Source organism: Microbacterium sp. Leaf288, assembly GCF_001422925.1.
Taxonomy (GTDB): Bacteria; Actinomycetota; Actinomycetes; order Actinomycetales; family Microbacteriaceae; genus Microbacterium.
This window is the reverse complement of sequence record NZ_LMNI01000013.1, coordinates 230,686-280,397: the sequence shown is the minus strand read 5'-3', so window position 1 is coordinate 280,397 and position 49,712 is coordinate 230,686. Positions and strand designations below refer to the sequence as shown.

The following is a 49,712-nucleotide window of genomic DNA, read 5'->3' as shown; positions in this document are numbered from 1 at the left end:
GCCGGCGTGTACTGATGGCGCCCACCAGCCCGGGGATCCCTACTCCCAGCATTCATCTCCACCACAGGACCAGACTCCACCACAACTGGGGCACCCCACCTGGAATCGGTCCTGTGGAAGCCCGGTTGACCTGTTGGACGGCTGCCGGGGTGGGGGAGACGCCCCGACGCCCCGGAGCGGGACCGCGTCAGGAGCCGGCCGGGCGGAGGCGGAGCGGCGACATGCCGCCGTCCACCTCGATGTAGGTGCCGGTCGTCGAGCCCGACGACGGGCTCACCAGATACAGCACCGCGCCGGCGACCTCGGCGGCCGACACCAGGCGGCCGTGGGGCTGGCGCGCCTCCAGTGCGGCGCGCTCGGCGACGGGGTCGGGGGCACTTGCGAGCAGGCGGCCGATCCACGGGGTGTCGGCGGTGCCCGGGTTCACCGCGTTCACGCGGATGCCCTCGCGCAGGTGGTCGGCGGCCATCGCGCGGGTGAGCGAGAGCACGGCGCCCTTCGACGCGCTGTACAGCGCGCGCTGCGGCAGGCCCGCGGTCGCTGCGATCGACGACGTGTTGCAGATCGCGGCGGACGGCGAGTTCCGCAGCCACGGCAGCGCCGCCGCGGTGACGCGGGCGATGCCGGTGACGTTGATGGAGAACACGCGCGCCCACTCGGCGTCGTCGTTCGCCGCGATGTCGCCCTGCGCGCCGATGCCCGCGTTGTTGACGAGGATGTCGATGCGCCCGAACCGCTCGCCGACCGCGGCGATCGCCCGGTCGACCGCGGCGCGGTCCGACACGTCCACGGCGAACGCGGCGAACCGCGGGTCGGCGCCGGACGGATCGAGGTCGAGCACCGCGACCTCGGCGCCCTCGTCCGCGAGTGCGGTCGCGATCGCGGCGCCGATGCCCGACGCGCCGCCGGTGACGACGGCGACGAGGCCGTCCAGCTGCCGGCCGCTCATCGCGAGGCCTCCCACGCCACGAACTCCTGGCGCTGCGCACCGAGACCGTCGATCTCGATGTCGACGACGTCGCCGGCCTTCAGGTACGGGAACCTGCCGCCGAACGCCACGCCCTGCGGTGTGCCGGTGAGGATCAGGTCGCCGGGCTCGAGGGTGACGAACTGCGAGAGGTGGTGCACGATGGCGCGCACGTCGAAGATCATGTCGCTGGTGTTCGAGTCCTGGCGGGGTTCGCCGTTGACGAAGCTCCTCAGGCCGAGGTTCTGGGCGTCGACCTCGTCGGCCGTGACCAGCCACGGGCCCGTCGGGTTGAAGCCGTGGGCGATCTTGCCCTTGGACCACTGCCCGCCCGAGATCTCCATCTGGAAGGTGCGCTCCGAGACGTCGTTGGCGACGACGTAGCCGGCGATGTGCGCGCCGGCCTCCTCGGGGCTGTCGAGGTAGGCAGTGCGACGGCCGATCACGACGCCGAGCTCGACCTCCCAGTCGGTCTTCTCACTGCCCCGGGGCATCGTCACCGCGTCATTCGGTCCGACGACTGTGTTCGGCGTCTTGAGGAAGATGATCGGCACGGTCGGCGGCTCCGCACCGGATTCGCGCGCGTGCGCGGCGTAGTTCTGGCCGATGCAGATGACCGCGCTTGGACGCGCGATCGGGGCGCCGATGCGCAGGTCGGCGGCTCCCTCGAGCTCCGGGAGGAGTCCCTCGGCGATCGCGGCGGAGGTGCGGCCGGTCGGGTCATCGGCGAGGAATCGACCGTCGACATCGGATGTGAGCGGACGCAGATCGAGGTGTCGGTCGCCGTCGATGACGACGGGGATCTCGCTGCCGAACTCGCCGAGACGCGCGAACTTCATGGTTCTCCTGGATTTCTCGATGCGGGGCGGCGTCGGTGCCGTCGCGGCCCGCGGGCGTGATTGACAGTATAGACATCGGATGTTTACACTTCGAGCGGTTCGACTCCCCGAACCGCAGACCGCTGGAGAACGCCCCGTGAGCCGCATCGTCGCCTTCGAGACGACAGACATCCGATTCCCCACGTCGCTGAGCCTCGACGGCTCCGACGCGATGAACCCCGACCCCGACTACTCCGCCGCCTATCTCCGTATCGTGACGGATGCCTCGGACCGAGTCTCGGGACACGCCTTCGTGTTCACGATCGGGCGCGGAAACGATGTGCAGGTCGCCGCCCTCGACGCGCTCGCCGCGCACCTCGTGGGTCGCGAGCTCGAGCCGCTCCTCGACGACATGGGCGCGACCAACCGCGAGCTCATCGGCGACTCGCAGCTGCGCTGGCTCGGCCCCGAGAAGGGCGTCATGCACATGGCGATCGGCGCCGTCGTCAATGCGCTGTGGGACATCAAGGCCAAGCGCGCCGGACTCCCGCTGTGGCAGCTGCTGTCGCGCATGAGCCCCGAGGAGCTCGTCGCGCTCGTCGACTTCCGCTACCTCACGAACGCCCTCACCCCCGAGGACGCGCTGCAGATCCTCCGCGACGCCGAGCCCGGTCGGGCCGAGCGCGAGCAGGAGCTCCTCGCCACCGGCTACCCTGCGTACACGACGAGCCCCGGCTGGCTGGGCTACTCCGACGAGAAGCTCGCGCGCCTGTGCCGGGAGGCGATCGCCGACGGCTTCGGCCAGATCAAGCTGAAGGTCGGCGCCGACCTCGATGACGACATCCGTCGCCTCCGCGTCGCGCGCGAGGTCTGCGGCGAAGGCTTCCCGATCGCGATCGACGCCAACCAGCGCTGGGAAGTGTCCGAGGCGATCGCGTGGGTGAACGCGCTCGCCGAGTTCGACCCCGCGTGGATCGAAGAGCCCACGAGCCCCGACGACGTGCTCGGTCACGCCGAGATCGCGCGCGGCATCGCGCCGGTGCGGGTCGCGACGGGGGAGCACGCGCAGAACCGCGTGATCTTCAAGCAGCTGCTGCAGGCGGGGGCGATCTCGGTCATGCAGATCGACGCGGCGCGCGTCGGCGGCGTCAACGAGAACATCGCGAACCTGCTGCTGGCGGCCAAGTTCGGCATTCCGGTGTGCCCGCACGCGGGCGGTGTCGGTCTCTGCGAGGCCGTGCAGCACCTCTCGATGTTCGACTTCGTGGCCGTCACCGGCACCCGCGAAGGCCGCATGATCGAGTACGTCGACCACCTGCACGAGCACTTCGTCGTGCCGACCGATGTCCGCGGAGGCGTGTACGTGGCACCGACGGCGCCCGGCACCGGCATGGAGATGAAGGCGGCCAGCCGCGCCGAGTACGAGTTCGGGACCACGGATGCCGCGGCCTGAACTCCCCGCGCTGACGCGGCTCGGGTACGGCGCAGCGAACGTCGGCAACCTCTTCCGTGAACTCAGCGACGACCAGGCCTGGGCCATCCTCGACGCGGCGTGGGAGAGCGGCATCCGCTACTACGACACCGCTCCCCACTACGGCCTGGGGCTGTCGGAGCGGCGCCTGGGCGCGTTCCTGCGGACCAAGCCACGCGACGAGTTCGTGATCTCGACGAAGGCCGGGCGTCTGCTCCGCCCCAACCCCGATCACGACGGCGGCCTCGATCTCGCCGCCGACTTCCACGTGCCGACGACGCTGCGGCGCGAGTGGGACTTCTCTGAGGCGGGCATCAGGGCGAGCCTCGAGGAGTCCCTCGAGCGCCTCGGCCTCGATCGCGTCGACGTGCTCTACCTGCACGATCCCGAGCGCCACGACCTCGACCTCGCGCTCCGCGAGGCGTTCCCCGCGCTCGAGCAGCTGCGCGCCGAAGGCGCGGCCCGCGCGATCGGCATCGGCTCCATGGTGAGCGAGGCGCTCGCCGCGGCCGTCGAGAGCGCCGATCTCGACCTCGTCATGATCGCGGGCCGCTACACGCTGCTCGAGCAGCCGGCCGCCGACGCCGTGCTGCCCGCCTGTCATGCGCGCGGAACCGGGGTGGTCGCAGCATCCGTCTTCAACTCCGGCCTGCTCGCCAAGGACGAGCCGGAGAGATCCGACCGCTACGAGTACGGACGGATGCCGGAACCGCTGTGGGAGCATCTGCAGGCGATCCTCGCCATATGCCGCGCGCACGACGTGCCGCTGCCCGCCGCGGCGGTGCAGTTCGCGCTGCGAGACACCGCGGTGCGCTCGGTCGTCGTGGGCGGGAGCAGGCCCGAGCACGTGCGCCGGAGCGCCGAGCTCATGGCGATCGACATCCCCGCCGCGCTGTGGGACGATCTGGCCGCCGACGGCCTCATCCGCTGACGAAGGGATCCTCATGCTCGAGGGCATCAACCCCCTGCTGACCGGGGAGCTGCTGCTCCACCTGGACCGCATGGGCCACTCCGACGCGGTCGTGATCGCCGACGCGCACTTCCCGGCGTGGGCCATCGGTGCACGCGTCATCGATCTGCCGGGAACGACGACGCCGGAGGTGCTGGCGGCGGTGCGCAGCGTGGTGCCGCTCGACGACGCACCCGCGCTGGATCTCATGGCATCGGCCGACGGCGAGGTGCTCGACGTGCAGCGCGAGCTCGCCGCCGCAGCGGGCGTCGACGATCCGCGGTACGTCGACCGGTTCGAGTACTACGTGCTCGCGAAGACCGCGTACGTCATCGTGCGCACCGGCGAGACGCGCACCTACGGCAACGCGCTGCTGCGCAAGGGCGTCGTGGGCCACCCGTCCGCCTGAGCGGATCTCTGCGGCGGCTCAGCCGTTGAGACCGAAGAGGTCCAGCGGGTGCGTGAGGCGCCACCACGGCGACGGATCCGTGATCTCGGCCGCGAGCTCCAGATCGACGGTGGTGGCGTCGAGCGGTCCGGTCACGCTGAGCGAGCCGACGACATCGCCGGCGTCGCGGCTGTCACCGAGGTGGTAGCTGGTGGCGACGGTGCCGTTGCCGCCGTTCCAGAGGATCACCGAAGCGTCGCCTGATGTGACGATGTCGACCTTGTCGCCCCACAGCGTCTCGACCTGGCCGGCGACGGTGCTCGCCGTCACCGAGGGCTTGGGCTGCAGCTCCGCCTCCATCTGCGCATACAGCGCGCGCGATGCGGCGAGGCGGGCCTCGTCGTTCGGCTGACCCAGCACCGACGCATAGAGGCGCACGGTCTTGTCGCCGATCGTGACGTCTTTCGCCGAGAGCAGGTTCCAGGCGTCCAACGTGCCGGTCTTGAGGCCGACGACGCCCGGATCGGCGAGGAGGCCGTTGGTGTTCTCGACGTGCCCGGCGCCGGGGAGGTCGACGGACTGCTTCGCGACGATCTCGGCGATGACCGGGTTGGCGAGCGCCTTCTGCGCGAGCGTCACGAGTGCCTCGGGGCTCGCGGCGTTGCGCGAGTCCATGCCGGTGGGTTCGCGGACGGTGACCCCGGGAACGCCGTGGGCGGTGAGCCAGGCGTTGGCGGCGGACGCGAAGACGGCGTCGGAGGGCCAGATGCCCTGCGCGAGCCGGTCCGCGTAGTTGTTCGCCGAGCCGATGAGCATGCCCTCGAGCATCTGGTATTGGGTGAGCGAGCCGCCGACGGGGACGTCGAGCGCCGACTCGCCGCCGGCGCGGTACTGCCAGTAGCGCGAGCGGTCGGCGGACGTGAAGCGGTACTCCGGTCCCTGCTCGCCCACGGCGAGCGGCATCTCCTCGAGCACGACCAGCGCGGTCACGATCTTGGTGATGCTGGCGATCGCGTCGGGATCGGCCGTGGAGGCGAGCGTTCCCGGGACGCCGGCGACCGCTTCGGCCGCGCTGCCCTGAGCAGGCCACGCGGGCGCGGCGGCGGGCGCCGCGATCGGCTGCACCTCCATCGCGGTGACGGTGGGGGCGACAGCGTGCAGCGGCCACAGCAGGGTCGTCGCCGCGTAGGCGCCGACGACCGCCGCGATCGCGAGCGTGGGCACCACGACGGCGGCGCGGAACGGGGAGCGGCGCGGGGCATCGGAGAGGAGGTCGGCCTCGACTGCCACGTACGGGGTCGCGGCCGCGGTCAGGTCGGCGGGGGCTGCGCCGTGCTCGACGACGGACTCGTCGACCCAGGCGAGTGCGGTGTGCCCGCCCGTGACCGCGGTGACGGTCGGGGTGCCGAGGTCGGTCGGGAGCGCGAAGCCGGACGGCTCGACGGGCTCCGCGGGGTTCCACGTCGCGACCGACGGCACCTCGGCGACGGGCACCGTGGCGATCGTCGGAGCGGCCGCGGTCACGTCCACCGCAGCGGTGGTCGACGGCGGGTAGACAGTATCCGTCTCACCCGTCTGGATCGTGAGGATGCCGCCGTCGGGCGCGTCTTCGGAACCCGAAACCGGGACGGCACCGGTCTGCACGCGTCGCGCGCGACGCGTGGGTGCAGGGGTGTCGTCCGAAGTCACCCCCCCAAAATACCTGCTGAACCGGCGGTATACTCGTCGCCAACACCACGGGAGTCCGGTGAGCCGGGCTGAGAGGAAGCGATCCACGCTTCGACCGTCGAACCTGATCCGGATCATGCCGGCGCAGGGAGGAGCTCATATGCACGCGTCCACGTCCGCATCCACCCCCGTTGCGGCTCACTCGAAGGCCCCGCGGAGCCTGCGCTGGCGGGTCGTCGACATCGTCGTCGCCGCGGTGCTCGGCGTCGCGATCGGCCTGGTCTTCTGGGCCTGGAACACCATCGGCGGCACCTGGTTCGTCGCCATGGACGGCCTCACCCCCGGTCTCGGCGGCATCGCCGTCGGCATCTGGCTCATCGGCGGCGTCATCGGCGGCCTGGTCATCCGCAAGCCCGGTGCCGCACTCCTCGTCGAGGTGATCGCCGCGCTCGTGTCGATGCTCATCGGCAACGTGTGGGGAGTCTCGACGATCTTCTCGGGCATCGTGCAGGGCCTCGGCGCCGAGCTCGTGTTCGCGATCTTCCTCTACCGCCGCTTCACGCTGCCCGTCGCAATGCTCGCCGGCGTCGGCGCCGCGGTCGGCGCCTGGGTGTTCGAGCTGTTCTACGGCAGCTCGCCCAACATCCTGAAGACCCTCGAGTTCAACGTGATCTACCTGGTGTCGCTGGCCGTCTCGGGCGCGCTGCTCGCGGGCCTCGTCGGCTGGTTCGCCGTGCGCGGGCTCGCCGCGACCGGTGCCCTCAACCGCTTCGCCGTCGGACGCGAAGCGCGCCGCGAGGTCTGACGTGACGGCGACCCGCCCCGCCCGCATCACGGCGGCGGGCTGGGGGTGGCGCTACGGCGGACGCCGGGCCGCTGCCGTCCACGACGTCTCGTTCACGATCGAGCCCGGGGAGCGCGTGCTCCTGCTCGGCGCATCCGGCGCGGGCAAATCGACGCTCCTCGCCGGCATGGCAGGTCTCCTCGGCGGCGCCGACGAGGGTGACGAGACCGGCACGCTCCTCATCGACGGTGGACGCGCCGAGGCTCACCGCGGTCGCGTCGGGCTCGTGCTGCAGGACCCCGACGCCGGGGTCGTGCTGTCGAAGGTGGGCGACGACGTGGCCTTCGGGTGCGAGAACCTCGGCGTTCCGGCCGCCCTGATCCCCGCTCGGGTCGCAGAGGCGCTCGACGCCGTCGGGCTCGACGTGCCGCTGACCCGGCCCACCAAGGCGCTCTCCGGTGGACAGAAGCAGCGCCTCGCCCTCGCCGGGGTGCTGGCGATGCGGCCCGGGGTGCTCCTGCTCGACGAGCCCACCGCCAACCTCGACCCGGACGGAGTCCGCGAGGTGCGCGACGCCGTCGAGCGTGCGGTGCGCGAGACGGGCGCGACGCTCGTCGTGATCGAGCACCGCACCGCGGTGTGGGCCGATCTCATGGACCGCGTCATCGTGGTCGGGGCCGACGGCGGACTCCTCGCCGACGGGACGCCCGCCGAGGTGTTCGCGCGTCACGGCGCCACGCTCGCCGCGGCCGGCGTGTGGGTGCCGGGCCACCCGGTCGACCTGCCCGTCCCCGCTTCCGCCCGGTCCGACGCGCCGACGGCGGTGGCGGCATCCGCTCTCTCGATCTCCCGTGACGGCCGCACGATCGTGCGCGCGGGGCTCGACCTCGCCGTGCCGCGCGCGGCCGCGACCGTGATCACGGGGCCGAACGGCGCCGGCAAGTCCACGCTCGCACTGACGCTCGCGGGCCTGCTGCCCGAGGCGGCGGGTCGCGTCGAGTCCGCGCCGGAACTCGCGGGCCGCTCCGGCCGGCGCCCGTCGAAGTGGACGTCGCGCGAGCTGCTCACGCGCATCGGCACGGTGTTCCAGGAGCCCGAGCACCAGTTCCTCGCCGCGACCGTGCGCGACGAGCTCGCCATCGGGCCGGGTTCGCGCGGCGTCGACCCGGCCGCCGTCGACCAGATCGTCGACGAACTGCTCGAACGGCTGCACCTGGCACCGCTCGCCGCCGCGAACCCCTTCACCCTGTCGGGCGGGCAGAAGCGCCGGCTCTCGGTCGCGACCGTGCTCGCCGACGCGCCCCCGGTGATCGTGCTCGACGAGCCGACCTTCGGTCAGGACCGCCGCGGCTGGATCGAGCTCGTGCAGCTGCTGCAGTCCGAGATCGACGCCGGCACGACGGTCGTCGCCGTCACCCACGACGAGGACGTGCTGCGCCATCTCGGCGGCCACCGCATCGAGCTCGGCCTCCCCGTGCACGCGGGGGTGGGATCGTGACCGCCGTCGACGCGCGCACCGCCGAGGCCGAGGCGGCGCCCCGCGCCTGGCTCGACGGGGTGAACCCGGTCACGAAGATCGCGCTCGCGCTGCTGCTGTCGGTGCCCCTCTTCGCGTCCATCGACGCCACGAGCGCCCTCGTGGCGATCGTGCTCCAGATCGCCTGCATCCCGCTGACCGGCCTCGCCGCCCTGACGGTGCTGAAACGGATGCTGCCCATCCTCGTCTTCGCGCCGGTCGCGGGCCTCAGCATGCTGCTGTACGCGGAGCCGGGCGGCACCGTCTACTGGTCGTTCTGGTACGCGACGATCAGCGACGACTCGATCGCCCTCGCGATCGCGGTGTGCCTGCGCGTGCTCGCCCTCGCCCTGCCGACCATCCTGCTGTTCGGCCGCACCGACCCGACCGAGCTCGCCGACGCGCTCGCCCAGGTCGCGAAGCTGCCGTCGCGCTTCGTGCTCGGCGTGCTCGCCGGCACCCGCACGCTCGGGCTCTTCCTCGACGACTGGCGCAGCATGGGCCTCGCACGCCGGGCGCGGGGCGTCGGCGACAGCGGCGCCGTCCGCCGCTTCTTCTCGATGGCCTTCGTGCTGCTCGTCTTCGCGGTGCGCCGCGGCACGAAGCTCGCGATGGCGATGGAGGCGCGCGGCTTCGGTTCGGGCATCCGCCGCACGTGGGCGCGTCCGTCGCGCCTGCACCCCCGTGACGCCGTGGCGCTGCTGGGCGGCACCGTGATCATGGCGCTCGCGATCGGCGCGGCGGTCGCGGCGGGCACGTTCCGGTTCGTCTGGTCCTGAGCTCGTCGTCGGTTCGACGACGTTTCGTCTGCGGGCGCCAGAGCGCCCTTCGCTCAACGGCCGGTGCTTCGGCCCCGGTTCAGCCGCCGGCGACCAGCCGCTCGTAGCCGGGCTGCAGCGCGGGGAAGTAGTCGTCCCAGTTCACGGTGTCGACGTCCACGCCTGCCTGGGCCGCGACCAGGCGGTCGAGGTAGTACTCCCAACCCGGGCCGATCGAGCCGACCTCGTCCTCGGGGCCCAGGCGTTGACCGAACGTGAGCACGGTGTCGCCGTGCTCGTCCGGGGCGAGTTCGAACCACAGGTGCCACGCACCCGAGGTGGCCGCGGTGTCCCCGGCGAAGCGCCGCGGGCGGTCGCACTCGAGGATCGTGTACTCCTCACCCGAGGCATCCGGATCCTCCGCCGTCATGAAGAACGTGACGTGCCCGGTCGCGGGATCGCCCTCCCAGCGGCCGATCCACCGCTCGAGCCGCGCGGACTCGGTGAGCTCGCGCCACACCTCGTCGGCGGTCGCGCGGAAGCGCCGGAGGATCACGAGGTTCGGCTTGCCGTCGATGTCACACACGTTCCCGGTGATCTCGGTCATGTCGCGTTCCACAGCTCCCGGTAGTACGACAGGCGCTCGCGATCGGGCTCGATCCCGTACGCCTCGATGAGGGCGTCCTCCCATCCCTCGCCATAGTTCCACGCCGTCGACATCGACGCCACGGCGATGTCGGCCCAGCGGTCCGCGACGCCCAGCGCGCCCAGGTCGACGTGCCCGCTCCACCGGCCGTCGTCGCCGATCAGCGTGTTCGGGCAGCACGCGTCGCCGTGGCACACGACGAGCCGGTCGATCGGCGGGGCGTCCCGCCACTCATCGGGAACACGGATGCCGCGCCCCTGGGCGTTCGCGATGCGCCCGGGCACGCCCCAGTCGAACGGGCAGTCGTCGACCGGTAGTGCCTCGTGGAGCGCGCGCAGACCCTCGCCGACCGCGCGGACGGCGGTGCCGGCATCCCGGATCCATCGCGGATCCACCGCCGACACGCCGGGGAGGGCCGCCGTCACCAGCCATTCGTGGGTGTCGTCGCCTCCGGCCTCGAGCACCCGCGGGACGGGGGTGTACCGCGCCGCCCACCGCAGCCGCTCCGCCTCGCCTGCGAACGACGTCTCGGCGTTGCGCGGGCCGTACTTGAGGTACCTGCCGTCGTCGGTGCGGAACGTCGTGCCGCCCAGCTCGTTGAGCCAGACGGGGGTGAGCTCGGCGCCGCGCGCGAGCACCCTGACCCGCTCGGGGACGGCGACGTCTGCGACGGGGATCGACACGAGTTCCATCCTCCCGCGCGCGGGGCCCCCTGCGAAGTCCGGACTTCGCGGGTTCTGGACTCCGGAGTGATGCGTTTCCTGGACGGTCTCCTCCGGATCAGGGGCGCGCCGACGCTCGAAGTCCGGACTTCGCAGGTCCTGGACACCGAATCGAAGCTTTTCCCGGACGGCACCGCGGGAGGAGGACCGGCACGGCTCAGGCCTCGAGCGCCTCGCGGAGGATCACGGCGTGGTTGTGGGTGTCGTCGTGCACCGCATGAAGGAGCGTCACGGCGAGGTGGGGCGCGTGCTTTGCGCGCAGCGCACCCACCGCGCCCGCCGTGGGTCCGGCGAGCTCGGCCCGGTATGCCGCCTCGAAGTCCGACCATGACAGGTCGTCGTGGGGGAAGGCCTTGCGCAGCTCGGTCGAGCGCGCGACCTCCTCCGCCCACAGGTCGAGCGCCGCGCGCTCCTTCGACGGGCCACGCGGCCAGAGACGGTCGACCAGCGCGTGGAAGCCATCGCCCGGGGTCGGGTCGTCGTAGACGCGCTTCAGCCGGATCTCCATGCGCATCCAACTCGCCTGCCTGGCGGTGCGCCACCGGCATGGTGGGATGGAGGCATGCCCACCACGCGCGCGACCCGCCGCCGAGGACCCCTCACGGCGCTCGAGGGCGCGGAGCCCGCGGTCGCGATCGGCGACACGACCGCGCGGCACGTGCGGCTGTCGCCGGACGGGCTCTCGCGCCATATCGGCGATCCGCGGTCGCAGTTCGTGCCGTGGTCCCAGGTGCACACGGTCACGGTGGATCCGCCCGCGACCTGGTGGCCGTACCCCGCGATGTCCGACATGGCGGCGGCGCTGCTCGGCGGCGTGGCCGGCGGGCTCGAGGCCGGCGAGGCGGCCGAGACCCCCACCTTCCTCGTCGTGATCACCACGCTCGACGGGGAGCGGCTCGAATGGCGCGCCACTCAGCACTACCTCTCGGGCTACCGCCGCGGGGACGCGCAGGCGACGACGCGGCTCGTGGAGTACCTGACCGCGCGTGGCGAGGCGCGGATGCTGCTGGCACGGCCCGCCGAGCTGATCGATCGCATCTCGGCCCTCACGCGCATCGGCCCGCAGATCGGGCCGTGACGGTCTCCGCGACCGCCCGTTAGCCTGGTCCCGTCGCGTCGCCGGCTGGTGAGCGATGGGACTGAGTCCCGCGTATGCTGATACGCGGTTCCGCAGAATCCGGACTTCGAAGGAGAATCCATGGACCTCACGGGCACCGCCGCACTCGTCACCGGTGGCGCGAGCGGACTCGGCCTCGCCACGGCCCGGCGTCTCACCGCCGCGGGCGCGACCGTCACGATCGTCGACCTGCCGACCTCGGCGGGCGCCGACCTCGCCGCAGAGCTCGGAGGATCGTTCGCGCCGGCCGACGTCACGAGCCCGGATCAGGTGGCAGCCGCAGTCGCCACGGCCGCAGCATCCGGCCCCCTCCGCGTCGTCGTGAACTGCGCCGGGATCGCGCCGCCCGCCAAGGTGCTCGATCGCGAGGGCAACCCGTCGCCGCTGGAGGGCTTCGAGCGGATCATCCGCGTGAACCTCATCGGCACGTACAACGTCATCTCGCAGGCCTCCGCCGTCATGGCGAAGACCGAGCCCACGGCCCACGGCGACCGCGGCGTGGTTGTGAACACCGCCAGCGTCGCCGCGTTCGACGGCCAGATCGGCCAGCCCGCGTACTCGGCGTCGAAGGGTGGCGTGCACGCCATGACCCTGCCGATCGCCCGCGAGCTCGCGCGCTACGGCATCCGCGTCGTGACGATCGCGCCCGGCATCATGGAGACCCCCATGCTGATGGGCCTGCCGCAGGCGGCGCAGGACTCCCTCGGCGAGCAGGTGCCGTACCCGCAGCGCCTCGGCAAGCCCGACGAGTACGCGCGCCTGGTGATGTCGATCGTCGACAACGGCTACCTCAACGGCGAGACCATCCGCCTGGACGGCGCCATTCGCATGGCCCCGAAGTAAGGAGACCGCATGAGCGACTCGATCCTCGTCACGCGCGACGGCGCCCTCGCGCGCGTGACCCTCAACCGGCCGGCGTTCCTCAACGCCATGGGCTTCGAGATGGGCGCCCGCTGGCGCGACGTCGCGCACGAGCTCACCTCCGACGCGTCGGTGGGGGCCATCATCCTGGATGCTGCGGGCCCGGCCTTCTGCGCCGGCGGCGACGTCATCGAGATGGCGACGTCGGGGGCCTCCGGCGCTGACGTGACCGGCGCGGCCCACACGATCCACGACGGCATCCGCACGTTCGTCGAATCCGACAAGCCCGTCGTCGCTGCCGTGCAGGGCGCCGTCGCGGGCGGGGGACTGGGCCTGATGCTCACCGCCGACTACATCGTCGCGTCGGAGCACGCGAAGTTCGTCAGCAAGTACGCGAACATCGGGCTCACCCCCGACCTCGGCGTCTCGACGCTGCTGCCCGCTGCGGTCGGGCAGCGGCGAGCGCTGCAGCTCCTGCTGCAGGACCTCACCATCGACGCCCCGACCGCCCTCGACTGGGGCCTCGTCACCGAGGTCGTCCCGGCCGCCGACGTCGCTTCGCGCGCCGAAGCGGTGGCGCGGTTCTGGCTCGCAGGCGCCACCGGTGCCTTCGGGCAGGCCAAGCGCCTCGTCCGCACCGGAGCCGGGCGCTCGTTCGGCGAGAACCTCGACGACGAAGCCCGATCCATCGGCGCCCGCTTCGACACCGCCGAGGCCAAGGCGCGCGTCGCGGCCTTCGCTGCAGCATCCGCCAAATCCCGTTCCTGACTTCCTGACCGAGGAGATCCTGAGATGAGCGACAAGCCCCTCGCCGGCAAGACGATCCTGATGTCGGGCGGCAGCCGCGGCATCGGCCTCGCGATCGCGCTGCGCGCGGCGCGCGACGGTGCCAACATCGCCCTGCTGGCCAAGACCGACACGCCCCACCCCAAGCTCGAGGGCACCGTGCACTCGGCAGCGGAAGAGATCCGCGCGGCCGGCGGCAACGCACTGCCGATCGTCGGCGACGTGCGCAACGACGACGACGTGACCGAGGCCGTGCTCAAGACGCAGGGCGAGTTCGGCGGCATCGACATCGTCGTGAACAACGCCTCGGTCATCGACCTGTCGCGCTCGCTCGACCTCGACGCCAAGAAGTACGACCTCATGCAGGACGTCAACGTGCGCGGCACGTTCATGCTCTCGCGGGCAGCGGTGCCGATTCTGAAGGATGCTGCGAACCCGCACATCCTCTCGCTCTCGCCGCCGCTCAACCTGTCGCCGAAGTGGCTCGGCGGGCACACCGGATACACGCTGGCGAAGTACGGCATGACGATGGTCACGCTGGGGATGGCCGCGGAGTTCGCCGAGGCGGGGATCGCCGCGAACACGCTGTGGCCGCGCACGACGATCGCGACCGCCGCGGTGCAGTTCGCCCTGGGCGGCGACCGCATGATGAAGGTCAGCCGCACGCCCGAGATCTACGCCGACGCGGCGTACGAGGTGTTCACCCGGCCCTCGCGCGAGTACACCGGGCAGACGCTCATCGTCGAGGACGTGCTCGAGGCCTCCGGCGTCACCGACTTCTCCGGGTACGCCGCGGTTCCCGGCACGCCCGACGAGGCGCTGTTCCCCGACATCTTCCTGGACTGATGTCGCCGGCGAATCCGAGGTCTCGCCGAGACCGAGGATTCGCCCGCCAGACCGGGGTCGTCGTCGGTCTCGGTGAGGATCCCCTGTCTCGCACGGGTGCGGCGGCGTAGCGTGGGGCCATGGCGGTGCGGAGCCTGTTCCCGATCCTGCTGGCACGCGAGCTGCCCGAGCTCGTGAGCTTCTACGAGCGCGCGCTCGGCGGGGTCGTCGACTACCGGTTCGCCGACGCGAACGGCGCCGACGCGTACGTGTCGCTGAAGATCGACGGGGTCCCGCTCGGGATCGGCCGCGACGAGGACGCTCTGCCGCCCGGCGGCGGCGAGCGGGTCGCACTGTGGTTCTACGTCGACGACGTCGATCGCGCATTCAGGGCGTGGGTGCGCGCGGGCGGTCACCCGATCCAGCCACCGGAGGACATGCCGTGGGGCGAGCGGGTCGCGCAGGTGCGCGACCCCGCCGGCAACCTCGTGAACCTCGGCGCAAAGGCCCCCACGGCCGAGGGCTGAGGTCCGCCGCGCGCGGCCGCGACGCCGGCGCGGCAGCATCCGTCCGCCCTCCGCGCCTTCCGCCTGCACGCCGAAGGCGCCGTCGGCGACCTTGCGCGACGGCGTTGGCGAGGATGATTCTCAAAAAAGGAAAATCCGCTCAAACACTGGCGTGGTGACGTTACCAGTGTTAGCTTTCCATCGGAATCAGAGGACGGCGTGCTCACCGGAGAGCGCAACGATGCGACGCCGCATCGCCGCGGTACTTCCGGATGTGTCTCTGTTCGTTCCGACGCGCGTTCGACGCGCCGACGACTGATCCGCCCCACGCTCTGCACGGCACCACGTGCAGCGCGTCTCGCCGCCGGGGCACCGCTTCGGCGTCACGGAATCCATGGAAGGATCTGCAATCCCATGAAGCGCTTCACCAAGCTGACCGCGGGAGCCCTCGTGCTCGCCGTTCCCCTCGCGCTGACCCTGACCTCCTGCAGCGGGTCGGGCGGCGGCTCCGGCGAGGGAGACGGGGACGAGACGCTCACCGTCTGGACCTGGGACCCCGCCTTCAACATCTACGCGATGGAGGAGGCCGAGAAGGTGTACCAGAAGGATCACCCCGACTTCGAACTCGACATCGTCGAGGTGCCGTGGGACGACCTCCAGACCAAGCTCACGACGATCGCGCAGTCGCAGGCGTTCGACGAGCTGCCCGACATCTTCCTGATGCAGAACAACGCGTTCCAGAAGAACGGGATCAACTACCCCGACCTGTTCTCGGACTTCAGCGACTCCGACATCGATTTCTCGGAGTTCCCGCAGTCGGTCGTCGACTACTCCACGATCGACGACGTCAACTACGGCGTGCCCTTCGACGCCGGCACCGCGATCACGGCGCTGCGCACCGACGTGCTCGAGGAGGCGGGCTACACCGTCGACGACTTCACCGACATCACGTGGGACGAGTACCTCACGATCGGCAAGGACGTGCTCGCCAAGACGGGGCAGCCGCTGCTGTCGGGCCAGGCCGGCTCCGCCGACATCCCGATGATGATGCTGCAGTCCGCCGGCGCCAGCCTGTTCGACGACGAGGGCAACCCCACCATCGTCGACAACGCCGCGCTCGAGGCGGCCATCGACACCTACACGCAGCTCGTCGAGGCGGGCGTGCTCGTCGAGGTCAACTCGTGGGACGAGTACATCGGCACGCTCGTGAACGGCACCGTCGGCGGCACGATCAACGGCGTGTGGATCGTCGGCTCGATCCAGACCGCCGAAGACCAGAACGGCAAGTGGGCCGTCACGAACCTCCCCAAGCTCGACACGGTCTCGGGCGCGACGAACTACTCCGCGAACGGCGGATCGTCCTGGGCGATCTCGTCGACGGCCGACGTCGACCTCGCGTCGGACTTCCTCGGCGCGACCTTCGCCGGCTCGACCGAGCTGTACGACACGATCCTGCCGAAGGCCGGCGCGGTCGCGAACTGGATCCCGGCCGGTGACAGCGACGTCTACAACGAGCCGATCGCGTTCTTCGGCGGTCAGCCGATCTTCGCCGACGTCGTGAAGTTCGGCCCGGAGGTCCCGTCGAACAACACGGGTGCGTACTACTACGAGGCACGTGATGCGGTGAGCACGGCCATGACGCAGATCATGGGCGGCACCGACATGACGACGGCGCTCGAAGAGGCGCAGGCCAACGTCGAGTTCGCGATGGAGTAACCACGCGAGACGGTCCGGCGGGGCGGCGAACCCGCCCCGCCGGACCGGAACCGTGGCCCTGACCGCCCAAGGAAAAGAGACGACGCCGTGGCCTCCGACGTGAAGACGCGCACCAAGACTGCGAGCAGGCGCAATCAGCCGCCGCCGCTGAACAACTACATCGGCGACCGCAAGCCGTGGCTCAGCAACACCCGCCGCCGCAGCCTCACCGGGTGGGGGTTCCTGCTCCCCGCCGCACTGCTCATCCTGTTCATGAGCTTCATCCCGATGGCGCAGGCCTTCGTCCTGTCGCTGCAGACCGGACGCGGCACGCGCCTCGAGTTCGCCGATCCGCTCTGGTACAACTACGAGCGCCTGCTGAACGACGACGTCTTCCGCCTCACGCTGACGAACACGTTCATCTACCTGATCATCCAGGTGCCCATCATGCTGGCGCTGGCACTGGTGCTGGCGAACCTGCTCAACAACCCGAAGCTCCGGTTCAAGGCGGTGTGGCGGACCGCGATCTTCCTGCCCTGCGCCGTGTCGCTGGTGTCGTACTCGCTGGTGTTCCGGACGCTCTTCGCCAATGACGGCTTCGTCAACGACATGCTCATGTCGATCGGTGCCATCGGCGGCCCGATCAACTGGCTCGGCCAGCCCGAGACCGCGCGCTTCGTGATCATCCTGGGCCTGCTCTGGCGCTGGACCGGCTACAACATGGTCTTCTACCTCGCAGCCCTGCAGAACATCGACCAGTCCAGCATCGAGGCGGCCCGCATGGACGGGGCGAATGCCTTCCAGACGTTCTGGTACGTCACCGTGCCGCAGCTGAAGCCCATGATCGTGCTCACCGCGATCCTGTCGATCAACGGCACCCTGCAGATGTTCGACGAGTCGTGGGCGCTGACCCAGGGCGGCCCCGCCCACCAGACCATGTCGATGGCGCACTACCTCTACGAGGTGTCGTTCCAGAAGAACCCCAACTTCGGCTATGCCGCGGCGATCTCGTACGTGATCCTCATGCTCGTCGCCATCCTCTCGTTCATCCAGATGAAGGTCGGTGACAAGCGTGATTAACAAGCTCCGCAGTCTTCCCGGGTACGCCCTGCTGGCGATCTGGGCCCTGTTCTCGGTCTTCCCGCTCTACTTCATGGCCGTCTCGGCCACGAACACCAGCAAGGACGTGCTGTCGTCACGGATGCTGCCGGGCACCGCCCTCTTCGAGAACATCGCGGCCCTCTTCTCGACGCAGGACGTCGTGGGCGCGATGACGAACTCGTTCCTCATCGCGGTGGGCACGACGATCCTCGCGCTGACGGTGTGCTCCATCGCCGGCTATGGCTTCGAGGTCTATCACTCCAAGGGCAAGGACGCCGTCATGGCGATCCTGCTGCTCGCGATGATGATCCCGTTCGCCGCGACGATGATCCCGCTCTTCCAGCTGTTCGCGCGCGTCGGGATGGTGAACTCGCTGTGGGCGGTGGTCATCCCCATGATCTCGACGCCGTTCCTCATCCTGCTGTTCCGGCAGGCGTCCCGGTCGTTCCCGCACGAGATCATCGAGGCGGCTCGCATCGACGGGCTGAGCGAGCTGTCGATCTTCGCGCGGATCTACGTCCCCACGATGAAGTCGACCTTCGCGGCCGCCGCCGTCATCACGTTCATGATGGCGTGGAACAACTTCCTGTGGCCGAAGGTGATCCTCGTCAACAACAGCGTGCTGACGATGCCGATGCTCACCGCGAACATCAGCGCCGGGTACGTCACCGACTACGGCGTGCTGATGCTCGCCGTGCTGCTGTCGTCGCTGCCGACGATGATCGTGTTCCTCCTCCTGCAGCGGCAGTTCGCGCAGGGCATCACGGGGGCGGTCAAGTGACCCTCGACACCATCGACATCGAGACCGAGAGCTTCGGAGAGGAGGGCGTGATGTTCGACGCCACGCGGATCGCGGATCCCCGGTTCGTCCAGGAGAACCGCCGGCCCGCCCACTCGGACCACCGCTGGTTCCGGACGGCGGCCGAGGCGGCGGACGGCGACAGCGGCTACGAGCAGTCGCTCAGCGGCCGCTGGAAGATCCACTACGCGAAGAACCCCGCGGCGGCCCCGGCCGGTTTCTTCCACCCGGAGTACGACTGCGAGAGCTGGGACGACATCCCGGTCCCCGCGCACATCCAGCTGCACGGCTACGACCGCCCGCAGTACGTCAACGTCCAGTACCCCTGGGACGGCGTCGAGCAGATCGACCCGGGCGAGGTGCCCGAGCGCTACAACCCCGTCGCCTCGTACGTGAAGAGCTTCGTCCTCGACCGGCCGGTCGAGGACGGCGAGTCCGTGAGCATCAGCTTCCTGGGCGCCGAGAGCGCGATCGCGGTCTGGCTCAACGGGCGCTACCTCGGGTACGCCACCGACAGCTTCACGCCGTCGGAGTTCGACGTGACCGACGCGCTGGTCGAGGGGGAGAACAAGCTCGCCGCGCAGGTGTTCAAGTTCTCCAGCGGCTCATGGCTCGAGGACCAGGACTTCTTCCGGTTCTCAGGGCTGTTCCGCGACGTCGTCCTGTACCGCCGTCCCCGTGCGCACGTCGAAGACCTCCGGGTCGACGTCGACCTCGCCCACGACGCCGGGTCCGCCGACATCGCCCTGCGCGTCGACCTGCGCGGCGAGGGGAGCGTCGCGGCCCGCCTCGCCGGGGTCGGACCGCTCGAGCCCCACAGCGACGGCGGCTTCGGCATCCGTCTCGAGAACCCGCGGCTGTGGAGCCCCGAGGACCCGTGGCTGTACGAGGTCGAGATCGAGGTGCGAGACGCCGCGGGCGAGGTGACCGAAGTCATCGTGCAGCGCGTCGGTGTGAGGCGCTTCGCGATCGAGGACGGGCTGATGAAGCTCAACGGGCGGCGTGTGGTCTTCTTCGGGGTGAACCGGCACGAGTTCGGTCTCGCCGGGCGCGTGCAGACCGCGGGCGAGATCGAGGCCGACCTCCTCGCCCTGAAGGCCGTCGGCGTGAACGCCGTGCGCACCAGCCACTACCCGAACAGCACGGTGTTCTACGAGCTCACGGACCGGCACGGGCTCATGGTCATCGACGAGATGAACCTCGAGAGCCACGGCGTCTGGGATCGCATCCGCAAGCTCGGCGCGCCCATCGAGGACGCCGTCCCGGGCGATCGCCCCGAGTGGCGGCCGGCGCTGATGGACCGCGCGGCGAGCATGTTCGAGCGCGACAAGAACCACCCGAGCGTCGTGATGTGGTCGTGCGGGAACGAGTCGTTCGGCGGCACCAACCTGCGCGACGTCGCCGCGTGGTTCCGCGAGGTCGACAGCCGCCCGGTGCACTACGAGGGCGTGTTCTGGGACCCGCGCTACGAGGAGACGACCGACGTCGCGAGCCAGATGTACACCCCCGCCGCGGAGGTGGAGGAGTACCTGCGTCACCGCCGCGACAAGCCGTTCATCCTGTGCGAGTACGCCCACGCCATGGGCAACTCGTTCGGTGCCGTCGACGAGTACATCGAGCTGGCCTACCGCGAGCCGCTGTTCCAGGGCGGGTTCATCTGGGACTTCGCCGACCAGGCGATCGCCCTGACCGACCGGTACGGCAAGGAGTACTACGGCTACGGCGGCGACTTCGGCGACTCCCCGAACGATGCCGAGTTCTGCGGCAACGGCATCTTCTTCACCGACCACTCGCCGACGCCGAAGCTCCAGGAGGTCGCGTACCTCTACCAGGGCTTCAAGATCCGCATCGACGACGACGGCTTCACGGTGCACAACCGTCTGCTCTCGACGTCCAGCGCCGCGTACCGCTGCGTCGTCACGCTCTCGCGCGAGGGACGGATGCTGCGCAGCGAAGACGTCGAGACCGACATCGCCGCCGGCGACACCGGTCGCGTCGCCCTCCCCATCGCGGTCCCCGCCGCGCCCGGGGAGTACGCGATCGACGTGTCGTTCCGCCTGCGGGCGGCGACGGCGTGGGCCCCGGAAGGACACGAGGTCGCGTACGAGCAGCGGGTCGTCCAGGTCGGGGCGCCGCCCGCGCGGGTCGCGGCACCGGCGCCCGAGCTCATCCGCGGCGCGCACAACATCGGGGTGCGCGGTGCCGGCTTCAGCACCCTGTTCTCGACGCTGTACGGCGGGCTCACCTCCTATCGGTTCGGCATGACGTCGGACGGCGGGCGGGAGCTGCTCAAGGGGATGCCGCGGCCGCACTTCTGGCACGCGCCGACGTCGAACGAGCGCGGGTGGGAGGCGCCCTTCGAGGATGGCCAGTGGCTGCTCGCCGGCCGCTACGGGCGCGTGCGCGAGCCGCTGACCCGCACGCGGGTCGAACAGGACGCCACCGCGGTGACGGTGACGTACGAGTACGAGCTGCCGACGCGGCCGGCCACGACGTGCGACGTGGCTTACCGCGTCGACGGTTCTGGCCGCGTCGAGGTGACGCAGACGCTGCACCTGGTCGAGGGTCTGCCGAGCCTGCCCGAGTTCGGGATGCTGCTCACCACGCTGCCGGAGTTCCGCCGGCTGCGCTGGTACGGCGACGGACCCGAGGAGTGCTACGTCGACCGCCGCGGCGGGGCACGCCTGGGCGTGTACGATCGCGACGTGACGACGGAGCTCACCCCCTATCTGCGTCCGCAGGAGGCGGGAAGCCGCACCGGGGTGCGGTGGGCCGAGGTCACCGACGACAGGGGAGCGGGTCTGCGCGTCGAGTCCGCCGGGGGCATGGAGTTCTCGGCGCTGCCGTGGACTCCGGACGAAGTGGAGAACGCCCTGCACCAGACCGAGCTGCCGCCGATCCACCGCACCGTGCTGCGGCCGGCGCTCATGCGGCGCGGCGTGGGCGGCGACGACGCGTGGGGTGCGCGCACGCTCGCGCAGTACCACCTGCCGACCAGCGGGGACCTCGTGTTCGACTTCGCCTTCCGAGGGGTCTGAGAGTGCAGGAGCGCCGCACCTCGCTGCGTGACGTGGCGCAGGCCGTCGGCGTATCGGTGCAGACGGTCTCCCGCGTCGCGAACGGCGAGCCGAACGTGGCGCCCGAGAAGCGCGAGCTCGTCCTCGCCAAGATGCGTGAGCTGGGCTACCGCCCCAATGCGGCGGCCCGCGCCATCCGGCGCGGGTCGTTCCGCACGGTCGGTGTCGTGTACCACAGCCTGCATTCCGTGGGCACCCACCGCTCGCTCGAGGAGATCTCCGAGCGGGCCGCCGAGAGCGGCTACGCGACGACGCTCATGCCGTTGGCCGCCTCCTCCGGGCAGGCGGCCAACGGGGCCTTCACGCGACTGGGGGAGATGGCGGTCGACGTGCTGATCGTCATCCTCCCCGCCCCGTTCGGCATCGACGAGGCGCTGCAGCTGCCCGAGGGGGTGCCGGCGGTGATCCTCGGCCCGCCGCTCGTCGACGGCGTCGCCACCGTCGACTTCGATCAGGACGTCGGCGCGCGCCAGGCGGTGGGGTACCTGCTCGACCTCGGCCACCAGACGGTGCACCACATCACCGGACCGCCCGGCTCGTTCTCCGCGGCGTCGCGGCTCGACGCCTGGCGCGCCGTGCTCGCCGAGCGCGGACGTGTGCTTCCGGCGGCTCGACCCGGGGACTGGAGCCCCGGCTCGGGCTACCGCGCGATGCGGCAGCTGCTCGCCGAGGAGCGCCCCACCGCCGTCTTCGCGGCGAACGACCAGATGGCGCTGGGCGCCTACCGTGCGATCATCGAGGCCGGCCTGCGGATTCCGCAGGACGTGTCGGTCCTCGGATTCGACGACATCGACGAGGCCGAGATGTTCGCCCCGCCACTCACGACCGTGCGTCAGGACTGGGGTCTGCTCGGCCGCGAGTCACTGCGCGTCGCGCTCGAGATGGAGCGCGGCGCGCCGCCCGAGCAGGTCCGGCTGGCGACGCAGCTGGTGCTCCGCGCATCGACCGCCGCACCCGCGGGCTGAGGGGTCCGGGGCTCAGATCAGGCCGAGGCGGCGGAACGCGTTCGCGATCCCGTCGTCGAGCACGTCGGTCGTGACGAAGTCGGCGAGCTCCTTGAGCTCGGGCTGGGCGTTGCCCATCGCCACCGAGACGCCGCACACCTGGAACATCTCGATGTCGTTCCAGCTGTCGCCCACCGCGATCGCGTCGGCGGCGTCCATGCCCAGGTGCGCCAGCAGCAGCTCGATCGCCGACCCCTTCGTCGTCTCGCGCTCGCTGATCTCGCCGTTCGAGCCGCCCGGCAGCGGCATGCTCCCCGGCACGATCAGGAACTCGTCGCCGAGGTCTTCCCGCAGCTCGTCGAGGCCTTCGGGGTGGTCGCTGACAAAGACGGCCTTGTCGATGCGGGTGAGGTCCGCTTCCTCGACGCCGGGGAACGTGCGCTGCGCGAGACCGACCAGCGAGTCCTCCGGCCGCACCTGCCGGCCCGCCGCCTCCCGCGCCTCGAGCGCCGCCGCGTAGTCGCGCATCAGCTCGGCCATGTCGTCGCTTGCGTAGACCGCATCGCGGGTCTGCAGGAAGTAGCGGATGCCTCGGCTCCGCAGCGCCGTGAGCATGCGGTCCGTCGCGGCGGGCGACAGCGGGCGGTCGACGACCACTTCTTCGCCCGACACGACCAGCGCGCCCGAGTTGGTGACCGCGCCGTCGAAGCCGATCTCGGCGACGTCCGGATGGATGTCGGAGGCCGACCGGCCGGTGCTCAGGTACACCAGGTGCCCGGCCTCGCGCACCGCGCGGATGGCCGGGCCGGTCGAGGGCGACACGTGCGAGCCGTGCTCGAGGAGTGTTCCGTCGACATCGAGGAAGATGATCCGCCGGCGGTCGGCAGGGGGCGTCGGGGCCGTCGTCATGTCAGTGCTTGTTCCCGGTGAAGAGGAGGATGCCGCCGAGGCCGATCATGAGGCCGCCTCCGGTGGCCGACAGGGTGGAGATGCGCTTCGGTGAGCGCCCGAACCAGTCGCGAGCGCCGGCCGCGATGAGCGCCCAGATGCCGTCGGAGATGAGGGCGATGACGAAGAAGACGAGTCCGAGCTCGATCATCTGCAGCGGGACCATGCCGGCGCTCAGGTCGACGAACTGGGGGAGCACCGCGACGAAGAACGCGATCGTCTTGGGGTTCGTGATGCCGACGACGAACCCTTCGCCGAGCTGGCGCCACGCCGAGCGCGGCGCCACGCCGCCGTTCGCCTCCGCGGCGGCGCGATGACGGTGGCGGATCGCCTGCACGCCGAGGTACATGAGGTACAGCGCGCCGCCGGCCTTGACGATCGTGAAGAGCACGACCGACTGCGCGACGATGCCGCCGACGCCGATCGCGACGAGGCCGATGATCGGCAGCAGGCCGAGTGCGTTGCCGAGCACGCTGAGCAGCCCGCCGATGCGGCCGAGCGCGAGCGCGCGCCCGATCGTGAAGAGCACGCTCGGGCCCGGGATCACGATCAGGACGAGGGCGGCGAGCGTGAAGGCGAGAAGGTTCGGGGCGGGCACCACAGGCCGAGCCTAGTCCGGGCGCGGGGATCGGCCTCCGTCCAGGCGTGTCCGCGTACCCTGGACGCATGACCGATTCCCCTGTGCGCACGACGAAACCGAGGCAGGTGCGTCCGGCGACCGAGGGATGGACGCAGAAGAAGGATGCCGAGGGTCGGCCCCTCCTGCAGTTCGCGAGTCCGAAGCGGGGCAAGCCGCCCGTGCACATGGCGGACTTCACCCCCGAGCAGCGCGTCGAGAAGGTCAAGGAGCTCGGGCTCCCCGGCTTCCGGGCGAAGCAGCTCGAGAAGCACTACTTCCAGCATTGGACCCACAATCCCGCCGACATGACGGACCTCCCCGCCGAGGGCCGCGAGGAGTTCGTGCACGGCATGCTGCCGGCGCTCCTCACCGAGGTGCGCCGCCTGGAGACCGACCGCGGTGACACGATCAAGTTCCTGTGGAAGCTGCACGACGGCGCGCTCGTCGAGTCGGTGCTCATGCGCTACCCCGGCCGCATCACGCTGTGCGTCTCTTCGCAGGCCGGCTGCGGCATGAACTGCCCGTTCTGCGCGACCGGTCAGGCCGGCCTCACGCGCAACATGTCGGCGGCCGAGATCGTCGAGCAGGTCGTGCGCGCCAACCGGCTCATCGCCGACGGGGGCCTCGGCGGAAAGAAGAAGGACGACCACTCCGCCGACCGGGTGTCGAACATCGTCTTCATGGGCATGGGCGAGCCGCTCGCCAACTACGCCCGCGTGATGCAGGCCGTGCGCGTGATGACCGACAAGCAGCACGGCCTCGGCATGAGCGCTCGCGGCATCACCGTCTCGACGGTCGGCCTCGTGCCCGCGATCACGAAGCTCGCCGCCGAGGACATCCCCGTGACGTTCGCCCTCTCACTGCACGCGCCCGACGACAAGCTGCGCGACGAGCTCATCCCGGTGAACTCGCGCTGGAAGGTCGACGAGGCGCTCGACGCCGCGCGCGCCTATTTCGACAAGACGGGCCGCCGCGTCTCGATCGAGTACGCCCTCATCAAGGACATGAACGACCACGGCTGGCGCGCCGACCTGCTGGCGAAGAAGCTCAACGACCGTGGCCGCGGCTGGGTGCACGTGAACCCCATCCCGCTGAACCCGACTCCCGGCTCGATCTGGACCGCGTCCGAGGTCGAGGTGCAGAACGAGTTCGTCCGCCGCCTCAACGACGCCGGCATCCCGACGACCCTCCGCGACACCCGCGGCAAGGAGATCGACGGCGCGTGCGGCCAGCTCGTCGCCACCGAAGAGGACGAGGCGGTCGCCGCGGCGACCCCGCTCGAGGACTGACACGTCCCGAAAACGCACCCGCCCGGCCCTCGGAGCTTGCGAAGTCCGGGCTTCGCGCGTCGGGGCACGGTGCCCATCCGGGGGCGGTCCGGGAAACGCTCCCGCCCGGCCTTCGGAGCTTGCGGAGTCCGGACTTCGCGCGCCGGGGCACGGTGCCAATCCCGGGGGCGGTCCGGGAAACGCACCCGACCGGCCTTCGGAGCTCGCGAAGTCCGGACTTCGCGCGCCGGGGCACGGTGCCCATCCGGGAGGTCCGGGAACGCTGAGTTCCGACCTCCAGATGGTGCGAAGTCCGGACTTCGCACGCGGCGAGGACGGGATGACGGATGCCGCGACCCGGGGGATCCGGGATCTCACGCTTCTCTAATACACCTGCCGCACAGGTTGCCCGCTCTATGGTGTGCGGATGTCTTCTTACTCCGCACACCGGCCGGGCCGGTTCGGCTCCGACGGCCGGATCGAGTTCGAGACGGACGGCGAGCAGACCGAGGATCTGTACCTCGACGACGTGCGCGCCCAGCAGGCGGCCGGTGAGCCCGGGGCCGACCAGCGCCCCGGTGACGACGGCCCCGAAGACCCGTTCCCGGTGACGAAGGACCTCCTCGAGGACGCCCTCGCGATGAACCCGACGCAGCCGATCGCCGTGGCCGAGCCGGTCGTGGCGGAGCAGACGACGACCATCGGCGAGTGGGGCGCCGTCGACGAGCCACGTGAGGATGAGCCCGTCGCCGAGCAAGCCTCGCGCGATGAGGAGCCGGAGGCGGCAGCATCCGTTCCTCCCGTCCGCGCGAAGCGTGCGAAGCGCCCGCGTCGAGAGCGGACGTCGGGCTGGCGCAAACTCGCGATCCTCGGCGGGGCCGACGGATCGGTGCTCGACGAAGTGCCGACCGAGACGCCGCGCTTCGTGCAGATGTTCTTCGTGATCGCGGGCACCGCCCTGATCTCAGCGATCTCGATGTACTTCGCGCTCACCACGGGAGTGCGGATCGTCGCGTGGGGCGCGCTGCCCCTCGCGATCGTGTGGGCGCTCATCATCTTCAACCTCGACCGCTTCCTCACCTCGACGATGCGCTCGTCGCAGAGCATCGGGCGGCTGATCGCGCTCGCGATCCCCCGCGTCATCATGGCCGCCGTCATCGGCATTGTCGTGGCCGAGCCGCTCGTGCTGCAGATCTTCCACAACGACATCGCGCGCGAGGTGAACGCGACGAACATCACCCAGGCGCAGTCGGATCAGGACGCCGTCACCGCCGGGCCCGAGAAGCAGGCGCTGGATGCCGCGAGCGAACGTGTTGCGGCGCTCGAGAGCCAGGCGGCCAGCGGTGTCGTGGCGGGCGCCGACACCACGTCGGCGTCGACGGCGTCGGCGCAGCAGACCGTGGACGACCTCACCGCGAAGCTCGCCGCGCAGCAGCAGGTGATCGACCAGGCGCGCGCGATCTACCAGTGCGAACTGACCGGACAGGGTGCCGGCGAGGTGCAGGGATGCAGCGGCGTCGCCGGCGAAGGCGCGAGCTCGGATGCCGCCGAGGCGCAGCTCGCCGCCGCCCAGGCGGCATACGACGACCTGAACTCTCAGCTGACGGCGGCCCAGGCGGATCTCGCCACCGCGCAGGCCGCGGGCACGGCGGACGCCGGCGCATCGGAGGCGACGAACAAGCAGCAGGCCAAGGACGAGCTGCCCGGCGCGCGCGAGCAGTACCAGGCCGCGCTCGCCGCGTACGACGCCCGTGCCGCCGAGATCGCGAGCGGCAACTCCGGCGCGGTGGGCCTGCTGAGCCAGATCGGCGGGCTGGAGCGACTGTCGGCCCGTGAGCCGATCCTCGCGTGGGCGCACTGGCTCATCGCCGGGCTGTTCTTCATGATCGAGCTGCTCCCGGTGCTCGTGAAGGTGCTCACGAGCTGGGGCGAGCCCTCGCTCTACGAGAAGGCCGACGCGCTGCGCCGCCAGGTGGCACTCGACCGCGTCACGGCGCGCAGCTGGCGCGAGCGCGCAGACATCGCGAAGGGCGCGGAGGCGTAGCCGCAGCATCCACCGTCCCTTCCCGGCACTGCGGGGCCGCGGGATGGGAGCGGTCTCGTGTGTCGCGATATATCGTGTTAGAGTGACCGGCGGGTCGCCGATGGGAGGCGGCCACGCCCCCCGTTCCGCCCTCAGTGAACGGGACTGCCGCGATGTCGGCGGCCCGTGCGAAGGTGGGTCGGCACCCTCAGATCCGCAGAGGCGGAGCCCTGCCATGGCTTCGCCGCGTCCGGGAGAACTCTCGTGCTGGCAAAGCTCCTCGTCCGATATCTCAAACCGTATGGCTGGCTGCTGCTCGGCGTGCTGCTGTTCCAGTCGGCCTCCGCCATCGCCTCGCTGTACCTGCCCAGCCTGAACGCCGACATCATCGACAACGGTGTCTCCAAGGGCGACACCGACTACATCTGGCGCACCGGCATCGTCATGCTGACCGTGTCTCTGGGCCAGATCGTCGCGTCGATCATCGCGACCTACTTCGCGGCGCGCGCCGCGATGAGGCTCGGTCGCGACATCCGCGACGACATCTTCGAGCGCGTCTCGGGCTTCTCCGAGCGCGAGGTCACCGGCTTCGGCGCCGGCTCGCTCATCACCCGCAACACGAACGACGTGCAGCAGGTGCAGATGCTCGCGATGATGGGCGCGACGTTCCTCGTCACGGCGCCGCTGCTCGCGATCGGCGGCATCGTGCTCGCGATCGAGCAGGCCGCCAGCCTCGCATGGATCATCGCGGTCGCCGTGCCGGTGCTCCTCGTCGTCGCGGGCATCGTGATCGCCCGCATGGTGCCGCTGTTCCGCAGCTACCAGGGCAAGCTCGACGGCGTGAACCGCGTGATGCGCGAGCAGCTCACCGGCATCCGCGTCATCCGCGCCTTCGTCCGCGAACCCATCGAAGAGGAGCGCTTCCGCGAGGCCAACACCGACATCATGGTCGTCGGCCGCAAGGTCGGGTCGCTCTTCGTGGTGCTCTTCCCCGCGGTCATGCTGATCCTGAACGTCACCGTCATCGGCGTGATCTGGTTCGGCGGCATGCAGGTCGACAGCGGCGAGATCCAGATCGGCACGCTCTTCGCCTTCATGCAGTACGCCATGATCATCCTCTCCGGCGTCATGATGGCGAGCTTCATGACCCTGATGATCCCGCGCGCCGCGGTGTCGGCCGAGCGCGTCGGCGAGGTGCTCGACACGCACTCGTCGCTCGAGCGCCCGTCCGACGCCGTCGGCCGGTTCCCGGCTCCCGGCACCGTCGAGTTCCGCGACGTCGCCTTCACGTACCCGGGCGCCGAGCACCCGATCCTGTCGGGCATCAGCTTCCGCGCCGACGCGGGCGAGACCGTCGCCATCGTCGGCTCGACGGGCGCAGGCAAGACCACCCTGATCTCGCTCATCCCTCGGCTCTTCGACGCCACCGACGGCGTCGTCGAGGTCGGCGGGGTCGACGTGCGGCGGGCAGACCTCGACGCCCTGTGGAGCACGATCGGACTCGTTCCCCAGCGCCCGTTCCTGTTTTCGGGCACCATCGCGTCGAACCTGCGGTTCGGCCGCGAGGACGCGACCGACGCCGAGCTCTGGCGCGCGCTCGAGATCGCCCAGGCGAGCGATTTCGTGAGCCAGATGGAGGCCGGGCTCGACTCCCCGATCTCGCAGGGCGGCACGAACGTCTCGGGCGGGCAGCGGCAGCGGCTCGCGATCGCGCGGGCGATCGTCCACCAGCCGCGCGTCCTCGTGTTCGACGACTCGTTCTCGGCGCTCGACCTCACCACCGATGCGCGGCTGAGGCAGGCGCTGTGGCGCGAGCTTCCCGATGTCACCAAGATCGTCGTCGCCCAGCGCGTCTCGACGATCACCGACGCCGATCGCATCGTCGTGCTCGACGACGGCGGCATCGTGGGCATCGGCACGCACGAGCAGCTGCTCGAGACCAGTCAGACGTACCGCGAGATCGTGGAATCCCAGCTCGGAGCGGAGGTCGCGCGATGAGCGACGAGAAGAACACCGAGAAGACCCGTCGGCGCGTGCGCCAGGCCGTGGCCGAGCTGAGCGCCGAGGAGAAGGCCGAGATCGAGCTCGGCGAGCAGGCGCGCATCGCGGCAGACGACTGGAGCGGCGCGGTCGCCCCGGGCAAGGCAGCGCACTTCTGGCCCGCCTTCCGCCGGCTGATCGGGCTGCTGCGCCCGAACGCCTGGTCGTTCGTGTTCGTGTCGATCCTCGGCTCGATCGGCGTCGTGCTCGCGGTGCTCTCGCCGAAGGTGCTCGGCGAGGCGACCAACATCCTCTTCGAAGGCGTCGTCTCGTCGATGGCGCCCGCAGGGATGACCAAGGAGCAGGTCGTCGCGGGGCTGGAGGCCTCGGGGCAGCAGGACCTCGCCAACATCGTCTCGGCCATGGAGCACTTCGTGCCCGGCGCCGGCGTCGACTTCATGGCGCTCAGCCGCGTGCTGCTCATCGTGCTGGGGCTGTACTTCGCGTCGTCGCTGCTGATGTGGCTGCAGGGCTACGTCATCAACGTGATCATGGTGCGCGTCATGTGGCGTCTGCGCGAAGAGGTCGAGGCGAAGATCAACCGCCTGCCGCTGCGCTACTTCGACCGCGTCCAGCGCGGCGAGCTGATCTCGCGCGTCACCAACGACATCGACAACATCACGCAGATGATGCAGCAGTCGCTGTCGCAGGCCCTCACGAGCGTGCTGACCGTGATCGGCGTGCTCATCATGATGCTGACGATCTCGTGGCAGCTGACCCTCGTGGTGCTGGTGAGCTTCCCGCTCATGGGCATCCTGTTCGGCGTCATCGGGCCGCGCTCGCAGAAGGCGTTCGGCATCCAGTGGCGCAAGGTCGGCCGACTCAACGCGCGTGTCGAGGAGTCGTTCTCGGGCCACGCCCTGGTCAAGGTGTTCGGCCGCGAGCAGGCGTCGCGCGAGGCGTTCCGCGAGGAGAACGAGGAGCTGTACCAGGCCTCGTTCAAGGCGCAGTTCCTGTCGAACATCATGATGCCGGCCATGATGTTCATCGGGAATCTCACCTACGTGGGCATCGCGGTCTTCGGCGCGCTCATGGTGGCCGGCGGCCAGCTGCGCCTCGGCGACGTGCAGGCGTTCATCCAGTACTCGCAGCAGTTCACGCAGCCGCTGGCGGAGCTCGGCGGCATGGCGGCGGTCGTGCAGTCGGGCACGGCCTCGGCCGAGCGCGTGTTCGAACTGCTCGACGAGCCCGAGCAGGAGCCCGACGCCGAGGACGCCCCGGCGCTCGTCGAGGGCGACGGCACGATCGAGTTCCAGGACGTCGCCTTCTCGTACTCGCCTGACCGGCCGCTCATCCACGACCTGTCGTTCCGGGTGGAGCCGGGCCAGACGGTCGCGATCGTGGGTCCGACCGGCGCAGGCAAGACGACGCTCGTGAACCTGCTGATGCGCTTCTACGAGCTCGACGGCGGTCGCATCCTCCTCAACGGGCAGAACATCGCCGACCTCACGCGCCGCGACATCCGCGCCGAGACCGGCATGGTGCTGCAGGACCCGTGGCTGTTCGCCGGCACGATCCGCGAGAACATCCGCTACGGCCGGGCCGACGCCACCGACGACGAGATCCTCGCCGCTGCGCGGGCGACCTACGTCGACCGGTTCGTGCACTCGCTGCCCGACGGGTACGACACGCTCCTCGACGAGGATGCGTCGAACATCTCGGCGGGCGAGAAGCAGCTCATCACGATCGCGCGAGCGTTCGTGGCGCGGCCCTCGGTGCTCATCCTCGACGAGGCGACGAGCTCCGTCGACACCCGCACCGAGCTGCTGCTGCAGCACGCGATGGCGGCCCTCCGTGAAGGACGCACGTCGTTCGTGATCGCGCACCGCCTGTCGACGATCCGCGACGCCGACCTCATCCTCGTGATGGAGAACGGCGGGATCGTCGAGAAGGGCACGCACGACGAGCTCATCGTGGCGAAGGGTGCGTACTTCCGCCTCTACAACTCGCAGTTCGAGCAGGCCGCGGCCGATCTCGACGAGGAGGCCCGCGCCCTGTCCATCGACGCGGAGTCCGGCGAGCGCACCGCGCCCGCTGAGGACGACGCTACCGAGGACGAGACCGCACCGGTCGTCTGATCCAAGCGACGCTGCCCGTCCCGATGCACCCATCGGGGCGGGTAGCGTTTTCTCATGGTCAATTACCGGTACCTCGGAAACAGCGGTCTCAAGGTCAGCGAGATCACCTACGGCAACTGGGTCACCCACGGCTCGCAGGTCGACGACTCTGCCGCCATCGCGACGGTCCACGCGGCGCTCGACGCCGGCATCACCACCTTCGACACGGCAGACGTCTACGCCAACACGGCCGCCGAGGAGGTCCTCGGCAAGGCGCTCTCGGGGCAGCGCCGCGAATCCCTCGAGATCTTCACGAAGGTCTATTTCCCTACCGGCCCGCAGGGCCCGAACGACACCGGCCTCAGCCGCAAGCACATCTTCGAGTCCATCAACGGGTCGCTGAAGCGCCTCGGCACCGACTACGTCGACCTCTACCAGGCGCACCGCTTCGACTACGAGACGCCGCTCGAAGAGACCTTCCAGGCCTTCGCCGACGTCGTCCGTCAGGGCAAGGCGCTCTACATCGGCGTCTCGGAGTGGACGGCCGAGCAGCTGCGTGAGGGCCATGCCCTCGCCAAGAGCTACGGCGTGCAGCTCATCTCGAACCAGCCGCAGTACTCGGCGCTGTGGCGCGTCATCGAGGGCAAGGTCGTGCCCGCCTCGGAGGAGCTCGGCATCTCGCAGATCGTGTGGTCGCCGATGGCCCAGGGTGTGCTCTCGGGCAAGTACTTGCCAGGTCAGCCGGTGCCCGAGGGCTCGCGCGCGACCGACGACAAGAGCGGCGCCCGCTTCATCCAGGGCTTCCTCCGCGACGAGGTGCTCGAAGCGGTCCAGCGCCTCAAGCCCGTCGCGGAGCAGGCGGGCCTGTCGATGCCGCAGCTCGCGATCGCGTGGGTGCTGCAGAACAAGAACGTCGCGTCCGCGCTGGTAGGGGCATCCCGTCCCGAGCAGCTCGCCGAGACCGTCAAGGCTTCGGGCGTCGTGCTCGACGCCGACACGCTCGCGGCGATCGACACCGCCCTCGGCGACGTCGTGTTCAGCGACCCCGAAGACACCTACACGGTCTCGCCCAAGACCCGTATCGTCTGAGCCGTGATCACCAGCGCCGGCATCCTGCTCTACCGGATCGCGCCCGAACCCGAGGTGCTCATCGCGCACATGGGCGGGCCCTTCTGGGCCAGCAAGGATGCCGGGGCCTGGTCCGTCCCCAAAGGCGAGTTCGCCGAGGGGGAGGAGAGCGCGCTGGATGCTGCGCGCCGTGAGTTCCGCGAAGAGCTCGGCATCGACCCGCCTGAGCCGCCCTACGCCGAGCTCGGAACGTTCGCGTACTCGTCGGGCAAGCGCGTGACGGTGTTCGTCGCCGACGGCACCGGGTTCTCGCTCGACAGCCTCGAGTTCGGCGAGTTCGAGCTGGAGTGGCCGCCGCGCTCCGGCAAGAAGGCACGGTTCCCCGAGGTCGACCGCGTGGAGTGGACGCATCTGCCTGCCGCCCGCGACCGCCTGGTGAAGGGCCAGCGTCCGGCGATCGACGCGCTCGAGCGCCATCTCGCCGACGCCGCGTCCGCCGGTTGACCCGCCTTTCCCGCGAGAGTACAGCTGGTCGCCGAGAGGGTGGGTGGTTCCCCACCTCTCGTCCACCAGCTGTCCTCTCGCGGTCTCTTGCGGGCCGGGGGAGCGCGGCGGAGACTGGCCGGGTTCGACCCGAACGAGAGAGGAACCCCATGGCTCACGGCGACATCACGCACATCGACATCCCGGTCAGCGACTTCGGCAAGGCGACCGCGTTCTACTCCGACCTCTTCGGATGGCAGATCGCCGAGGTCCCCGGGTTCGAGGGATACCCGATGTGGCAGGCGCCCAACAAGATCTCGGGCGGCGGCCTCGCCCCGCGCGAGGACGGCTTCACCCAGCCCCGCTCCTACGTCGAGGTGGACTCGATCGACGATGCCATCGTGAAGGCGAAGGCCGCCGGTGGCGAACTGCTGCGCGAGAAGAGCCAGATCACGCCGACCAGCTGGTGGGCCGTGATCAGCGACCCTGACGGCAATGTGGTCGGCCTGTTCGAAGGCTCGACGGAGGGCTGAGCCCGCCCCGATCGAGATCCTCATTCGAGGACGAGAGCCCGGATGAGGGGCCGCGAGCCGCATCGACTCCGCATCCCGGCCCGCGTCCTCAGTTGAGGACCGCGGCTGCGGGCGGCGACGGTCCCGGACTGCCGCCCCGCCCGCGTCCTCAGTTGAGGACCGCGGCTGCAGGCAGCGACCGTCCCGGACTGCCGCCCCGCCCGCGTCCTCAGTTGAGGACCGCGGCTGCAGGCAGCGACCGCCCGGTCAGCGCCCGTTCTTCGGGCGGGACGAGACGTCGATGCGGTCCTGTGCGCCGAGCGACGACCACGCGCTCGCCGTGCCCTTCGCCGCGTGCTCGGAGGCGCGCACCGCGCGCTCGTCGGCCCAGGCGTTGAGCACGTGACCGGAGTGGCCGCGCACGTGCTCGAGCTCGACATCGGGGAGGCCGGCCGCCCGGCGGGCGTCGCGCGCGGCGATCAGCTGCTCGAGGATGTCGACGTTCTTCGTGGGCGCCCCCGTCGAGGTCTTCCAGCCGCGGCGGCGGTGGCCGTCCATCCACTTCGTGTACGTGTCGATCGCGTATTTGGAGTCGGCCTGGATCACGAGGTTCGCGACGTCGCCGTGGTCCTCGATGGCCTTCAGCAGGCCCATCAGCTCGCCGACGTTGTTGGTGCCCGAGGGGATCGCGCCGGCTGCCCAGTGCCCGTCCTCGCCGACCCATGCCCACCCCGTCGGTCCGGGGTTGCCCTTGCAGGCTCCGTCGGTGGCAACGATGTAGCGGGTCGCGTCGGTCACTCGGGCAAGGCTACCCGGCCGCGGTCGCTTCCCCGGCCGCGTCGCGGCCTGCACGCCACTCGGCCGAGAGCTGCGGCATCCGTTCCGCGAGATACCGGAGGAAGTCCGCGATCTCGTGCGCCCGTGCGGCCGACGCGGGAGCCCCGGGGTTCTCGTCGGCGATGCGGTCGAGCGACGCCGCCAAGGTGCCGTACAGCGGTGCGTTCGCCGTGATCATGCCCGACCAGGAGTCCTCGGCGAGGTCGTACCGATCGCGGCGGTCGCCGGGGCGCGAGAGCCGGTGGATGAGCCGCATCGAGATGAGGTAGCGCACTGCGCCCGACACGGCCGCCGCCGACACGCCGAGGCGGTCGGCGAGGTCGGCGGCGGTGTACCCCTCGTCGGGCGAGCCGGCGAGGGCCATCATGACCCGCGCCGGCATGCGCGGCATGCCCACCGCGGTGAGCATCGCCGCGGCCTGCTCCGCCGCCTCGGCGCCGGGGTGCTCGTTCGTCATCGCGCTCGCCTACCCGGCCGAGGCCAGCTCGCGCCGCCGCATGAGGGTGAGGGATGCTGCCGCCCCGACTCCGACGGCGAGCACGAGCCACCACATCCCACGCAGATCCACCTCGCTGCCGCTCGGCACCGGGGCGACCGAGAACGGCGACAGGTTCGTCACCCACTCCGGAAGGCCGAGGAGGGGGCCGAAGAGGCCGAACACGATCGCGGCGGTGACAAGGGTCCAGCCGAGCGGGATCGTCCAGCGCGGGGCGATCGTGAAGACGAGAGCGGTGAGGACGAGGAACACGGATGCGGCGATGACCTGCCCCCATGCGGCGACGAACGCGTCACCGGTCAGAGCGGCGCCGTTGTCGAGGCTCGCGGCGCCGGCCCACGCCCCGACGAACGCCGCCGCGCAGGTCAGCACGATGGCGATGAACCCCACGATGACGTAGTCGGCGAGCCACCGCACGCGCTGCACCGGGGTGGCGAGGACCGGCTCGGCGGTGCCGTGCGCCTCTTCCTGCCTGGCGCGAGCGACGGTCTGCACGCCCGCGCACGCGGCGAGCAGTCCCACCATGGTGAAGAACACGACGATGACCGCCTGCTCGAGGTCGGCCTCGGCCGAAAGCGCCTTGAGCATGTCGGCGACGGCAGGGTTGTCCGACCCCATCTCGTTCACGACCGCCCCGAGCGAGGTCGAGAGCGCCCCGGCGAAGAAGGCGCCCGCCATCCAGCCGATCGTCGATCCGGTGGCGAGGCGCGTGACCAGCGCTGTCGGCGTCGACAGGGTCGCGCTCGCGGCGGCGCGCCCCCGGCGTTCGGGCACGATGCTCGCGCCGAGGTCGCGCACGGCCTGGAGCGCCAGAGCCACCGCCGCCAGCACGACGAACGCGGCGAGGCAGAGGAATGCGGGCCACCACAGGTTCTCGTCGAACGCGCGGGTGTTCTCGGCCCATCCGAAGGGCGAGAGCCACGTCAGCCACGAGCTCCGCATGTGGGTCAGGTCGTCGCTCGGCGTGCCGAGGGCGTTCCCGATCCCGGCGATGAAGTAGGTCACGACGAGCACCCACACCGCGAGGGAGTTCGCTCCCCGCGAGGTCCGCATGAGCTGTGCCGCCAGGAGCGCGACGCCGAGATACGTCAGCCCGCCGCACGCCGCGGTGAACCCGGCGAGCCAGGACCCCTCGGCGGGCGAGCCGGCGGCGAGGAAGGCGGCGGCTACGAGGACGCCCAGAATGACGTTGGCGAGCACGCCGTGGACGATCGTCGCGACCGTCGGCACGGTCCTGCCCGCCGTCGTCGCCGCGACGGGTTCGAGACGCCCCGCCTCCTCGTCGCCGCGCGTGTGGCGCACCGCGAGGAAGGTGCTCATGAACGCGGGCATCATCACGAGGAAGGGCATCAGCAGGAAGACGATGAACGCCTGCTCGCCCGGTCCCGACGGCAGCCCGCGGAACAACAGGATCACCGGGTTGGCCATGACGGTGGCGAGCAGCGCCGTGCGCTCCTGCTCTGTGCCGTAGGTCTGAGCGGCGCCGGAGAGGCCGGCCAGCGCGAGCGCCACGGTGCCGGCGATCCACAGCGTCAGCTGCAGCCAGTCCCGCCGCAGCCGCTGCCCGAGCAGCGTCGACAGTCGGCTCATCGTCCGTTCCTCTCCAGCACGGCGAGGTCGTCGCCGTAGTGGCGCAGGAACAGCTCCTCGAGCGACGGCGGCGCCACGCGCAGTCCCGCCACCCCGAGGCGCGAGAGCTCGGGCAGCACGCCCGAGACCTGATCGCTGTCGACGGTGAAGCGCACGCGGCCGTCTTCGACCAGCGTGTCATGGGCCGCCGCGAGCGCGGCTACGGGCGCAGCATCCGTCCCCTCGAACGAGACCTCCGTGCGCGTGAGGTGACGCATGTCGGCGAGGGTGCCCGATTCGACCACGCGCCCGGCGCGGATGATCGAGACGCGATCGCACAGCTGCTCGACCTCGGAGAGGATGTGGCTCGACAGCAGCACGGTCGCCCCCGCGGCGTGCATGCGCGAGACCTCGCGACGGAACATCACGTCCATGAGCGGGTCCAGGCCGCTGGTCGGCTCGTCGAGGATGTACAGGTCGGCGGGCACGGCGAAGGCGGCGATGAGCGCCACCTTCTGCCGGTTGCCCTTCGAATAGGCGCGCCCTTTCTTTCGCGGGTCGAAATCGAAGGCGTCCATCAGCCGCGCCTTCTCGTCGGCGTACGCCTTGTCGTGGCGCGCGGCGCCGCGCAGGCGCGCGAGGAGGTCGATGGCCTCGCCGCCCGACAGGTTCGGCCACACGCTCACGTCGCCGGGGATGTAGGCGACCCGCCGGTGGATCTTGACGGCGTCGCGCCACGGCTGGAGACCGAAGACGGATGCCTCGCCGCCGGTCTTGCGCGCGAGTCCCAGCAGGATCCGGATCGTGGTGGACTTGCCCGCCCCGTTGGGTCCGAGGAACCCGTGCACCTGTCCCTCGTCGACCGCGAGGTCGAGTCCGTCGAGGGCGTGGACGCGGCCGTAGTGCTTGGTGAGGCCGCTCGTGCGGATGACTGTGGTCATGGCGCTGACGGTACGCCGGATTCACAAATTCCTGAATATTCCTCACGCTTTCCTCACGGCGCCTGTGGGAGGAGGGTTCAGGGCGCCGGCGGCGTCGTGAACTCGATGAGGTCGTCGCAGAAGTCGCGGCCCTCGGTGTCGCTGCGTCCGCGGATGTGGTCATCGATGAACTCGACGAAGTCGCCGTTCTCGTCCAACTCCACGGTGGCGGTGTTCGCGCCCGCATCGTGGAAGGCGACCCGACCCAGGTCGTCCGTCCAGAAGACGTTGAAACGGTCGATGAAGGTGACGGTCAGTCCGCCGATGTCGTTCGGCACGAGCCTCTGGTCCTTGCTGTTGACGCGCTGGTCGTAGTGGTACGCGAGGCCGGTATCGACGTTCGTGTAGGAGCCGACGAGCGTCGCGTTGTATCCGCCGTACCCCTGTCCTTGACGCTCGGTGATCCGGAACGACCCGACCTCGTGCTCCTCCCACTCGACCGGGAAGTCGAGCAGGCCGTCGCAGAGGTCGGGATCGTGTGCGGTGAAGCTCTCGTGATGGAGCTCATCGAAATGGTCGACGTGACCGGGTGCCGCCGAGGCGGCGGCGGTCGCTCCGATGCCGAGAACGACTCCCGATACGGCGGCGAGGGTGGCGGCCGCCCGCATGTGCTTCATGGCAACTCCTTCGTTCAGCGCCCCGGTGATGCGGACGGTATACCCACGGCACGCGCACCGACATCGGGTGAAGTACCTACGGAGCGATTTTGTATACGCATGCTGCGCAATATCGTCCTGCAGTGCGCGATTGGGACGTTTTTGTATACACTGGCCGAGGTGTCGAACGAGGAGGTGATGCGGATGCGGGCCAGTGACCGCGCATACGCGACCCTCCTCGACGAGATCCAGTCCGGCATCCTGCGGCCCGGGGCCGTGCTCGGCGAGGTCGAGCAGGCCGCTCGTCTCGGCGTCAGCCGCACGCCGCTGCGCGAAGCGCTGGGCCGGCTCGCGGCCGACGGGCTCGTCGCGCAGCAGTCGCCGCGCGTCACCGTGGTCACCGCGATCGACGCCGACGACATCCGCGAGATCTTCGAGGTGCGCCGCGCCCTCGAGGAGTCCGCCGCACGGCTCGCCGCAGAGCGCGGGGATGCCGCGGCCTTCGCGGAGCTCGCCCACGAGTTCGCCCGGGTCGATCTCGACGGCCACGACGCGGGCGCGGACGGACGCGACGCCTACTACTCCCTCATCGCAGACTTCGACCTGGCCCTCGACGCCGCCGTCGCGAACGATTACCTCACCGCTGCCCTGCGCACGGTGCGCACGCATCTCGTCCGGGTGCGACGGCTCGCACGCGACAATCCCGCCCGGCTCGCAGCATCCGTCGCCGAGCACCGGCTGATCGCCGCCGCGATCTCCGCGCGGGACGCGGATCTCGCCGCCCACGCGACGCACGTGCACCTGCACAACGCGCTGCACAGCATCCTCGAATCCCTCATCGCTTCGACAGGGTCAGCGACCGGAGCAGCAGCTGCTGCTCCCGCTGAGCCTGTCGAAGCGCGCCCCCGACTCTGAAAGGCCGGTCATGACCGTCATCCACCACCTCCGCGTCCACCGCAGCGATGAGCACCTCGCGCGCGAGGGGCAGCTCGCGTGGCACATCGCCGAAGTCGCCGCCGATCCCGTCGAGGTCGACCAGGACGTCGTCGACATGATCATCAACCGCGTCATCGACAACGCGGCGGTGGCCGCAGCATCCCTCACCCGTGCTCCTGTGAGCGCCGCCCGCCAGCAGGCTCTCGACCACGCGGTGTCGGTCGGCGGCTCGGGAGCCACGGTGTTCGGCTGCGCGCTCGACCGCAAGACGAGCCCGGAGTGGGCGGCGTGGGCGAACGGCGTCGCCGTGCGTGAGCTCGACTACCACGACACGTTCCTCGCGGCCGACTATTCGCACCCGGGCGACAACATCCCGCCGATCGTCGCGGTCGCGCAGCACGTCGGCGCCGACGGGGCGGCGCTGGTGCGCGGCCTCGCGACCGGATACGAGATCCAGATCGACCTCGTGCGCGCCATCAGCCTGCACAAGCACAAGATCGACCATGTCGCGCACCTCGGCCCGTCGGCCGCGGCCGGCATCGGCACGCTGCTCGGCCTCGATGTCGAGACGATCTACCAGGCCGTCGGCCAGGCGCTGCACACCACGACCGCCACGCGCCAGTCCCGCAAGGGCGAGATCTCGACGTGGAAGGCGCACGCCCCCGCGTTCGCGGGCAAGATGGCGGTCGAGGCCGTCGATCGTGCGATGCGCGGCGAGACCTCGCCGAGCCCGATCTACGAGGGCGAGGATGGCGTCATCGCGTGGCTGCTGGACGGACCGGATGCCTCGTACGAGGTGCCGCTGCCGGGTCAGGGGGAGCCGAAGCGCGCCATCCTCGACTCGTACACGAAGGAGCACTCGGCCGAGTACCAGGCGCAGGCGTGGATCGACCTGGCGCGCAAGCTCCACGGCGAGCACCCCGAGCTCCTGGACCCCGCGAACGTCGAGGCGATCGTGCTGCACACGTCGCACCACACGCACTACGTGATCGGCTCGGGCGCGAACGACCCGCAGAAGTACGACCCCACGGCATCCCGCGAGACGCTCGATCACTCGATCCCGTACATCTTCGCGGTCGCGCTGCAGGACGGCGGCTGGCACCACGTCGACTCGTACCTGCCGGCGCGGGCGGGCCGGGAGGACACGGTCGCGCTGTGGCACAAGATCACGACGGCGGAGGATGAGGAGTGGACCCGCCGGTACCACTCGGAGGACCCGGACGAGAAGGCGTTCGGCGGCCGCGTCGAGATCCGCCTGACGGGCGGCGAGACCATCGAGGACGAGATCGCCGTCGCCGACGCGCACCCGCTCGGCGCCCGGCCGTTCGTGCGCGAGGACTACGTGCGCAAGTTCCGGCTGCTCGCCGAGCCCGTGCTCTCGGCCGGCGAGATCGAGCGCTTCCTCGACCTCGCCCAGCGCCTGCCCGAGCTCACCGCCGAAGAGGTGCAGCAGCTCACGATCGTCGCCGAGTTCGGCGTGCTCGCGGCGGCCCCGGCCCCGAAGGGCCTCTTCTGATGCTGCGGCTCGTCACGCTCAGCGACCGGTCCCCCCGGTCGTTGAGCGAGCGAGGAACGAGCGAGACGAAACGCCCCGAGCCGACGAGGAGCCGCTGATGCTGTACTCCACCGTCCCCGCGCACGAGAAGCGGCGGCTGTTCCGCGAGCGGCTCGCATCGGGCGAGCTGCTGCGGTTCCCCGGGGCGTTCAATCCGCTGAGCGCTCGGCTCATCGAGCGCAAGGGGTTCGAGGGCGTCTACATCTCGGGCGCCGTGCTGAGCGCCGACCTGGGTCTTCCCGACATCGGCCTGACGACGCTCACCGAGGTGGCGGCACGCGGCCAGCAGATCGCGCGGATGACCGACCTGCCGGCGATCATCGACGCCGACACCGGCTTCGGCGAGCCGATGAACGTGGCCCGCACGATCCAGACCCTCGAGGACGCCGGCCTTGCCGGCACGCACATCGAGGACCAGATCAACCCGAAGCGGTGCGGTCACCTCGACGGCAAGGCTGTGGTCGACGAGGACACCGCGATCAAGCGCATCCGGGCGGCGGCCGATGCGCGCCGCGACCCGAACTTCCTGATCATGGCGCGCACCGACATCCGCGCCGTGGAGGGGATGGATGCTGCGACCCGCCGCGCGAAGGCGCTCGTGGACGCGGGGGCGGATGCGATCTTCCCCGAGGCGATGCGCACGCTCGACGAGTTCGCCGCGATCCGCGCCGCCGTGGACGTGCCGATCCTCGCCAACATGACCGAGTTCGGGAAGTCGGAGCTCTTCTCGGTCCACCAGCTGCAGAGCGTCGGCGTCAACATCGTGATCTGGCCGGTCTCACTTCTGCGGATCGCGATGGGCGCGGCATCCCGCGCTCTCGATACGCTCATCGACGACGGACACCTGACCTCCAAGCTCGGCGAGATGCAGCACCGTGCCGATCTCTACGACCTCATCGATTACGAGCACTACAACCACTTCGACCAGGACGTCTTCAACTTCCAGATCGACGCTCCCGGTCGTTGAGCGAGGAGCGCAGCGACGAGACGTAACGCGTTTCGACTCGCTACGCTCACTCAACGACCGGGCCAAGCAAAGGAGCAAGGCTATGACCGACCCCGACATCAAGAAGGGCCTCGCGGGCGTCGTCGTGGACTACACGGCGGTCTCGAAGGTCAACCCCGAGACGAACTCCCTGCTGTACCGGGGCTACCCGGTGCAGGAGCTCGCCGCGACGCAGCCGTTCGAGGCGGTCGCCTACCTGCTGTGGCACGGCGACCTTCCGACCGATGTGCAGCTCGCGCAGCTGCGCGCGACCGAGCGGGCGTACCGGCACCTGCCCGCCGACGTGCGCGCGGCGATCGACCTCGTGCCGATCGACGCGCACCCCATGGATGAGGTGCGCACGGCCGTGAGCCTCATCGGTGCGAAGGATCTCGCCGGCACCGGATCGGTGCTCGACGCGAGCGGGAGCGTCGAGGAGAACCTGGCGCGCAGCGTGCGTCTGTTCGCCGTGCTCCCCGCCATCGTCGCCTACGGTCAGCGCCGCCGCCGCGGCCTGCAGCCCGTCGCGCCGCGCGACGACCTCGACTACGCCGCCAACTTCCTCTGGATGACGTTCGACGAGACCGCCGATGACGTCGTGGTCGACGCGTTCAACCGGTCGATGATCCTGTACGCCGAGCACTCGTTCAACGCCTCGACGTTCACCGCTCGCGTCGTGACGTCGACGCTCAGCGACCTCTACTCGGCCGTCGTCGCGGCCATCGGGGCGTTGAAGGGCCCGCTGCACGGCGGCGCGAACGAGGCCGTGCTCCACATCTTCGACGAGATCGGTACCGCTGAGAACGTCGGCCCGTGGCTCGACCAGGCTCTCGCCTCCAAGCGCAAGATCATGGGCTTCGGCCACCGCGTGTACAAGAAGGGCGACTCGCGCGTGCCCACCATGAAGGCGGCGCTCGACACCCTCGTCGAGCACTACGACCGGCCCGACCTGGCCGCGCTCTACGACACCCTCGAGAGCGAGTTCGTGAGCCGCAAGGGGATCTACCCGAACCTCGACTACCCGTCGGGTCCGGCGTACAACCTGATGGGTTTCGACACCGAGACGTTCACGCCGCTGTTCGTGGCGGCCCGCGTCACCGGCTGGACCGCCCACATCATGGAGCAGCTGGCCTCGAACGCGCTCATCCGCCCGCTGTCGGAGTACAACGGCCCGGACGAGCGCCACATCGAGGGCTATGTCGCGGATGCTGCGCACCTGGCCGCCGCCGACCGTGAAGAGGAAGCCGCGGGGTGAGGCCGTGAGCCTCTGGTTCGGCGACATCGCCGCGGTCGATCTGTCGGCGATGGCGCCGGGCACGCTCATCGAGAACCTCGGCATCGAGATCGTCGAGATCCGCGACGACGCGCTGGTCGGACGGATGCCGGTGGACCACCGCTCCGTGCAGCCCGCGGGTGTGCTCCACGGCGGGGCATCGGTCGCGCTCGCCGAGACGCTCGCGTCGTGGGCCGGCTACCTCGCCGTGGACCGTGAGCGGTTCCACGTCGTGGGCATGGAGATCAACGCCAACCACCTGCGCCCGATCTCGTCCGGCTGGGTAATCGGCACGGTCACGGCGATCAATGTGGGGCGTCGCGTGCACGTGTGGGAGATCCGCATCGCCGACGAGGCCGGCCGCCTCGTGTGCGTCTCGCGCTGCACACTCGCCGTCATCGAACAGCGCAGCACCTACGCGACTCCCGACGCGCGCGCCTGAACCGGATGCCTCGACCCGCGGTCGGCGTCCGGGCTCCGCGGCTACGGGACGCCGCAGCATCCGTCATTCGCGCAGGGCGACCGGGCGGTCCTCCACGTGCTCGAGGACGAAGTAGAAGGCGCGGCCGCGGTCGTCGGTGTCGCGGCCGGTCATGACGCCGAACACCGTGCCGGGCCCGAGCCGCACGAAGTGGTCGATGATCGGCTGCCCGTCGTAGACCATCGACGCCGTGGCGACGCCGTCGTGCACGATGGTGCGCAGCGTCGCACCTCCGCGGGCGAGGCCTGCGTCGGCGACGAGCGTGCCGTCCTCGGTCTCGCACACGAGGGGTGCGACGTCATCGTCGGAGCGGAAGAGCTTGCCGTACCACCGGCTGCGCTCGAGCAGTCGCCCGGCGCGGTGGCCGCGCGTCGCGGCCCAGCCGCGCCAGAGCCCGCGCAGTTCCGCCGTCCGGACCGGGGGGAGCGAACGCCACAGCGCCGCGAGGTCGTCGTCGGGCACGCCGTCGCGGAGCCGGTCGACCAGAGGGCGGACGGATGCGGCGGACGCAGCATCCGTCACCATCTCCATCTCGAGCACCGGCTTGACGACGCGTCCCGCGCGGGCGTCGGCGATCGCGGCCTGCGCGTCGGCGAACGCGTACGTGCCGATGAGACGCTCGACGGGGAGCCGGCCCGCGCGCCACAGCGCCGCCAGCAGCGGCACGTCGCGGGCGACGTCGGCGTCGCCCTCGATCACACCGGTGAGAGTGCGGCCCCACAGCAGGCGCGATTGCGACACGGTCATCGGGTTGGCGCCCGGCTTGAGCGCCACGGTGGCGGCGATGCCGCGCGGCGCGACGGCGGCGAGGGCGGCGTCGATCGACGACTGCGTGCCGGCGGTGTCGAGCACGTGGCTGAACGACGGGGCGGGACGCTGCGCCGCGAGGTCGCGGGGGGAGAGCGCCTCGGTCGCGCCCACCTCGAGCGCGAGGACGCGGCGCGCCTCGACCGGGTCGCTCACGACGATGCGCGTGACGCCTCGGTGCGCCGCAGCCATGACCGCCGCGAGCCCGGTGGTGCCGGCGCCCAGCACGAGAAGCGCATCGCCGGGTGCCGGGCGCAGCACGTTGAGCACCGTGCCGGCGCCGGTCAGGATGCCGCAGCCCAGCGTCGCGGCCACCGCCCAGGGCACGTCGTCGCCGATCGGCACCACGCTCGACTCGTGCACGACGACGCGGGTCGCCCAGGAGGACTGAGCCATCCACGCGGTGGTGACGCGCTCGCCGTCCTCGGTGGCCGCATCGGAGCGCGGGGCGTAGTTGAGCTCGGCGAAGCGGTCGCAGTACGCGGAGTGCCCGTCGCGGCACGAGTCGCACGCGCCGCACGACCCGAAGCCGAGCACGACCCGATCGCCGGGTCGCACGCGCGCGACCTCCGCGCCGACGGCTTCGACGATGCCCGCGCCCTCATGGCCGAAGACCGCGGGGAAGCGATTGCCGGCTCCGCCGTCGATGCCGAACAGGTCGGTCGGGCAGACGCCGGAGGCCATCACCCGGACGACGAGTTCTCGCGGGTCGGGGGAACGCAGGACGACGTCCGTGAGCGCGACGGATCCGCCGCGCTCACGGACGAGCGCGGCCACAGCAGCTGTCATGGCCTACGCGGGGGTGAGCTCGCGGTCGGCCGCGCGCAGCGCGACCTTGTTGACCTTGCCGCCGGCGTTGCGGGGGAGGGCCGGCACGACGACCAGCGCCTTGGGCTGCTTGAAGCGCGCGAGCTTGTCGCTCAGCCACGCCTGCAACTCGTCGATCGTGAGCTCCTCGCCCGGTGCCGTCGCGACCGCCGCGACCGGGACCTCGCCCCAGCGCTCGTCGGCGCGGCCGTAGATCGCGACGTCGAGGATCTTCGGGTGGGCGAACAGCACGTTCTCGACCTCGGCGCAGTAGATGTTCTCGCCGCCCGAGATGATCATGTCCTTCTTGCGGTCGACGACCCACACGAAGCCCTCGTCGTCCTGGCGGACCAGGTCGCCCGAGTGGAACCAGCCGCCCTCGAAGGCCTCCGCGGTCTCGGCCGGCTTGCGCCAGTACCCCTTCATGAGGGTGGGTCCGCGGTACACGATCTCGCCGACCTCACCGGGCGCGACGTCGTTCATGTCGTCGTCGACGACGCGGTACTGGATGGTGGGGATCGGCCGGCCGACGGACCCGAGCTTGCGGAGGGAGTCCTCGCCACGCAGCACGCACGTGATCGGAGACAGCTCGGTCTGTCCGAACACGGCGACGTTCGTCGCGTGCGGGAACATGTCGGCCATCGCGTGCAGCAGTGTGTCGGACGCGGGAGCGGCGCCCCAGCTGATGATGCGCAGGTGCAGGTCGCGCTCCGCGATGCTCGGGTCGGCGCAGATCACCTGCCACTGCTGCGGCACGTTGAAGACGATCGTCGCCTTCTCGCGCTCCCACGCGTCGAGCAGCTCGGTGGCATTGAACGCGCCGAGCGGGTGGATCACGGTCGGGATGCCGAGGATGAAGTTCGGCGCGATCGACCCGAGGCCGGCGATATGGAAGAGCGGTGCCGTCAGGAACGAGATGTCGCTCTCGTCGACGACGTTGTTCGCGCGGATGCAGGTGATCGACTGCGCGTAGAGGTTGATGTGGTCGAGCATGGCACCCTTCGGACGGCCGGTCGTGCCCGAGGTGTACATGATGAGCGCCGTCGTGTCTTCGGGGATGTCCGGCGCCTCGAAGCCCGCGGGGTCTTCGGCGACGAGGTCCGCCCAAGACTGCTGGCCCTGGCCGGCGTCGCCGATCACGATGACCCTCTTGATGCGGTCGGTGATCTGGGCGACGGCGCCCACGAGCGGGGCGAGCGGTCCCTCGACGATGAGCACGTCCGCGTCGGCGTCGTCGACGATGTAGGCGATCTCCGGCGGCGTGAGCCGGATGTTGATCGGCACGGCGATCGCCCCGATCCGGTTGATGCCGAACACCGAGATCACGACCTCGGGGCGATTCAGCGTGAGCAGCAGCACGCGGTCGCCGGCGGCGACGCCCCGGCGCGCGAGGGCGGCCGCGAACGCGTCGGTGCGGTCCCGCGTCTCGCGCCATGTCGTGGTGGCGCCGAGGAAGCGGAATGCCGCGGCATCCGGCTTCATCTCGGCGTGCGTGGCGACCTGGTTCATCCAGTGGTTGCGCCGCGCGGATGCGGGGATCGCGGTGGGGGCGGAATCGTTCATCGAGTGGCCTCTCGTCACGTCATCGTCAACGGATGCCGCGACCCTGCGGCACCGGTGGCTCGTGTCGAGTATGCCAGGCGTGGCGCCGGATGTCACGACCTTTTGTTAATTGAAATTCACATCGGGCGACGCGCCGGAAGTGAACACGGCCTCGCATTCGGGGCAGCCCGCCGAAGCCCGCGAGTAGGCTGTCCGCATGCCCGCTGCCGCGCCTCCCGCCTCACGCACGAGGCCGCGGGACCGCAAGCGCCGCATCGAGGAAGCCGCCGCCCTCGCCTTCGCGCAGAACGGCTATCACGCCGTCGCCATGCAGGACATCGCGGCGGCCGTCGGCATCTCGGCGCCCGCCCTGTACCGGCACTTCCCGAACAAGTACGCGCTGTTCGTGCAGACGGCGTTCACTATCGCGCACCGCCTCATCGAAGACACCGACGCGGCCGCCGCGCTTCCGCTCGACTCACCCGATGACGCGCACGCGGCCCTCGACGCGCTCGTCGACGCGGTCATCGCGACCACCGTCGAACTCCGCGCGACCGGCGGGATCTACCGGTGGGAGGGGCGCTACCTCGAGCACGACGACCGCGAGCTGCTCACCTCCGAGTTCCGTCTGCTCCGTCAGCGGTTCGAGGCGGCGCACGTCGTCTACCGCCCCGAGGTCGACGAGACCGATCGCAGGCTCCTCGTCCTCGGCGCATTGAGCGCAGTCGCGAGCATCACGGCGCATCGCACGGTGGTCGGTGCCAGGGCCTTGCGCAGCCTCCTGGCGGGGGCCGCGTGGCGCGCGCTCGACGGCTCGCTTCCGGCTCCCCACACGGTGGCGGCGACGGATGCTGCGCCCTCGCCTCCGCCCGACGACGAAACCGCTTCCGAGCAGGGGCGTCGGGCGCGCCTCATCGACGCCGCGATCCGGCAGTTCGCCGCGCGCGGCTACAACGAGGTCACCATCGAGGACGTCGCGGTCGAGGTCGACCTCACGCCGTCGGGCGTCTACCGCCACTTCGACGGCAAGTCCGCGCTGCTGCTGGCCGCGTGCGAGCGGGCCGCGGTGGAGCTCGAGCGCGCAGCACTGCACGCGCGGGAGTCGGCGTCCTCGCCCGAGGATGCGCTGCGCCGCCTCTGCCGTGCGTACGTCGACCACACGTTCTCGCACCTCGCGCTGACGCGCATCTACTTCTCCGAGATCGGCAACCTCGCGCCCGAGGAGCAGCGGCGCCTGCGCGCGATGCAGCGGGCGCACATCGCCGACTGGGCGGCGCTGCTGCAGGCCGTGCGTCCCGAACTCGGCGGGCGCGAGGCATCCGTCCTCGTCCATGCCGGGCTGGGCGTGGTCGCCGACCAGGCGCCGCTGCTCACGGTGCGCGACGACGCCGCTGCTGCGCGGCTGACGCGCCTGGTCGAGATCGTGCTGGGCATCGACGCCCGCTGACGCCCCGGGGCCGGGTCAGCGCGCCTTGCCGTGGAGCATCGGGATCATGCGCTCGACCATGTGCATGTCCTTCGGGGAGCGCTCGAGCGTCAGCAGGTTGAGCGCCGCCTTGCGGGTCTGGCGCGCGATCGACTTCGGCACGCTGAACTCGCGCAGGCCGTCGGCGCCGTGGATGCGGCCGAAGCCCGACCCCTTGACGCCGCCGAACGGGAGCGCGCCGATGGCCGCGAAGCCGAGCACGGAGTTGATCGTGACGACGCCGGCGCACAGCTGCGCGGCGATGCGCTCGCCCTTCTTCGCGTCCTTCGTGAAGACGGCGGCCCCGAGTCCGTACTCGGTCGCGTTGGCGCGGGCGACGGCTTCGTCGAGGTCGGCGACGGCGTTGATGACCACGGTCGGTCCGAAGGTCTCGCGCTGCACGGCGTCGGAGTCCTCGGGGACGTCGACGAGCACGATCGGCGACACCGTCCGGTCGGCGACCGACTCGGGGCCACCGAAGACCGCCCTGCCACCGCGGGCGAGGGCGTCCTCGACGTGGGCGGAGACGACATCCGTCTGAGTGGCGAGGGTCATCGGCCCGTACGTCGGGGCGTCGCCGGTCACGACGATGCGCTTCGCACGCTCGACGACCTTGTCGACGAGGGCATCGCGCACGCGCTGCTCGACGTAGACGCGTTCGACGCCCACGCACGTCTGACCCGCGTTGCCGAGAGCGCCGAACGCGATGAAGTCGGCCGCGGCGTCGAGGTCGGCATCCGTCGCGACGATCAGCGCGTCCTTGCCGCCGCACTCGGCGACCAGCGGGGTGAGGGTCTCGGAGCACGCGGCCATGACCTTCTTCGCGCTGGCGGTCGAGCCGGTGAACGCGACCTTGTCGACGCCCGCACGCACCAGATCCGCCCCGGTCGCCCGGCCACCGGTCACGGCCTGGAGCACCGGCCGGTCGCATACCTCGCGCCACCTCTCGGCGACCCACACGGCGGTGCCGGGTGTCAGCTCGCTCGGCTTGAAGACGACGGCGTTGCCGGCCGCGAGCGCGTACGAGATCGAGCCCATCGGCGTGTAGAACGGGTAGTTCCACGGGCCGATGACGCCGACGACGCCGTAGGGCACGTACCCGAGCGTCGCGTGCTGGTTGTAGTTCACGAGCCCCGCCTTGACCTTGCGCCGCTTGAGCACCGGCTCCGCGTTCTTCGCCGCCCAGTCGAGGTGACCGAGCGTGAGCATCACCTCGAGGAGGGCATCGCCGTCGGACTTGCCGGTCTCGCGCGCGATCGTCGCGGCCAGCGCCTTCGCGTCGCGCGCGATGGCCGCCTTGAACGCGATGAGCACGCGCCGGCGCTCGGAGTACGAGAGACCCGCCCACCACGCCCCAGCTTCGCGGGCGCGCTCGACGGCGCGCCGCACGTCGTCGGCGGACGCCACGGGGTACGAGGCGATCGGGCTGCCGTCGCGGGGGTCGGTGGTGGTGAGGACGGACGTGCCGTCGTCGTGCAAGAGGGTCATGTCGGGTCGTTTCCATCTCGTCGCCGAGACTCGTCGTTGAGGACGGGAAGTGAATGGCGATTCACAGTATCGCCGCCGTGTTCGCGCCGCAAGGGTCCGCACGAAGATTTTCGAATCCTGGTTAGAATGTGGGGAACGAGAGGGGTCCGGGTGTCGCAGAGCAGCGAGGACGGAGCGACGGCGAAGTCGCAGCGCACGCGTCAGCGCATCCTGGACGCCGCCGCCCAGGTGCTCAGCCGCAAGGGCTATGCCGGCACGAGGCTCACCGACGTCGCCGACGTCGCCGGGGTGCAGGCCCCCGCGATCTACTACTACTTCGGCTCGCGCGACGACCTCGTCGAAGAGGTGATGTGGGCCGGCGCGCACCGCGTGCGCGTGCACGTCGAAGAGGTGATCGCGGCGTTGCCCGACGACGCCACGCCCCTCGACCGCATCCTCGCGGCGGTCGACGCGCACCTGCGCTACGAGCTGCAGATCTC

At 70.5% G+C, this 49,712-nt stretch carries 46 protein-coding genes and 1 riboswitch (1 of these 47 running past the window's edge); of the genes, 30 read left to right on the top strand and 16 right to left on the bottom strand.

The window, feature by feature from the left end; genetic code table 11:
* Positions 1 to 187 precede the first annotated feature (187 nt).
* Positions 188 to 949, bottom strand: coding sequence for an SDR family NAD(P)-dependent oxidoreductase (locus ASF40_RS18960; RefSeq protein ID WP_056372084.1), 762 nt, complete (start codon positions 947 to 949; stop codon positions 188 to 190).
* Positions 946 to 1,806: a fumarylacetoacetate hydrolase family protein gene (locus ASF40_RS18955; RefSeq protein WP_056372020.1), complete on the bottom strand. Its 861-nt coding sequence runs from the start codon at positions 1,804 to 1,806 to the stop codon at positions 946 to 948. Before ASF40_RS18955 ends, ASF40_RS18960 begins: the two co-directional genes overlap by 4 nt.
* 136 nt (positions 1,807 to 1,942) lie before the next feature.
* Here ASF40_RS18955 and ASF40_RS18950 point away from each other — a divergent pair, with 136 nt between their 5' ends.
* Genes ASF40_RS18950 through ASF40_RS18940 form a run of 3 tightly spaced genes read left to right on the top strand, consistent with a single transcriptional unit; the run spans position 1,943 to position 4,614 of the window.
* Positions 1,943 to 3,238: an enolase C-terminal domain-like protein gene (locus ASF40_RS18950; protein WP_056372018.1), complete on the top strand. Its 1,296-nt coding sequence runs from the start codon at positions 1,943 to 1,945 to the stop codon at positions 3,236 to 3,238.
* On the top strand, positions 3,225 to 4,187 hold the full coding sequence (locus ASF40_RS18945) for an aldo/keto reductase (protein ID WP_056372016.1): 963 nt from the start codon (positions 3,225 to 3,227) through the stop codon (positions 4,185 to 4,187). The genes ASF40_RS18950 and ASF40_RS18945 overlap by 14 nt, the downstream gene beginning before the upstream one ends.
* 13 nt (positions 4,188 to 4,200) lie before the next feature.
* Positions 4,201 to 4,614 (top strand): RbsD/FucU family protein, encoded by a 414-nt coding sequence (locus ASF40_RS18940; protein WP_056372014.1) that lies wholly within the window; start codon positions 4,201 to 4,203, stop codon positions 4,612 to 4,614.
* 18 nt (positions 4,615 to 4,632) lie between these two features.
* Here the strand turns inward: ASF40_RS18940 and ASF40_RS18935 are convergent, their stop codons facing one another.
* Entirely contained in the window at positions 4,633 to 6,282 is a 1,650-nt protein-coding gene (locus ASF40_RS18935; protein ID WP_056372012.1) for a D-alanyl-D-alanine carboxypeptidase family protein, read from the bottom strand.
* A 37-nt stretch (positions 6,283 to 6,319) separates the two neighbouring features.
* Positions 6,320 to 6,429, top strand: a riboswitch (TPP riboswitch).
* Between ASF40_RS18935 and ASF40_RS18930 the strand changes: the two genes are divergently transcribed.
* The 3 genes from ASF40_RS18930 to ASF40_RS18920 all read left to right on the top strand — a co-directional run bounded on the left by ASF40_RS18930 (position 6,422) and on the right by ASF40_RS18920 (position 9,340).
* Positions 6,422 to 7,066 carry an ECF transporter S component gene (locus tag ASF40_RS18930; RefSeq protein ID WP_056372011.1) on the top strand — a complete coding sequence of 215 codons (645 nt, stop codon included), beginning with the start codon at positions 6,422 to 6,424 and terminating at the stop codon, positions 7,064 to 7,066. (Overlaps the previous riboswitch by 8 nt.)
* A gap of 1 nt (position 7,067) precedes the next feature.
* Positions 7,068 to 8,543 (top strand): ABC transporter ATP-binding protein, encoded by a 1,476-nt coding sequence (locus ASF40_RS18925; RefSeq protein ID WP_157549801.1) that lies wholly within the window; start codon positions 7,068 to 7,070, stop codon positions 8,541 to 8,543.
* Positions 8,540 to 9,340, top strand: coding sequence for an energy-coupling factor transporter transmembrane component T family protein (locus ASF40_RS18920; RefSeq protein ID WP_056372009.1), 801 nt, complete (start codon positions 8,540 to 8,542; stop codon positions 9,338 to 9,340). Before ASF40_RS18925 ends, ASF40_RS18920 begins: the two co-directional genes overlap by 4 nt.
* Before the next feature lie 79 nt (positions 9,341 to 9,419).
* Here the strand turns inward: ASF40_RS18920 and ASF40_RS18915 are convergent, their stop codons facing one another.
* From ASF40_RS18915 to ASF40_RS18905, 3 genes are all read right to left on the bottom strand, one after another.
* Positions 9,420 to 9,926: an SRPBCC domain-containing protein gene (locus tag ASF40_RS18915; protein WP_056372006.1), complete on the bottom strand. Its 507-nt coding sequence runs from the start codon at positions 9,924 to 9,926 to the stop codon at positions 9,420 to 9,422.
* Positions 9,923 to 10,648: an aminoglycoside 3'-phosphotransferase gene (locus ASF40_RS18910; RefSeq protein ID WP_056372004.1), complete on the bottom strand. Its 726-nt coding sequence runs from the start codon at positions 10,646 to 10,648 to the stop codon at positions 9,923 to 9,925. Before ASF40_RS18910 ends, ASF40_RS18915 begins: the two co-directional genes overlap by 4 nt.
* Positions 10,649 to 10,844: 196 nt before the next feature.
* Positions 10,845 to 11,195, bottom strand: a complete 351-nt coding sequence (locus ASF40_RS18905) for a DUF488 domain-containing protein (RefSeq protein ID WP_157549819.1) — start codon at positions 11,193 to 11,195, stop codon at positions 10,845 to 10,847.
* 54 nt (positions 11,196 to 11,249) lie between these two features.
* Here ASF40_RS18905 and ASF40_RS18900 point away from each other — a divergent pair, with 54 nt between their 5' ends.
* The 10 genes from ASF40_RS18900 to ASF40_RS21375 all read left to right on the top strand — a co-directional run bounded on the left by ASF40_RS18900 (position 11,250) and on the right by ASF40_RS21375 (position 22,419).
* Positions 11,250 to 11,765 (top strand): hypothetical protein, encoded by a 516-nt coding sequence (locus tag ASF40_RS18900; protein WP_056372002.1) that lies wholly within the window; start codon positions 11,250 to 11,252, stop codon positions 11,763 to 11,765.
* A gap of 120 nt (positions 11,766 to 11,885) precedes the next feature.
* Entirely contained in the window at positions 11,886 to 12,647 is a 762-nt protein-coding gene (locus ASF40_RS18895; RefSeq protein WP_056372000.1) for an SDR family NAD(P)-dependent oxidoreductase, read from the top strand.
* Between the two features lie 9 nt (positions 12,648 to 12,656).
* Positions 12,657 to 13,433 carry an enoyl-CoA hydratase/isomerase family protein gene (locus ASF40_RS18890; RefSeq protein ID WP_056371998.1) on the top strand — a complete coding sequence of 259 codons (777 nt, stop codon included), beginning with the start codon at positions 12,657 to 12,659 and terminating at the stop codon, positions 13,431 to 13,433.
* A 24-nt stretch (positions 13,434 to 13,457) separates the two neighbouring features.
* A complete protein-coding gene (locus tag ASF40_RS18885) occupies positions 13,458 to 14,297 on the top strand; it encodes an SDR family oxidoreductase (RefSeq protein ID WP_056371996.1) in 840 nt (279 codons plus the stop codon).
* A 119-nt stretch (positions 14,298 to 14,416) separates the two neighbouring features.
* Positions 14,417 to 14,803, top strand: a complete 387-nt coding sequence (locus ASF40_RS18880) for a VOC family protein (RefSeq protein WP_056371994.1) — start codon at positions 14,417 to 14,419, stop codon at positions 14,801 to 14,803.
* 393 nt (positions 14,804 to 15,196) lie between these two features.
* Positions 15,197 to 16,498: an ABC transporter substrate-binding protein gene (locus ASF40_RS18875; RefSeq protein ID WP_056371992.1), complete on the top strand. Its 1,302-nt coding sequence runs from the start codon at positions 15,197 to 15,199 to the stop codon at positions 16,496 to 16,498.
* Between the two features lie 87 nt (positions 16,499 to 16,585).
* A complete protein-coding gene (locus ASF40_RS18870) occupies positions 16,586 to 17,557 on the top strand; it encodes a carbohydrate ABC transporter permease (RefSeq protein WP_235560288.1) in 972 nt (323 codons plus the stop codon).
* Positions 17,550 to 18,359: a carbohydrate ABC transporter permease gene (locus ASF40_RS18865; protein WP_235560287.1), complete on the top strand. Its 810-nt coding sequence runs from the start codon at positions 17,550 to 17,552 to the stop codon at positions 18,357 to 18,359. Before ASF40_RS18870 ends, ASF40_RS18865 begins: the two co-directional genes overlap by 8 nt.
* Positions 18,356 to 21,415, top strand: a complete 3,060-nt coding sequence (locus ASF40_RS21380) for a glycoside hydrolase family 2 TIM barrel-domain containing protein (RefSeq protein ID WP_082497202.1) — start codon at positions 18,356 to 18,358, stop codon at positions 21,413 to 21,415. The genes ASF40_RS18865 and ASF40_RS21380 overlap by 4 nt, the downstream gene beginning before the upstream one ends.
* Before the next feature lie 2 nt (positions 21,416 to 21,417).
* Positions 21,418 to 22,419, top strand: coding sequence for a LacI family DNA-binding transcriptional regulator (locus ASF40_RS21375; protein ID WP_235560286.1), 1,002 nt, complete (start codon positions 21,418 to 21,420; stop codon positions 22,417 to 22,419).
* Between the two features lie 12 nt (positions 22,420 to 22,431).
* Here ASF40_RS21375 and ASF40_RS18850 read toward each other — a convergent pair whose 3' ends face one another.
* Positions 22,432 to 23,307 carry a Cof-type HAD-IIB family hydrolase gene (locus tag ASF40_RS18850; protein ID WP_056371989.1) on the bottom strand — a complete coding sequence of 292 codons (876 nt, stop codon included), beginning with the start codon at positions 23,305 to 23,307 and terminating at the stop codon, positions 22,432 to 22,434.
* A gap of 1 nt (position 23,308) precedes the next feature.
* Positions 23,309 to 23,947: a LysE family translocator gene (locus tag ASF40_RS18845; protein WP_056371987.1), complete on the bottom strand. Its 639-nt coding sequence runs from the start codon at positions 23,945 to 23,947 to the stop codon at positions 23,309 to 23,311.
* A 65-nt stretch (positions 23,948 to 24,012) separates the two neighbouring features.
* Between ASF40_RS18845 and rlmN the strand changes: the two genes are divergently transcribed.
* The 7 genes from rlmN (at position 24,013) to ASF40_RS18810 (ending at position 33,437) form a co-directional block, all read left to right on the top strand.
* A complete protein-coding gene (gene rlmN, locus ASF40_RS18840) occupies positions 24,013 to 25,254 on the top strand; it encodes a 23S rRNA (adenine(2503)-C(2))-methyltransferase RlmN (RefSeq protein WP_056371985.1) in 1,242 nt (413 codons plus the stop codon).
* Between the two features lie 406 nt (positions 25,255 to 25,660).
* Entirely contained in the window at positions 25,661 to 27,277 is a 1,617-nt protein-coding gene (locus ASF40_RS18835) for a DUF4407 domain-containing protein (protein ID WP_056371983.1), read from the top strand.
* 243 nt (positions 27,278 to 27,520) lie between these two features.
* A complete protein-coding gene (locus tag ASF40_RS18830) occupies positions 27,521 to 29,254 on the top strand; it encodes an ABC transporter ATP-binding protein (protein WP_056371981.1) in 1,734 nt (577 codons plus the stop codon).
* Positions 29,251 to 31,374, top strand: a complete 2,124-nt coding sequence (locus ASF40_RS18825) for an ABC transporter ATP-binding protein (protein WP_056371979.1) — start codon at positions 29,251 to 29,253, stop codon at positions 31,372 to 31,374. The genes ASF40_RS18830 and ASF40_RS18825 overlap by 4 nt, the downstream gene beginning before the upstream one ends.
* A gap of 54 nt (positions 31,375 to 31,428) precedes the next feature.
* A complete protein-coding gene (locus ASF40_RS18820) occupies positions 31,429 to 32,442 on the top strand; it encodes an aldo/keto reductase family protein (RefSeq protein WP_056371977.1) in 1,014 nt (337 codons plus the stop codon).
* A 3-nt stretch (positions 32,443 to 32,445) separates the two neighbouring features.
* The gene (locus tag ASF40_RS18815) at positions 32,446 to 32,925 is read left to right on the top strand and encodes an NUDIX domain-containing protein (protein ID WP_056371975.1); all 480 of its coding nucleotides are present in this window, start codon (positions 32,446 to 32,448) and stop codon (positions 32,923 to 32,925) included.
* A gap of 149 nt (positions 32,926 to 33,074) precedes the next feature.
* Positions 33,075 to 33,437 carry a VOC family protein gene (locus ASF40_RS18810; RefSeq protein WP_056371974.1) on the top strand — a complete coding sequence of 121 codons (363 nt, stop codon included), beginning with the start codon at positions 33,075 to 33,077 and terminating at the stop codon, positions 33,435 to 33,437.
* Positions 33,438 to 33,683: 246 nt separating this feature from the next.
* On the opposite strand, the gene ASF40_RS18805 is transcribed toward ASF40_RS18810, so the two are convergent.
* The 5 genes from ASF40_RS18805 to ASF40_RS18785 form a co-directional block, all read right to left on the bottom strand.
* The gene (locus ASF40_RS18805; RefSeq protein WP_056371972.1) at positions 33,684 to 34,214 is read right to left on the bottom strand and encodes a ribonuclease H family protein; all 531 of its coding nucleotides are present in this window, start codon (positions 34,212 to 34,214) and stop codon (positions 33,684 to 33,686) included.
* Between the two features lie 10 nt (positions 34,215 to 34,224).
* A complete protein-coding gene (locus tag ASF40_RS18800) occupies positions 34,225 to 34,710 on the bottom strand; it encodes a GbsR/MarR family transcriptional regulator (protein ID WP_056371969.1) in 486 nt (161 codons plus the stop codon).
* Between the two features lie 9 nt (positions 34,711 to 34,719).
* Entirely contained in the window at positions 34,720 to 36,339 is a 1,620-nt protein-coding gene (locus ASF40_RS18795) for an ABC transporter permease (protein WP_056371967.1), read from the bottom strand.
* Positions 36,336 to 37,259, bottom strand: coding sequence for an ABC transporter ATP-binding protein (locus ASF40_RS18790; protein WP_056371965.1), 924 nt, complete (start codon positions 37,257 to 37,259; stop codon positions 36,336 to 36,338). Before ASF40_RS18790 ends, ASF40_RS18795 begins: the two co-directional genes overlap by 4 nt.
* A 77-nt stretch (positions 37,260 to 37,336) precedes the next feature.
* Positions 37,337 to 37,915 (bottom strand): hypothetical protein, encoded by a 579-nt coding sequence (locus ASF40_RS18785; RefSeq protein WP_056371963.1) that lies wholly within the window; start codon positions 37,913 to 37,915, stop codon positions 37,337 to 37,339.
* 183 nt (positions 37,916 to 38,098) lie between these two features.
* On the opposite strand from ASF40_RS18785, the gene ASF40_RS18780 reads away from it, so the two are divergent.
* The 5 genes from ASF40_RS18780 to ASF40_RS18760 all read left to right on the top strand — a co-directional run bounded on the left by ASF40_RS18780 (position 38,099) and on the right by ASF40_RS18760 (position 43,085).
* Entirely contained in the window at positions 38,099 to 38,809 is a 711-nt protein-coding gene (locus ASF40_RS18780) for a GntR family transcriptional regulator (protein WP_056372071.1), read from the top strand.
* Positions 38,810 to 38,819: 10 nt separating this feature from the next.
* Positions 38,820 to 40,346: an MmgE/PrpD family protein gene (locus ASF40_RS18775; protein ID WP_056371961.1), complete on the top strand. Its 1,527-nt coding sequence runs from the start codon at positions 38,820 to 38,822 to the stop codon at positions 40,344 to 40,346.
* A gap of 97 nt (positions 40,347 to 40,443) precedes the next feature.
* Positions 40,444 to 41,352, top strand: a complete 909-nt coding sequence (gene prpB, locus ASF40_RS18770) for a methylisocitrate lyase (RefSeq protein WP_056371958.1) — start codon at positions 40,444 to 40,446, stop codon at positions 41,350 to 41,352.
* 82 nt (positions 41,353 to 41,434) lie between these two features.
* On the top strand, positions 41,435 to 42,625 hold the full coding sequence (locus ASF40_RS18765; protein WP_056371955.1) for a bifunctional 2-methylcitrate synthase/citrate synthase: 1,191 nt from the start codon (positions 41,435 to 41,437) through the stop codon (positions 42,623 to 42,625).
* A 4-nt stretch (positions 42,626 to 42,629) separates the two neighbouring features.
* Positions 42,630 to 43,085 carry a hotdog fold thioesterase gene (locus ASF40_RS18760; protein ID WP_082497210.1) on the top strand — a complete coding sequence of 152 codons (456 nt, stop codon included), beginning with the start codon at positions 42,630 to 42,632 and terminating at the stop codon, positions 43,083 to 43,085.
* Between the two features lie 63 nt (positions 43,086 to 43,148).
* Here ASF40_RS18760 and ASF40_RS18755 read toward each other — a convergent pair whose 3' ends face one another.
* Entirely contained in the window at positions 43,149 to 44,720 is a 1,572-nt protein-coding gene (locus tag ASF40_RS18755; RefSeq protein WP_082497200.1) for an alcohol dehydrogenase catalytic domain-containing protein, read from the bottom strand.
* A gap of 3 nt (positions 44,721 to 44,723) precedes the next feature.
* Positions 44,724 to 46,301, bottom strand: coding sequence for a fatty-acid--CoA ligase FadD5 (gene fadD5 / locus ASF40_RS18750; protein WP_056371950.1), 1,578 nt, complete (start codon positions 46,299 to 46,301; stop codon positions 44,724 to 44,726).
* Between the two features lie 196 nt (positions 46,302 to 46,497).
* Between fadD5 and ASF40_RS18745 the strand changes: the two genes are divergently transcribed.
* Positions 46,498 to 47,727: a TetR/AcrR family transcriptional regulator gene (locus ASF40_RS18745; RefSeq protein ID WP_056371948.1), complete on the top strand. Its 1,230-nt coding sequence runs from the start codon at positions 46,498 to 46,500 to the stop codon at positions 47,725 to 47,727.
* 15 nt (positions 47,728 to 47,742) lie between these two features.
* Here ASF40_RS18745 and ASF40_RS18740 read toward each other — a convergent pair whose 3' ends face one another.
* Complete coding sequence (locus ASF40_RS18740) at positions 47,743 to 49,233, bottom strand: aldehyde dehydrogenase family protein (RefSeq protein WP_056371945.1); 1,491 nt, start codon at positions 49,231 to 49,233, stop codon at positions 47,743 to 47,745.
* A 150-nt stretch (positions 49,234 to 49,383) separates the two neighbouring features.
* Between ASF40_RS18740 and ASF40_RS18735 the strand changes: the two genes are divergently transcribed.
* On the top strand, positions 49,384 to 49,712 hold the 5' portion of the coding sequence (locus ASF40_RS18735; protein ID WP_045298384.1) for a TetR/AcrR family transcriptional regulator. Its footprint extends 283 nt past the window's final position; only the first 329 of its 612 coding nucleotides appear in the window; the start codon lies at positions 49,384 to 49,386; its stop codon lies beyond the right edge, outside the window.

Bases quoted from the DNA above. Each gene is read 5' to 3' on its own strand.
- ASF40_RS18905 (WP_157549819.1), bottom strand. From the start codon at position 11,195: ATGGAGATCCGGCTGAAGCGCGTCTACGACGACCCGACCCCGGGCGAT.
- ASF40_RS18930 (WP_056372011.1), top strand. From the start codon at position 6,422: ATGCACGCGTCCACGTCCGCATCCACCCCCGTTGCGGCTCACTCGAAG.
- ASF40_RS18880 (WP_056371994.1), top strand. From the start codon at position 14,417: ATGGCGGTGCGGAGCCTGTTCCCGATCCTGCTGGCACGCGAGCTGCCC.
- ASF40_RS18795 (WP_056371967.1), bottom strand. From the start codon at position 36,339: ATGAGCCGACTGTCGACGCTGCTCGGGCAGCGGCTGCGGCGGGACTGG.
- ASF40_RS18875 (WP_056371992.1), top strand. From the start codon at position 15,197: ATGAAGCGCTTCACCAAGCTGACCGCGGGAGCCCTCGTGCTCGCCGTT.
- ASF40_RS18810 (WP_056371974.1), top strand. From the start codon at position 33,075: ATGGCTCACGGCGACATCACGCACATCGACATCCCGGTCAGCGACTTC.
- ASF40_RS18775 (WP_056371961.1), top strand. From the start codon at position 38,820: ATGACCGTCATCCACCACCTCCGCGTCCACCGCAGCGATGAGCACCTC.
- rlmN (WP_056371985.1), top strand. From the start codon at position 24,013: ATGACCGATTCCCCTGTGCGCACGACGAAACCGAGGCAGGTGCGTCCG.
- prpB (WP_056371958.1), top strand. From the start codon at position 40,444: ATGCTGTACTCCACCGTCCCCGCGCACGAGAAGCGGCGGCTGTTCCGC.
- ASF40_RS18885 (WP_056371996.1), top strand. From the start codon at position 13,458: ATGAGCGACAAGCCCCTCGCCGGCAAGACGATCCTGATGTCGGGCGGC.
- ASF40_RS18850 (WP_056371989.1), bottom strand. From the start codon at position 23,307: ATGACGACGGCCCCGACGCCCCCTGCCGACCGCCGGCGGATCATCTTC.
- ASF40_RS18955 (WP_056372020.1), bottom strand. From the start codon at position 1,806: ATGAAGTTCGCGCGTCTCGGCGAGTTCGGCAGCGAGATCCCCGTCGTC.
- ASF40_RS18825 (WP_056371979.1), top strand. From the start codon at position 29,251: ATGAGCGACGAGAAGAACACCGAGAAGACCCGTCGGCGCGTGCGCCAG.
- ASF40_RS18940 (WP_056372014.1), top strand. From the start codon at position 4,201: ATGCTCGAGGGCATCAACCCCCTGCTGACCGGGGAGCTGCTGCTCCAC.
- ASF40_RS18915 (WP_056372006.1), bottom strand. From the start codon at position 9,926: ATGACCGAGATCACCGGGAACGTGTGTGACATCGACGGCAAGCCGAAC.
- ASF40_RS18800 (WP_056371969.1), bottom strand. From the start codon at position 34,710: ATGACGAACGAGCACCCCGGCGCCGAGGCGGCGGAGCAGGCCGCGGCG.
- ASF40_RS18820 (WP_056371977.1), top strand. From the start codon at position 31,429: ATGGTCAATTACCGGTACCTCGGAAACAGCGGTCTCAAGGTCAGCGAG.
- ASF40_RS18785 (WP_056371963.1), bottom strand. From the start codon at position 37,915: ATGAAGCACATGCGGGCGGCCGCCACCCTCGCCGCCGTATCGGGAGTC.
- ASF40_RS18745 (WP_056371948.1), top strand. From the start codon at position 46,498: ATGCCCGCTGCCGCGCCTCCCGCCTCACGCACGAGGCCGCGGGACCGC.
- ASF40_RS18790 (WP_056371965.1), bottom strand. From the start codon at position 37,259: ATGACCACAGTCATCCGCACGAGCGGCCTCACCAAGCACTACGGCCGC.
- ASF40_RS18960 (WP_056372084.1), bottom strand. From the start codon at position 949: ATGAGCGGCCGGCAGCTGGACGGCCTCGTCGCCGTCGTCACCGGCGGC.
- ASF40_RS18890 (WP_056371998.1), top strand. From the start codon at position 12,657: ATGAGCGACTCGATCCTCGTCACGCGCGACGGCGCCCTCGCGCGCGTG.
- ASF40_RS18945 (WP_056372016.1), top strand. From the start codon at position 3,225: ATGCCGCGGCCTGAACTCCCCGCGCTGACGCGGCTCGGGTACGGCGCA.
- fadD5 (WP_056371950.1), bottom strand. From the start codon at position 46,301: ATGAACGATTCCGCCCCCACCGCGATCCCCGCATCCGCGCGGCGCAAC.
- ASF40_RS18765 (WP_056371955.1), top strand. From the start codon at position 41,435: ATGACCGACCCCGACATCAAGAAGGGCCTCGCGGGCGTCGTCGTGGAC.
- ASF40_RS18835 (WP_056371983.1), top strand. From the start codon at position 25,661: ATGTCTTCTTACTCCGCACACCGGCCGGGCCGGTTCGGCTCCGACGGC.
- ASF40_RS18900 (WP_056372002.1), top strand. From the start codon at position 11,250: ATGCCCACCACGCGCGCGACCCGCCGCCGAGGACCCCTCACGGCGCTC.
- ASF40_RS18780 (WP_056372071.1), top strand. From the start codon at position 38,099: ATGCGGGCCAGTGACCGCGCATACGCGACCCTCCTCGACGAGATCCAG.
- ASF40_RS18895 (WP_056372000.1), top strand. From the start codon at position 11,886: ATGGACCTCACGGGCACCGCCGCACTCGTCACCGGTGGCGCGAGCGGA.
- ASF40_RS18755 (WP_082497200.1), bottom strand. From the start codon at position 44,720: ATGACAGCTGCTGTGGCCGCGCTCGTCCGTGAGCGCGGCGGATCCGTC.
- ASF40_RS18740 (WP_056371945.1), bottom strand. From the start codon at position 49,233: ATGACCCTCTTGCACGACGACGGCACGTCCGTCCTCACCACCACCGAC.